The following is a 56988-nucleotide window of genomic DNA, read 5'->3' as shown; positions in this document are numbered from 1 at the left end:
GTCCTCGGCTGAGGCGGAGAAGCCCGAGGCGGAGAAGCCCGAGAAGACCAGCCGCCGTTCCCGCAGCCATCGCGGCACGCGTCGAGTGGCGACGAAGACCGTCGGGCGCTTGGCGGAGGGCCGTCAGGCTGCCGCCGCGCTGCCCGAGGGCGAGGCGGAGCAGCAAGCCGCTTCCGCAGAAGCAGTTGTGGAAGCACCGGTCTCCGAGGCCGTCGAAGTGGCCGTGGAAGCCGTGCCGGAGGTGCGGCCCGAGCCCCAGGAGGCTCCGAAGGACGTGCGGCCCGGCCGCCGCGCGCGCGCAGAGCGCAAGACCCGCCAGGTGAAGAAGGCCGATCCCGCCGAGGTGGCGAAGGCAAGCAAGTCGGAAGAGTCGACGGAGACGGATAAGCCGACGGAGACGGATAAGCCCGCGGAGGCGCAAAAGCCGACGCGGCGCCGCAAGACGGCCAAGCCGAAGGCAGAGGAAAACCCCGCCGCCAAGAAGGTGGCCCCGAAGAAGGAGGCCGCCGAGACTGCCGAGAAGCCCGCCGAGAAGAGGAACACGGCCAAGAAGACTGCCCCGAAGAAGGCCGCTCCCAAGAAAACCGCGCCGCGCAAGAAGAAGCCCGCGGGCGACACCCCGGCCGGCTACATCCGCGAGTTGGTGGCCGATGCCGGCGCCGAGGGCATCATGCTCTCCACTATCACCGATGCGGTGCGCGCCAAGTTCAAGGACTTCAAGGTGCGCGACCTCGGCTATTCCCAGATGCGCCAGTACATGGCCTCGGTGGGAGATTACGATCTGGAGAAGAGCGGCCGCAATTTCCGCGTCCGCCTCGCGAAATAGGGGATGCTCGTGGAAGCCCTGACCCTCGGCCTGCTTCTGCTTGCCGCCGTGCTGGCGTCCTCGCTTATCGACCAGATCATCCCCCGCGTCTCCCTGCCGCTCATCCAAATCGCCATCGGGCTGCTCATCGCCGTCGTTGCCGGCGGCGATGTGGAAGTGACGCTCGATCCGGAGCTGTTCCTGGTCATGTTCATCGCTCCTCTGCTCTACGACGAGGCGAAGCATGCCGATAAGCAGGCGCTCTGGCGCGAGCGCAAGCCCGTGCTCTCCTTAGCCATAGGCCTGGTGGTGGCCACGACGCTCGTCATCGGCTTCCTGCTGAACGCGTTCGTGCCCTCCATTCCGCTGGCGGCGGCCTTCGCCCTGGGCGCGGCCCTCGGCCCCACGGACGCCGTGGCGGTCTCGTCGCTCTCGAAGCAGGTGGACATCCCGAAGCGTCAGGCCTCCATGTTGAAGGGCGAGCTGCTTCTGAACGACGCCTCGGGCATCGTGTCCTTCCAGTTCGCCATCGCCGCCGTGGTCACGGGCGCCTTCTCGCTGATCGATGCCAGCGTCGATTTCCTTGTTGAGTTCGTCGGCGGCCTTATCCTCGGCGTTCTCCTGGGCCTGCTCGGCAACTGGGTCGTCAAGCGCGCCCGCTCCATCGGTGTGGAGAACACGAACTTCCACGTGCTCTTCGAAGTGCTCATTCCCTTCCTCATCTACCTGGTGGCCAACGTGTGCCACGTCTCCGGCGTCATCGCCGTGGTGGTGGCCGGGCTCATCAACGTCACGTCCCCCAAGGGGGTCATCGGGCCTTCGGTCTCGCGCATGAACATCGTCTCGGGCAGCGTGTGGCACGTGCTCACCTATGCTCTGAACGGCATCGTGTTCGTGCTTCTGGGGACCCAGCTTCCTTTGGCCATGCAGGATACGTGGGAGAACGTGCGCATCACGAACTCCACGCTCATCCTGCTCGTCTTCGGGCTCACCTTCGTGCTTCTGGCCACGCGATTTCTGTGGGTGCTCGCCATGGATCTCTACCATGTGCGTCGCGACGAGAAGCGCCGGTTCGGGAAAGGCGATTTGCGCAGCGCGCTCATCACGACGTTTTGCGGGGCCAAGGGCACCATCACGCTCTCCATCATGTTCTCCATTCCCACCTATGCCGTCTACGGGCCGCCCAACGTGCCCTTCCCCCAGCGCGAGCTGCTGATCTTCCTCGCCTGCGGCGTCATCGTGTGCACGCTGCTTCTGGCCACGTTCGTCGTGCCGCTTCTGGCGCCGGCGCGCGACAAGGGGGAGGAGGAGCTGCGCCGCATCGACCAGGACGCCGCCACCACCATGGATATCATGCGCGAGGTCATCGAGATGCTGACGGCCCAGCAGACGCGGGAGAACCGCGCGGAGACCCAGGCGGTCATTCGCTCCTACAACGACCGCCTCGCGCGCATCAAGGCCAACAACGGCATCGAGAGCGAGATGAACGTGGAGCTGCGCGTTCAGGCCCTTATGTGGGAGTACGAGCGCGCCATGGAGCTGATGGAGCGCGGCGTCGTCTCCGGCGTGGTGGCCTACCGCTACATGGGGCGTCTCGAGCAGGCCATGCAGCTTCTGCAGCATGGCAAGGGGCACGGCACGTTGAAGCGCTGGAACGGCCGCTTCCGGGCACTGTGGCACCGCGGCGTGCGCGCGGTGCTGCGCGAGCTGCCGGGCAACACGGAGCTGGCTGAGCAGACCGAGGAGATGCGCTGGCTGCAGACGGCCACGCGCACCTATGCCGTGGAGCATTTGGAAGCGGCCGTCGCTTCCAGCCAGGTGCCCACCGAGGACGCGGCGGCGGTGCTCGTGGAGTACCAGCGCTCGGTGGCGGCGCTGCACGATGCGCGGCCCACGGTGACCTCGGTCATCAAGGCCGGCGACCGCACCGAGGACATCAAGCGCAAGGCCTATACCTTCGAGCTGGAGCAGATCCAGAGCGCCTACGAGGACGACCGGCTCTCCCGCGCCCATGCCCAGCGCATGCGCGAGAGCGTCCAGCTCATGCAGATGGACCTGGAGGACACGGTATAGAAAACGGCGCCCCCTCTGGTGAGGGGGCGCCGTGGTCGCGCGGCGTCGATGAGGCTTGCCCGCGGCGGCTAGTACACCATGCCCATGGCCTCGCGCACCTCGTCCAAGGTGGCGTTGGCGATCTCGTTGGCGCGGCGGTTGCCCTCGTGCAGGATCTCGCGCACCATCTCCGGCTGCCCTTCCAGCTCGCGGCGGCGCTCGCGGATGGGCGCCAGGTATGCGTTCACCGACTCGGTCACGTAGCGCTTGAGCGCGCCGGCGCCGTCGTTACCGATTTCCGCTGCGATGTCCTCTTCGGTGCGGCCGGTGGTCAGCGCCGCCGTGGTCAGCAGGGCCGAGACGCCGGGACGGTTCTCCTTATCGAAGGTGATCATGCGCTCGGAGTCGGTCTGCGACTTCTTGATGAGCTTGGCGGTCTCCTCCTCCGTGGCCGAAAGGGCGATGGCGTTGCCGTAGCTCTTCGACATCTTGCGCCCGTCGAGGCCGGGGATTTCCACGGCGTCGGTGAGAAGTCCGTGGGGCTCCGGGAACACCCGCCCGTAGCGCTCGTTGAAGCGGCGGGCGATCTGGCGGGTCTGCTCGATGTGGGGCAGCTGGTCTTTCCCCACGGGCACGACGTTGCCCTTGCAGAACAGGATGTCGCAGGCCTGGTGCACCGGGTAGCTGAGGAGCAGGCCCGTGAGCGCGTGGCCCGAGGCCTCCTGCTCGGCCTTCACCGTGGGGTTGCGCATGAGCTCTGATTCGGTGACGAGCGACAGGAAGGGGAGCATGAGCTGGTTTAAGGCCGGCACGGCGGAGTGCGTGAAGATGATGGTCTTCTCCGGATCGATGCCGCAGGCCAGATAATCGATGACCATGTTGTGCACGTTGTCGGCGATGTTGGCCGTGGTGTCGCGGTCGGTGATGACCTGGTAGTCAGCGATGATGATGCGAGTGGTGACGCCGGCGTTCTGCAAAGCGACGCGCTCGCGGATAGTGCCGAAGTAGTGGCCCATGTGCAGACGCCCCGTGGGGCGGTCGCCCGTGAGCATGGTGTATTTCTCCGGGTGTACGGCCAGATCGGCCTTGATCTCGTCGCTGATCTTCTTGGAGGCGAGGAAGGTGTCGCTCGTCAAATCGCTTGCCATGGGGGCGGATCCTCTCTTTCTCGTGCGCCGTTTCAGGGTGGGCGGCTTCGGCACTGAAAGCGCGGGAAGAGCCGCCAAACGGTGGAATTGTGAATATGTTGGGATAGTATACAAGATTCCCCCTTGCGCGCGCCGCGGAATCCGTGTAGTATATACAGCCGTCGCAAGTCACCCAGTGAGTTGCGAAACCTATCGGTCGCTTGGCTCAGCGGGAGAGCATCGCCTTCACACGGCGGGGGTCACAGGTTCAAATCCTGTAGCGACCACCATAAACAGCAGGCCCCTCCTCGGAGGGGCCTTTTTCGTATCCAAAGAGCTTTTCGCCCAGGAAAGGAAGCCGTCGTGAAACGGATTGCGTTTGCTGTGGTGACCGTGATGCTCGGAGCTTGCGCCGGGGCGTTTTGCTGGGCGTTCTTCTTTCTCATGAACGCGGGCCTCGATCTTTTGTGGGTGAAGGCGCCGGCGTGGCTGGCGGCGATAGGGATGCCCGCTGTCGTGTACCCGCTTGCCTTCTGCGTTGTGGGCGGCGTTGCCATTGGATTGTTTCAAAAGAACGTGGGGCCGTACCCCGATGATATGAACACGGTGCTCGCCGAGGTGAAGAAAACCGGGCGCTATGAGTATCGGCATCTGGGCGCTATGTTCGTTGGCGCGCTTCTGCCGCTTTTGTTTGGCGGCAGCATCGGGCCCGAGGCCGGCCTTACCGGCGTGGTGGCGGGGCTTTGCAGCTGGGTGGGGGACCGACTCAAGTTCATGGGCGCCGAGATGCGCGAGCTGGCGAACGCGGGCACGGCGGCCATTTTGTCGGCGATCTTCTCGGCCCCGCTGTTCGGCCTGGCGGCGCCGCTGTTCGGCTATGCGGACGATACCGACGGGCGTCGGCATGGGGGCGGCGCGTCCGCTGCGACCGTGGTTTCCGCGCCCCAGGTTTCCAAACCGGTCAAAACGGCGGTGTACCTGCTCTCCGTGGCCGGGGCGCTGGGGGCGTTCATGCTGCTCAACGAGGCGGCTGGCGGCGGTTCGGGGCTGCCGCACTTCTCCGCCATGGCAGTGGGGACATCCGAACTCGCCTGGGCACTTCCCGTCGTCGCGCTCGGCGCCTGCGCCGGCTGGCTCTTTCATGGCTTCGGCTGGGCCGTGGGCAAGCTGTCCGCGCGGCTCGGCGATCGCGTCGTAGTGAAGGCGGTCGTTGCCGGCGCGATACTGGGAGCTCTCGGGATCTTCCTCCCCTTTACCCTGTTCGCCGGCGAGGCCCAGACCGAGATGCTGGCGCAGCAGTGGACGGCCCTCGGTGCTGGGGTCTTGCTCGCGACGGGGTTTCTCAAGGTGCTGGCCAGCCAGGTGTGCCTCGGACTCGGTTGGCGTGGCGGTCACTTTTTCCCGCTCATCTTCTCGGGGATCGCCATCGGCTATGCCGCCGCCGGGCTCTTTGGCATCGACCCGGTCTTCGCGCTCTCTGTCAGCACGGCGGCCCTTCTGGGCGCAGCTATGCGCCAGCCGCTGATGGTGGCCTTGCTGCTCATCCTGTGCTTTCCCGCGAAAGCCGTTGTCTTCGTCCTTGCCGCTGCGTGCTTGGGCGCCGCCGTTCCGGTTCCGAAGGCGTTCTCTCGGGTTTGATTCTCTGCCCGGGCGACGCTCCTTGTCGGGTTTGATTCTTGGCCCGGGCGACGCTCCTTGCGACCGTCTTCTGGCTTCGTTCCTCGTCGCCTCGTATTCCGATCGCGATGTTAGCTTTCTATGGATGGCGTTTTTCGCAGTCGATAAGATCGGGGAGCTGTAGACGGCTTCGGTCGACGAGCTGTAGGCGGCTCCGGTCGGCGAACCGCCGGCAAAATGCAGCAAATCTCGAGTTGTAAGCGTCTGTTCTCTCGGAAACTGCTTCATTAGATGCTGGGGATATCGCTATTCGTTAATTCTGTCTCTTCTAGACGCTTATAACTCGAGATCTCGTGCAGAAAAGCAGCACTTCGTGAACCGAAGGAGTCTGAGCGCACGAATTGAGGAGCTCTCTGCTATGGTAGGGGGGTCTTGGAAGAACCTACTTGAGGAGGCAGCCGTGGCGCATCTCCAACATGAAACCGATGGCCCCGACGGGGCCGCGGCGTCGAAGCCGAGGGAGCGCGTTGCGGTGAAAGGGTGCGTCTTCAAGGACGGCCGCATGCTGTTCCTGTTCAAGCCCGATGCGGCGCGCCGTCTCAGCATCGCGCCCGATCTCGAGGAGGATCTTCCGGGGGGATGTGTGGAAGCGGGCGAGAGCTGGCAGGAGGCGCTGGTGCGCGAGGTGCGCGAGGAGACCGGGCTGGAAATCGAGGTCGGCGAGCCCTTCAATGCCTGGACGATGCGCGCCCCGGGGCGACGGATTCTCGGCGTCGACTTCGTTTGCCGCTGGCGCTCCGGCGACGTGCGCCTGAGCCACGAGCACGAGTCCTTCGCGTGGCTCACCTTGGAAGAAGTGGAGTCCAGGGGCTGGGAGGCGGAGACCGTCTATCGGAAGGCCTTCGAATTGGTTGAGGCGTGAGGGGGTACGGGCGATTCCCGATAAGCCCAACAGCCGTTTTCAGAAGTACCGAAAGGCATAGCGGGGCGCATCGTTGCGCGGATGCGCTACACTATGCAGTTGGCAAAAGCGGGGCGGCTCGGACTCGCCCTTCGACGACTGATTCGGGAAACGCTTATGATCCTGCAAACTGAACATCTTTCGAAATCCTACGGCGGCCGCACGCTGTTCCACGACGTGACGTTCCGCTTGGAAGAGTACGACCGGCTGGCGCTCGTGGGCCCTAACGGCGCGGGCAAGACGACGCTGCTCAACATTATCTCCGGCGAGGACGATCCGGACGAGGGGCGCGTGCTCTTCGCCAAGGGGGCGCGCGTGGGCTATCTGGAGCAGGAGGCCATCGAGATGGGGGACCTGCCCGTCTTCGAAGAGGTCATCTCGTCCCAGACCGAGGTTCTTGAAGCGGAGCAGCGCCTGCACAAGCTGGAGGCGGAGCTGGGCGCGAACCCCACCGAAGCTCAGCTGGCGGCCGTGGGCCGGGCGCGGGACGCCTACGAGATGCTCGGCGGCTACTCGCTGGAGTCGAAAGTGCGAAGCGTGCTGTTCGGCCTCGGCTTCACCGAGCGCGACATGACCCGTTCCACCACCGAGTTCTCCGGCGGTTGGCAGATGCGCATCGCGCTTGCGAAACTGCTCATCCGCAACCCCGAGGTGCTGCTGCTCGACGAGCCGACGAACCATCTCGATCTGGAATCGGTGAAGTGGCTCGAGGGCTTCCTGCGCGGCTACGCCGGCACCGTCATCGTGGTCTCTCACGACCGCGCCTTCATGGACAACATGGTCGACCGCGTGGCGGAAATCGACAACGGGGAAGTGAACCTGTACAAGGGCAACTACTCGAAGTACCTGGTGGCACGCGAGGAGCGCTTGGAGCGCATCAAGGCCGAGCGAGCGAAGTCGCTGGAGGAGATCGCGCATCTGCAGGCCTTCGTCGACCGCTTCCGCTACAAGGCCACCAAGGCCAAGCAGGCCCAGGAACGCGAGCGGCGCATCGAGAAGATCAAGGAGACGCTGCCGGTCATCCCCGAGGAGAAGAAGACGGTGCACTTCAACTTCGTGCAGCCGCCGCGCACGGGAGATGAGGTGGTGCGGGCGCGCGGTCTCGTGAAGCGCTACGGCGACCACACGGTGTACGACGGCATCGACTTCACGATGTACCGCGGCGACAAGGTGGCGCTCGTGGGCCCCAACGGCGCGGGCAAGTCGACGCTTTTGAAGATGATCGCCGGCGTGGAAAAGCCCGATGCGGGCACCATCGACTATGGCGTGAACGTCGATCTCACCTACTACGCCCAGCACCAGCTGGAAGAGCTGCACGCGGGCAACACCGTCTTCGAGGAGCTGGATCATGCCGCGCCCGGCTGGTCCATCTCCCAGGTGCGCAGCCTGCTGGGCGCGTTTCTGTTCACGGGGGACGCCGTGGACAAGAAGGTGTCGGTGCTCTCCGGCGGCGAGAAGGGGCGTCTCGCCCTGGCGAAAATGCTCGTGGCGCCGAAGCCCCTGCTGTGTTTGGACGAGCCCACCAACCACTTGGACATCTCCAGCGCCGACGTGCTGGAGCAGGCCCTGCAGCACTTCGACGGCACCATCCTGTTCATCACCCACGACCGGCATCTCATCCGCGGGGTGGCCAACCGCATCGTGGAGGTGAAGGACGGCCAGATCACCAACTACGAGGGCGACTACGACTACTACCTGTACAAGTCGGGCCAGCTCGATGGCGACGTGGACGCCGACCGCTCGGTGGTGGACGAGGCCCTGGCCGATGCGGGCATCCACGGGAAGGGGAGCGGCGCGGCCCCCGAGAAGCGCCGCGCTGGTGCGGCGGCCCCCACGAAGATCACCGTGAACCGCCGTCGCGACCGCCAAGGCTCGAGCTCGGCGGCTGCTCGGGATGGTTCCGTAGGGGCTGACCTTGGTCAGCCCTCCTCAGCTGTGAAGGGCTCCGGGGTCACGACGGCCCCCAAGGGCGGTGATGTGCAGCTCACCGCGCCCAAAGGCAGCGCGCCGAAGACCAAGGAGCAGAAGCGCCGCGAGGCCGAGGCCCGCAACCGCGCCTATGCCGCCCTGAAGAACCACCGTAAGCGCATCGCCCAGCTGGACGAGCAGATGGAGCGAGACAACGCCCGCATGGAGGAGCTGCTTGCCATGATGGCCGACCCCGACTTCTACGTGAACGAGGATGCCTCCTCCGACGCCATCGCCGAGCATGCCAAACTGAAACAGCGCCTGGCCGCCGCCGAGGAGGAGTGGTTCACCCTCACCGAGGAGCTGGAAGCCGAAATGGCCCGTCAGCAGGAGCAGGCGTAATGCTGAACATCGTTCTTGTGGAACCGGAGATTCCTCAGAATACGGGGAACATCGCTCGCACGTGCGCGTGCGTGGGGGCGCGGCTGCACTTGGTGGAGCCGATGGGGTTTCGGCTGACGGAGAGGAACCTGAAGCGCGCCGGGTGCGACTACTGGGACGATGTCGAGGTGGTGCGGTGGCCCTGCGTCGAGGCGTTTCTGGAAGCCCATGGCGAAGATGAGCTGCATTTATTCACAGGGCAGGCTTCGTGCGGCTATCGCGATGCCGTCTACGGACCGGACGCGTTTCTGCTGTTCGGGCGCGAGAGCCGCGGGCTCGACCAGGCTATCATCGACGCCCACGCCGACCGCTGCCGGCGCATTCCCATGCGCCAGGGCGCCCGTTCCCTGAACCTCTCCAACGCTGTGGCCATCGCTGCCTACGAGGCGCTGGCCCAGCGGGGCTTTCCGGGGTTGGTGTAGATGGAGACCTTCGAGCTGATTTTGTTTCTGCTGACGGCGGTCATCGCCTCGAGCATTCTAGACAAGTTCCTGCCGCCGCTGTCGCTGCCGCTTGTGCAGATCGCCCTCGGCGCCGCGCTCGCGCTGGCGGTTCCCACACCGTTGGAATGGGGCATCGATCCGGAGTTGCTGCTCATCCTGTTCATCGCGCCTCTGCACTTCAACGAATCGCGCCATGTGGACTCCGGCGCCCTGTGGAAAAACCGCTGGGGCATCGCGTCGCTTTCCGTGGGACTCGTCTTCGCCATCGTTGCTGCCTGCGGGGCGACGTTGCACGCGCTTTTGCCCGCCGTGCCCTTGGCGGCCGCCTGCGCGCTCGGGGGCGCCATGGGATCCACCGATGCCGTGGCCGTCACGGCGCTGACCCATGACCGCCGCTTCGGTCGCCGCCACGAGGCGCTGCTCAAGGGGGAGGCCCTGTTCAACGACGTGACGGGCACCGTGGTGTTCCAATGCTGTCTCACGCTTCTGGCCACGGGATCGTTCTCGCTTTTGCATGCGGGCGAGGAGTTCGCCCTCGATCTGTTCGGCGGCTTCTTCGGCGGTCTTGTCATGGGGCTTCTCGCCTGGGGCCTTTTGCAGGTGCTGCGCCGCACGGGGCTCGACAACCCCACGCTCCACGTGATGTTGGAGCTGCTTCTGCCTTTCATTATCTATCTGACGGCGAAATCGCTGCATATCGGCGCAGTCATCGCCGTGGTGGCCTCGGGGCTTATGCTGTCCCTACTGCCCCAGCGTCACACGGCTGCCACGGCCCGCACCAAGCTACAAGCCCAAAGCGTGTGGACGACTTTGGAGTTCGTGCTAAACGGGATCATCTTCGTCGTGCTGGGCATGCAGCTGCCGCGGCTTATGGAACCAGCGGCCGAGGGGAGTCTGGGCGATCCGGCGACGCTGCTGGGCGTCGTGGTGGTGCTGACCCTGGTGCTGGAGGCGGTGCGCTTCGCATGGCTGCTCGCCATGGACATACGGGCCGCCGTCGCCCAGGGGAAGGGGGCTCGCAGCTGCTTCGCACCCGAGGCCCTGCGCGGCACGCTCGCCATGGCGCTAGCGGGCGCCAAGGGCGGCATCACGCTTTCCCTCATGCTGACGCTGACGGCAGGCGCGGCGCTTTCCGCCGCTGGCAGGGCCACGCTCGTCTCCATCGCCTCGGGCATGATCGTGCTCACGCTCGTGCTGGCGGATTTCGCGGTGCCTGCGCTCGCGCCCTCGAAGTACTCCGCGCGGCGCACCCGCGCCCGCGTCGATGCCGAGATCGATCTCATGCTTGATGTGATCGCCTCCGTCGAGGCCGACGCGTCCTTCACGGGCGCGGTCAAGGACGCGTCGGGGTCGGCGGAAGATTCGCGAGAAGCCGAAGCGGGCGACGCTGCGAATGGCGGGAACAGCGCATCAGGAGAAGGTGCGCCGCCGCTGATCGACGAGCCGGCCACGGTCATTGTCATGCACCGCTACGCCGAGATTCTCGAGGAACTCGCTCCGGCCGCCTCGCCTGTGGCCGCCGCCCGGGCGCGCGCGGAGGTGGCGCGGGTGGGCTCCCTCTACGACCAGTTGGACGATATCGCCCGCCGGGCGGCCCAGTGGGACGAGAGCGAGGACGGCGTGGAAGAGGAGGCCCCCGACGACCGCACCGTCCGTCCGCGCCGTTCGCGTCGCGAGCGCCTGAATGCCGATCGCCCCGGCGCGCGGGGTCCGGCCGCCCCCAGCCTGTCCGACCAGTTCCGCCAGATGCGCGAGACCCACGATGCCGTAGAGGAAGTGCAGGCCCAGGCCCTCGTCCGCGAGCTGCAGCTCATCAAGGCCATGGTGGCCGACGGCTCCATCGACGCCGCCCACGCCAAGGATCTGCGCAACGACGTCTACATCCAGCAACTGGTGCTCGACTAACGCCATTGTCGTTCGTCGGCGGTTTCTGTGGGTTTGGAAAGCGGCGCGATGATGAGGGCGCGCGGTGCGCTACACTTATGCGCTATGGTTAACCTTCCCTACATCATCTGCTCGGTGCTGAGCTTCATCCTGGCTCTCGTGCTTCACGAGGTTGCCCACGGCTATGCGGCCTACAAGCTGGGCGATCCCACGGCTAAGCGCTCCGGACGCCTTTCGCTGAACCCGCTCAAGCACATCGACCCCTTCGGCACGGTCATTCTGCCGCTTCTGCTCATGGTCATGGGCTGGCCGGTGTTCGGCTACGCGAAGCCCGTGCCCTACAATCCGCGCTACTTCAAGGATCCGCGCCGCGACGATGTCATTGTGGGTTTGGCCGGGCCTTCCGCCAACCTCGCCATGGCCGCGCTGGCCGCTGCGGTGGCGTGGGGCTGCTCGGGGCTCGTCAGCAACCCCACCTTCGCCAACAACGAGCTGTTCGCTTACTTCTACGTGATGTTCCTGCCCACGTTCGCTCTCATCAACCTGTACCTTATGTTCTTCAACCTGCTGCCCATCCCTCCTTTGGACGGCTCATCCATCTTCGCCATCCTGCTGCCGCCGAAGTACCTGCCGAAGTACTACCAGATCCAGCAGTACGCCTTCCCCGTGTTCATGATCGCCATCGTGGTGCTGCCCTACGTGTTCAACTTCAACCCGTTCTCGTGGTATCTGGGGGTCACGGCCGGCAATCTGTTCGATTTCATGTTCCCGCCGTTTTTCTCCTAAGAGACGGCGCCGCCCATGTCCTACAAAGTCCGCATCGACAGCTTCGAGGGCCCCTTCGACCTGCTGCTTTACCTCGTGAGCCGCCAGAAGGTGGATATCGGCGCTATCTCCATCACCGAGATCGCCGACCAGTACCTCGCCGAGGTGTCGCGCATGGAGACCCTCGATCTGGACGTGGCGAGCGACTTTTTGCTGGTGGCCTCTACGCTGCTCGAGATCAAGGCCCAAAGCCTCATCCCGCGCGAGCGCGACGAGCTTGACGACGACTTGGCGGAGCTCGCGCCCTCCGAGGCCCGCGATATGCTGGTCGAGCGCCTCATGGAATACAAGAAGTTCAAGAACGCCGCCGCGGTGCTCCACAACCGCTTCATCGCCGAGGGTCGCATGCACACGCGCCCCTTCGGCCCTGATGCCGACTTCCTCGGCCTCATGCCTGACTTCCTGGAAGGGGTGTCGCTGGACGCGCTGGCCTATCAGGCGGCCGCGGCCCTTGCGCGCCGTGAGGTGTTCCTGCTGGAAAGCGAGCACATTGCCGCCAAGCCCATTCCCGTGGAGGTGCACGTGCGCGCCATTCATCAGCGCATTCGCACGGCCAAGCACCTGCGTTTCTCGCAGCTTGTGGGCCCGGGCACCCCCAAGGATGTGGCGGTAGTGACGTTTCTGGCCATCCTCGAGCTGTACAAGCGCGTCATGGTGAGGCTCGAGCAGGACGAGCTGTTCGGCGATATCGCGATCGACTACATCGAGAATTCGGGCGATTTGCGTTTGGAAGGCGACGACGCCCTCACGTCGGTGGGGGAGGAGTAGAGGCACATGTTTCAAGGATTGCAGGAAGACCAGCTGGCGGGCGCCCTGGAGGCGATGCTCTTCGTGACCGACGAGCCCGTGGGTACCATCGCGCTTGCCGAGATGCTCGAGTGCGAGGTGGGCGCGGTGGAGGCGGCGCTCGTGCGGCTGCGGGATGATCTGGAGGCCCGCGGCTCCGGCATCCAGCTGCGCGAAGTGGCCGGCGGCTGGCGTTTGTTCACGCATCCGGCCTACCACGAGCTCATCGAGAAGTACGTGCTGTCCTGGGACACGCGCAAGCTTTCCGCGGCGGCCATGGAGACGCTGGCCATCGTGGCCTATACTCAGCCGGTGACCCGTGCCGGGGTGGCCTCGGTGCGCGGCGTGAACTCCGACAGCTCCATCAACTCGCTGGTGGAGAAGGGGCTCGTGCGCGAGGTGGGTACAGAAGACGCGCCAGGCAACCCGGTGCTCTACGGCACGACCCGGGGCTTTCTGGAGAAGTTCGGTCTGCGCAGCCCTGCCGACCTGCCCGATTTGGCCGATTTCGCGCCCGATGCGGAGACGCGTCGGCTCATCACGGAGCGGTTGTCGGCCACGCGCAAGGACGCGGTTGTCTCCGACGAGCAGGCCCGCACCATGGCCCGCGCGCTCATGGGCGAGGACTTCGAGGCCGACGACGGCGAGGCCATGCTATCTGACGAGGAGCTGGCCCAGGGCACGGATGCGGCGGCCGAGGTGCTCGCGGACGCCCTGGAGGGGGAGCGCGGGGAGGAAGCGGCAGCGATAGCAGCTGGTCGAGCGAAGATTGAGGACGACGAGGCTGCCGAGGCTGCTGGGGATGGTGCGGATACTGGAGCTGCCCGCATCGCCGTGCCCGGCGCTGCCGCCGACGCGCTCGGCACCGCAGACGCCGACGCCATGTTCGCTTGCGTCATCGCATCCACGCTAGGCGTCGTCGACAAGATCGACTTCGACTCCCTCGTCTTCGAGACCGACGACGAGTAGGTCCCCCGCCATGGCCGAAATGAGGTTGCAGAAGTTTCTGGCTCGGGCCGGGGTGGCCTCGCGGCGCCATGCCGAGGAGCTGATCGCAGCTGGCCGCGTGACCGTGAACGGCGCGCGGGTGACCGAGATGGGCGTGAAGGTTGATCCTGCTGCGGACATGGTGGCCGTGGACGGCGCGCCCGTCGCGCTGCCCGAGGAGAACGCCACGTTCCTGCTGCACAAGCCCGCCGGCTACGTGACCACCATGAGCGATCCCCAGGGGCGCCCCACCGTGGCTGCGCTCATGGCCGACGAGCTGCTCGCCCATCCGGGGCTTTTCCCCGTGGGGCGGCTGGACACCGACACTACGGGGCTTCTGCTGTTCACCGACGACGGACAGCTGGGCCATGGGCTTCTGCACCCGCGACGCCACGTGGAGAAGACGTATCTGGCCCTGGTGGAAGGGGTGCCCGATGCGGGCGACGTGCGGCGCTTGCGCGAAGGGGTTCTGCTGGACGACGGTCTCACGTTGCCAGCGGGCGTGCGCGTGCTCGAGGGCGCCGATGGCCGCCGGGCCGCGCAGCTTATCGGCGAGGGGGCCGGAGCCAGCGGGTACCGCCAGCGCCACGGGGGCAAGCGCGGCCGCGACGCGCTGGCCGCCAGGGGATCTTACGTGGAAGTGCGCCTGCGCGAGGGCCGCAACCGTCAAGTGCGTCGCATGCTGGAAGCCGTGGGGCATCCGGTGATCGCCCTGCACCGCGAGGCCTTCGGCCCGCTCGTCCTGGGGGATCTGCCCCGGGGCGCCTCGCGTCCGCTCGCGGAAGAGGAAGTGGCGCGCCTCAAGGAGCTCGCGTCCTAGCTCGGGCGCCGGCGAGGGCTTGGTTTGGCCCATGTTCCGGCGTCTGCGAGTATCTGAGCCGATCCGCGTCCCGGCGCGATCCGCGACGCGCGCCAACGTCGACCTCTTGTGGGGGCGCGGGTCGCAGCCGGCTTTCTTATAGATCGCAAGAATGGCAGTATCGGCAAATCTGATCGAAATCACCAACATTTCGGGATGCTGCGCCGGCGTCAGAGCTTATAATACGCGCCAGTGAAGGATACCGTTGCACCCGGGAGGGCCCGGGGCGACAGGATCGAAAGGAAGTAACCATGAGTGTTACCGTATCGACGTTTCTCAAAATGAAGGCCGAGGGCAAGAAGATCTCGATGATCACCGCCTACGACTACACCACGGCACGGCTCGTGGACGAGTCCGGCATTGATTCCATCCTCGTCGGCGACTCGCTCGGCAACGTCATGCTCGGTCTGGGCGACACTGTGTCGGTGACGATGGAGGACATGATCCACCACGGGGCCGCTGTGGCCCGCGGCACGAAGAACGCGCTCGTCGTCGTCGATATGCCCTTCATGTCGTATCAGTCCAGCGTCCACGACGCGGTGGTGAACGCCGGCCGCCTCATGAAAGAGGCGCGCGCCAACGCCGTGAAGCTGGAAGGCGGTGTGGAAGTGGCGGACCGCATCCGTGCCATCGTCGACTGCCAGATCCCCGTATGCGCCCATATCGGCCTTACGCCCCAGGGCATCAACGCGCTGGGCGGCTTCAAGGTGCAGGGCAAGACGGCCGACTCGGCCCGCAAGCTTCTGGAGGATGCCCATGCCGTGGAGGAGGCCGGCGCCTTCGCCGTGGTCCTCGAGGCCATTCCCGCCGAGCTCGCCGAACGCGTGTCGGCGGAGCTGACCATCCCCACCATCGGCATCGGCGCCGGCGCGGGCTGCGACGGCCAGGTGCTCGTGAACCAGGACATGCTCGGCATGTTCCACGACTTCACGCCGAAGTTCGTGCGCCGCTTCGCCGAGGTGGGCGACGTCATGCTCGAGGCCTACCGCGCCTACGATGCCGCCGTGAAGGACGGCTCGTTCCCCGCCGCCGAGCACACCTACGCCGCCCCTGCGGGCGTGCTGGAAAACCTCTAGGAGGCCGGCCATGGAGATCATTCGCACTGTTGCGGACATGAAGGCCCGCGCGGCCGCCTGGAAGGCCGAGGGGCTCTCCATCGGGCTCGTGCCCACCATGGGGTCGCTGCACGAGGGCCACGAGAGCCTCATGGACGCCGCCCGCGCGGCGAGCGACCGCGTCGTCGTCTCGGTATTCGTCAACCCCATCCAGTTCGGACCGGGCGAGGACTACGAGGCCTACCCGCGCGATCTCGAGCGCGATGCGCGCATCTGCGAGCGCCACGGCGTCGACGTCGTCTTCCACCCGGAAGTGGACGACATGTACGCCCCGGCCCACAACACCTTCGTGGTCATGGAAACGCTCACCGACTCGCTGTGCGGCGCCTCGCGCCCGGGGCACTTCCGCGGCGTGTGCACGGTGGTCACGAAGCTCTTCAACATCGTGCAGCCGCATCGCGCTTTTTTCGGGCAGAAGGACGCCCAGCAGCTCGCCATCATCAAGCGCATGGTGGCCGACTTGAACATGAACGTGACCGTCGTCGGCTGTCCCATCGTGCGCGAGGCTGACGGTCTGGCCAAAAGCTCGCGTAACGCCTACCTGAGCGCGGAGGAGCGCCAGGCGGCCCTCGTGCTGTCGCGGGCCATCTTCGCCGGGAAGGCGGCCGTGGAGGCGGGGGAGCGCGACGCCGCGGCGCTCAAGGCGCTCATGGGCGGCATCATCGAGGCCGAGCCGCTCGCGCGCATCGATTACGTGGAAGTCGTCGACGGTGTGACCATGCAGCCGACCGACGCCATCGGCGCCATGGCGCTCGTGGCCATGGCCGTCTACATCGGGAGCACGCGCCTCATCGACAACTTCCTGTACGAGGAAGGGGAATAGCCCATGCTGCTGAACGTCCTGAAGGGGAAGATCCACCGCGCCCGGGTAGTGCAGGCCGAGCTCGACTATGTCGGCTCCATCACCGTGGACACCGAGCTTGCCCGCGCGGCGGGCATCTTGGAGTACGAGAAGGTGCAGGTCGTCGATATCGACAACGGCAACCGCTTCGAGACCTACGTCATCGCCGGCGAGCCGGGAAGCGGCATGATCTGCGTGAACGGCGCGGCGGCCCACTGCGTGGAGCCGGGGCACAAGGTCATCATCATGTGCTACGCGCAGATGACCCCCGAGGAGTTCGCCGATCCCGACAACGCCCCGCGCGTGGTGTTCGTGGATGACGACAACCGCATCGCCCGCGTCACCCGCTACGAGAAACACGGACGTTTGGAAGATATGCAGTAGCGACTCCTCGGGGGGGCGGGACCACGGGGCACCTTGATTCGCTCAGACAGTCCTCGATGGTATCGAAGGCCCAAGGTCGCCTTTTCCCTGCGTCGTTGCGCCTTCGATACCATCTGCGGAACTCGCTCGGTCAAGGCGCCCCGTGTTCCCGCTGCGCATTGCCATCGTTGAATAGCAAGGAGGCTCCTATGAAGCCTATTGAAAATATCGCCATTGTCGGGTTCGGGTCGCTGGGGGCCATGTATGCCGGCTGCTTCGGGGCCGCCATGGGGCCCGAGCGCGTTTTCGTGGTCGCCGATACGGCCCGCACCGAGCGCTATCGCGCCGAGGCCGCCACGTTCAACGGCGAGCCCATCCGCGTCACCTATCTGACCTACGATGAGGCTGCCGAGCGCGCCGCGGAGGATCCCTTCGATGTCGTCTTGTACGCCGTGAAGTACGGCGCGCTGCCCGAGGCCATCGAGCAGTCGGCGCCGCTCGTCGGCCCCGATACTGCCATCATCTCGGTGCTCAACGGCGTCACGAGCGAGGAAGTGCTCGCCGAGCGCTTCGGGTGGGATCGCGTCCTTTTGTGCGTCGCCCAGCAGATGGACTCCCGCAAGGTGGGCGCCACGGTGACCGCCGGCTGCGTGGGCGTGATGGCCCTGGGCGTCCACGATGCCCAGGACGCGGCCCAGCGGGCGAACCTCGAGCGCGTCGCGGAATGGCTCACCGCCATCGACCAGCCCTTCATCACGCCGGATGACATCCGGCACCAGCTGTGGGGCAAGCTCATCTGCAACGTGGGGGTGAACCAGGCCTGTGCCGTCTACGACTGCTGCTTCAGCGGCATCCACGCACCCGGCGAGGCGCGCGAGGCCATGATCGCCGCCATGCGCGAGGTGGCGGCGGTGGGCCGGGCGGAAGGCGTGGGTCTCACCGAAGAGGACGTGGCCTACTGGCTCGATATCATCGACCACTTGAACCCGGAGGGTCTGCCGAGCCTGCGCCAGGATGTGCTGGCGCGCCGTCCCACGGAGGTGGAGCTCTTCTCGGGCACCATCAACCGCCTGGGCGCGGCCCATGGCATCCCCACGCCCCAAAACGAGCGCTTCTACGCCGCCATCAAGGAACTCGAAAGCTCCTTCTCGCAGGGGCGAACCTCGGTTCGCCCTCGTCAAGCACGTTGATCTCGCCTGAGAGGGGCGACCAAGGTCGCCCCCTACGGTTGGGTTGCGGGCCCTTTCAAGTTCACCGTCGAGTTACGTTCTCGTGACCGCTTGTTTTCAGTGATAAACTGACGCAGGAATAACAAGCATGCACAAGGACGGCTTTTGGAGCGCAGAAAGTACATTGCCATCGTATCGGCCGCGGCGGTCGTCATCGTCGTCGCGGTCTGCGTCTACCTGGCCCAACTCTCCGCGACGGTCGCCGGCAACCTCATGACCTCCGTGGACGAGATATCCCGCCACGATGTGGAGACCATCGAGGGCACGCTGAACAATTGCTACGCGCGCTTGGGCTCGGTGGCCGACCGCCTCGAGGTCTACGACGTGCAGACGGTGCACGAGGCCCAGGAGCAGCTGAACTTGGAGGCGGCCTCGTCGGCCATGTTCAACGCGGTCTATCTCATGGAAGCCGACGGCACGCTCTACAGCAGCTCGTACGTGCGCCTCGGTGCCGACGAGCACGCCTACGACGAGCTTATGGAAGACGGGCGCGAGCACTTCGCCATGCTCTACGACGACGAGAACGGCCGGCTGGAAACCACCAAGGAGTCTCTCATTTTCGGCATCCGCCTGCCCGATACGGAAATCGGCGGGCGAACCTTCGTGGCCATGCTCGCCCGCAGCGACTTGTCCACTATCTCCAGCCAGCTGGTCATCGAGAGCTTCGACGGTCAGGGCGTTTCCTCGGTCGTGAACGCGCGGGGCTATTACATCGTGAGCGCCAGCCCTGCCACCGACCTCGCCGGGCGCGACAACTTCTACGACACGCTCGAGGCCGGGCGCATCGACGACGGCGTCACGGTGGAGGACATCCGCCGCAACATCGCCGCGGGCGAGAGCTTCGTCATCAATTGCACGACGAGCGCCGGCGAGGATCTCGTCATGTCCTTCGCGCCGGTCGCAGGTACCGAGTGGTCGTTCATCATGACGGTTCCGACGGAGGTGTTCAGCCAGCGCTTCGCCCCCTTTATCGCCATGACGGTGGGCATGCTCGGGGCCATGGTGGCGGTCATCTCCATCATGCTGGCGGTCATCTACCGGTTCATGAGGCAGTCGATCCAGGCTCGGGCGGAGGCCGTCGCGCGCACGGAGTTCCTTTCGAACATGAGCCACGAGATCCGCACGCCCTTAAACGGCATCATCGGCCTGAACCATCTGATGGAGCGGCACGTGGACGACGCCACCGCCATGCGCGACTACGTGAATCGGCTCGGCAAGGCCGCCCAGTACCTGCTATCGCTCGTGAACGACATCCTGGACATGTCGAAGCTGCAGGCCGGCAAGGTTGATTTGACGAGCGAGCCTTTCGACGTGAACGCGCTGGTCGACAATGTCTGCGAGATGCAGCGCGGGCCCATGGCTGACCGCGGGATCCGCTTCGAGCTGTCGCGCACGGTCGAGCACCCGTGGCTTCGAGGCGACGAGGTGCGCCTGTCGCAGGTTCTCATGAACATCCTGTCGAATGCGGTGAAGTTCACGCCCGAGGGCGGCCGCATCTCCATGAAGGTGCACGAGGCGGTGTACGCGTCGGGGAATGAGGCCGTGCTCACGGTGTCGATCGCCGATACCGGCTGCGGTATGACCAAGGAGTTCGCCGAGCACGTCTTCGACGCCTTCACGCAAGAGCGCAACCGCAACAGCGATTCCCAGAAGGGCACGGGGCTGGGCATGTCCATCAGCTACCTGCTCATGACGCAGATGGGCGGCTCCATCACGGTGGAAAGCGAGCCGGGGTGCGGTTCCTGCTTCACCGTCATCGTGACGCTTCCTACTGTCGCGAATGGTGATGGGCTGACGCCTGCCCAGGCGCCCTCGCTGATTTCGTCGAGTGCAGAAGGCGCGGAAGGCGTGGGAGGCGTAGAACGCGCGGAAAAGGTGGAGGCCGAAACCGCCGAAACCGTCGAAGCCCCCGGGGCCCCCGGAGCCGTTCGGGCCGTCTCCTCGCCGTCTGGTGTCGAAGCCGCTCGGGCGCCCGTCGAGATCCTCGTGGCCGAGGACAACGAGCTGAACGCCGACATCATCTCGTCCATCCTCACCGAGGAGGGCTTCTCCATCACCGTGGCCGAAAACGGCGAGGAGGCCGTGCGCCTGTTCTCCGAATCGCCGGCGGGGCATTTCGCGGCCATCCTCATGGACGCCCAGATGCCGGTCATGGACGGCTACGAGGCCTCTCGTGCGATCCGCGATCTGAAGCGAGCCGATGCCAAGACGGTGCGCATCTTCGCCTGCACGGCCTCCACGTTCGCCGAAGATCGCAATCGCGCTCTGGCATCGGGCATGGACGACTTCCTCAGCAAGCCTTTGAACGTGACGGTCATGCTGCAAAAGCTCGAGGCCGTTCGGAAGGGCGGTGCCTCATGAGTAGCGAGAGCCGCAGAATACATCGCGGGATGATCGAGCCGGCATTTCCGCCGACGCAAAGCGTCGTGCCGCCGATCCCTCGTCGCGGCATGACCCGCCGCGCCTTCTGCGCGGGAGCGGCCTTCCTTGCGGCCGCAGGGACGCTGTCCCTCGCCGGTTGCAACAGCCTGCCCTTCACGGGTGCCGCGCCCGTTCGTCTGGTGATCAAGGTGCCCCGCACGGGGCACGACGTCGTCTTCGACGACTCCATCAGCCAGGTGGAAACGGTCATTCAGGGCATGGCCGAGGGGTTCCAACGCGACTACGAGAGGCCCGTCGACGTCGAGGTCGTCGTCTTCGAGCAGAACCAGTACGACGAGGCCGTCAAGGGGTCGTTCGACACGGACAAGGCGCCGGATGTGCTTTACGGCGATTACTTCAATATCTCCACCTACATTCGCACCGGGCGCGTCGTGCCGCTGGACGACGTTGTCGCCCCGGCTATCCGCGACGATCTCTTCGACGACTTGTGGAACATGGGCGTGGTGGAGGGCCGCGCATATATGATGCCCTATCTGGCGCGCCAGAACGTGCTTGCCTACAACAAGGAGATGTTCCGCAACGCGGGGCTTGGGGAGTTCGTCGCCGAAGGGAAGATCACCGCCTGGTCGCTGGACGAGTGGACGCGCATTTTGGACGCGCTCGCCGCTTCGCTTCCCGAAGGAAGCTTCCCGATGATGATGTACGCGGGCAGCTCCCAAGGCGACACCCATATCGTGACGCTTCTGCGCTCCGCCGGATCTAGCATCTACGACGACACGGGGCATTTCAACCTCTCGGCGCCCGAGGGCATAGCGGCGCTGAGGTGGATCCAGGAGGGCGTGGGCCGCGGCTGGTTCCCGCCCCATGCGGAGAATTTGGAGATCGAGGACTGCTCCAGCCTGTTCCGCCAGGGGCAGCTGGCCATCTACATGGTGAACAACGCCTCCATCACGCGCTATGGCGACACGGTGGGGCTCGTGAACTTCCCGGGGCCCGATGCGGACGGCAGCGCCACCGCCTTCGCCTCGGGCTTTCAGGTTTTCGACAACGGCGACGCCGAGAAGCTGCAGGTGGCGAAGGATTTCCTTTCCTATGTGTACACCGATGAGCGCTGGCTCGACTATGCGGCGGGCGCGATACCGGCGAGCAAGCGCGTGTCCGATCGCTATGGCGCCGATATCCCCTCCTACGATCTGTTCCGCGCCAATGCCGATAACGTATGGGATTTCACGGGCGGCAGCCCCGACACCCAGACGGTGCGCGATGTCTTCTACACCGGCATCCACGACCTGCTCATGGGCAAGACGACCCCCGAGGAGTGCGCCGCCCTCCTCGACGCGCAGTGCAACGCCGCCATCGACGAGGGCTGGGCCAAAAGCCAACTCCACGAGTAGGAGTGCGCTTCAGTCAAACTGGCAACCATGGTAACGGCCATTGTAGGGCTGATCAGGGAATTGCTCAGAGACCAGCTATCATTTTGTCAAGAACTTTTTTCCGAGCCGCACGGTCAGAGATGACCCCGACGGTCAAACTTGCGAGACCTGGAAGGCCCCTCCCGTCCGAGGACGGCCCTATGCATCGCACCAGATGAAGCGCACGATCTCACGGGGCGAACTGCGCGTCAAGGCGAGGAAAACTTTTTTCTTTTTCAACGGAAATTCAGTGTGAAAAAACTTTTCCTCCGGGAAGCCTTGACGCGCCGCCCGCCCCGTGAGCCGGACGCCCCATCAGGAGCGAGGCAGAGGGCCTCTCTCCACGGAACGAAAGGGGCATCCCATGCTTTACATCGCAGCGACCGTCGAAGACCTCTCCTCCTGGGAGGGCCTGAAGCACTTCAGCAAATCCGCGCTGGCCGCCATCATCGACTGGCACGACGAGCAGGAGATCGACCAGGAGGCCGACGCCGCAGAGCTTCGGGGCGAGTGGACGGAGTACGACGACGCCGGGGCCATGTGGTACGCCCTCCACGATGTGGACGAGGGGCTTCCGATCATCTACGACCCCGACCAGCTGGAATCGCTCACCGACGCCCTTGAGGCCGTGGGATACAACATCATCCGCACGGAGACGGGAGGCTGGCTCGTCCACGAGGCCTAGCCCGCATCGACCGGAGAGGCCCCCTCGGGGGCCTTTCCCCTTGCCCGGTGCCTGTCCCGGCTGTACTCCTCGCCCGAGCGCATGAGCGCCCAGCACACGCAGAGCATCTTGCGCGCCACGGCGCAGACGGCGTAGCGGTGCGAGTAGCCCCTGGCCCGGAGGCGATCGTAGAAATCGCGGAACTCGCAGTCGGCGCGAAGCGAAGCCTGGGCGGCGATGTAGAGAGAGCGGCGCAAGTGGGCGCTGCCGCGCTTGCTGATGCGGTTACGGTCAGGATCGAAGCCGCCCGACTGTCGGCGGGTGGGGTCGAGGCCCGCGTAGGCAACTAGCGCCTTGGCGTCGCGGAACCTCGTCGCGTCGCCGACCTCGGCGGCTATCTGGGCGGCGGTGGCGCGGCCCACGCCGGGGACGGTCGGAAGCGTCGGGGCCACGGCGTCCAGGAGGGAGTCGGCCTCGGCGTCGATCTCGGCGAGCTGGGCGGCGCAGAAGTCAAGCTGGTCGAGCAGGAGGCGCAATTGCAGCCGCAGGGCGTCGGTGGCGGGGACGCCGCAGGTGGAGCGGAGCGATTCCAGAACGTCGGAGGCCTTGGCCGCGCCGAAGCGGTTCCTGCTCGCGCCGCGCAGGTCGTCGGCCAGGCCGTCGGCGTCCATTTCGTCCAGGGCGAAGCGGCGAAGCACCGCTCGGGAGGAGTCCCCGAACTTGTCCGAGAACAGCTTGCCGTACTCGGGCCACACCTGGTCGAGGAGCGCCACCGCCTGAATCTTGGCGCGCGACATCGACTCCGAGACCGCGCGGCGGAAGCGGCACAGGTCGCGCAACTGGGCGGCGTCGGCATCAGGCGAGGGCGTGGGCGCTATGCCCTGCTTGCGCAGCGCGTCGGCGACCACGAGGCAGTCCACCCTATCCGTCTTGGCGCGGCCCAAATTGCCCGACTTGCGCTCCGCGCAGGTCACAACGGGGTTGATGACCGAGACGGGGTAGCCGCCCTCGGCGAGGACTTTATAGCAGCTCCGCCAGTAGCAGCCCGTGGACTCCATGCCCACGGCCACGTCGCCGCCGCACAGGTCCAGGTCTGCGACCATGCGGGACAGGCCGTCGGCGTCGTTTCCGTAGGGCCTCGGCTCCATCAGGAAGCGGCCCTCGCCGTCGGTGACGCACATCCAGTGCGTTCTCTTGGCGATGTCTATTCCGGCGTACTTCTCCATTTCTTCCTCCAATCGTCCCTCATCCGGCACCGTGGCGGGAGCGGCATCAGCCGCCGCGCTTTTTCGTAAGAGACCCGTGGTCGCGCCACATCCAGCTCATCCGCGATCTCGCCTCCGCCGCATCCGGCCGCGCAGTTTCTGAGTCGTGGTCATGCCACAAAGAGTACAACGCGCTAAGATGCCAGAACGGGTATACCGAGCCGCCCCGAGGGGCGGCGGATTGTCTATCTCTCGATGAAAACCTGATTGACCACCTTGGCGGGCCTCCCGTCGCCGTCGGTGAACGAGGAGTCGCCCTCGCTCACCAGGTAGACGTTCGGGCTGGTCACGTGCTCCACGTAGTCCTCCCAGGACACGCGCGACTCGCGCGGGCGGGATATGCCCCGCGAGCAGTTGTAGAGGCGTATGCCGCTCTCGTAGTTCGCGAGCCTCGCGCCCTTCTTTCCCAGCTGGTCGTCGTCGGTGAGATACGCGCACAGGTAGTTCCCGAGGTTGTTTATGTCGCCGCTGAACCCCTGGACGTTGACGAAGCCGTGGCCCCAGGCGTCGCGCACGGGGTGGTCGTCCTCGGTGTTCGCCATGTACGGGGCCGGGCCGTCGAAGAACAGCACGCAGTGCATGTGCCACGCCCCGCGGGCCTGGCGCTCCTTGACGTACAGGTACTCCATGGGGCCGTACATCTTGCGGAGCCGCTTGAAGAACTGGCGCAAGTCGGAGGATATGCGGGCGTTGTCGGTCATGTTCTCGGCGTAGGTGAGAGTGAGGAACCTCACGCAATCGTTGCCGCGCACGTTGGCGTTGATGACCGACTTCAGGCGGTTGAAGGACTGACGCACGGAGTGCAGGTTGTCTCCCTTGGTCTCGGAGCGCGGCGAGTAGCGCCGAAGCTCGGCGGTGGACTTGACAACGTAATGCTCCTTGTCGATTCGCTTGATTCTCGCCTCCGTGGGAGGCTCGAAGGGGCAATGGCGGTAGACAACCGTCGTACCGCAGTCGATTTCCTTCAGGTACTTCCTCGGGCCTACGATGCTCATTTGTACCTCCTCGCCCCTGACCTGGGGCTGGTTCAATTGTGTGACTTAATCAAGTTAATATAGGGCCGCTGGCGCGGCCCCGGGGGCGCAGGAGCGCCCGAGAAGCCGACTACTGCAGCAGTTATACTCAGAGAAGAATAGTACACAGCACAAACCCCCGTCCGCACGGCAGCACGGCCCTCAGAAGCGGCGGGGGCGCGCGGGCCGGGGCAGGGAACCCCCTGCCCCTCGCCCCGCCCCGCGCGCCCTAGGCCTGCTCGAATCGGTTGTAGCTGTCGTACAGGCGGAAGTAGGCCCTCCGGGGGAGGAGCCACGTTGTGCCGACCTTCTCCTTGAGGCCGTAGTAGTACGACACGGCGCAAAAGAGCTTGCCACCGAAGGGCAGCGAGAGCAGGAGGCCCTTGAGGCCGAAGTTGGCCAGCTTGCGGTGGTTCACCTCGATCTCCACGAGGCTCCTGATCTGCCTGTCTATCATGCGGTCGAACTGAGCGATGAGCACGACCTTGTAGCCGAAGTGCCTATGCTGGGAGAAGAACTCTATCCAGTCCATTCTCTTCTGGGAGCCGCCCCTGTCCTGCCAGGTGCGCGAGTTGAACACCAGCTGGGCCTCGTCTATGACGAGCAGGATGGCGTCCTCGCGCACCTTGCGGCCCTTCCAGTACCCCTCCGCGAACTCGAAGAGGAAGTCCGGCGTGAGATCGCAGTTCGGCCTATAAGTGAACCGCTCGCGGTAGCCCCTCGTCCTCGGGTTAATGTCGAAGTTGGCTATCACGGGGCGGCGCCTGGCCCCCAACGAGTCGCGTATGTCGCGGGCGGTGTGAAGGGACTTGCCGGAACCGGGAGTGCCGGAGTAGAGCATTATCATTCGAGATCACCCCTTCGCGGCCCTGACCGCAGACCAGATTATCATGGCGACGTTGGCGGCGATCAGGAGGCCTATCCAGACGGTGAGTATGGTTATCAGGTCGCCGATGGGGACGAACCAGTTGAGGGCCGAGAGGACGCCCCGGACGGAATCGGGGACGGCGATGGGGAGGGAGGACGCGTCCACGGCGGGGAGCAGCCCTATCACCAGCAACAGGAGGTTAAGGGCCGAGCCTAAGACGGTATCGAGGAGAGCGCTAATCACCTGCGACACCCCCCGAGTAGACGAAGCGGCGGGAGTTCGCGAACAACATGACCGCGAAGCCGATCCGGGAGAGCCAGGAGGTCATGTCGGCCAGCCCCTGCCAGTCGGAGAACCCGAAGTCCAGCGGCGCGCCCCAGAAGTCGAAGTGGAACTCCGGCGGAGCCGGGTCGGCCTGGAGGAGGCCCAGAATCTGCTTGAGGACGGCGGGGACGCAGAAGGGGAAGGCATTCTGGATGGCGCTGCCAACAGCAGAGGCCGCAGCGTCGGTAACATCGAGGGACATATCCCCGAATATGGCGTCCAGCACGTCCTTGGCGTTCTCCACGACCCCGGCGACGGTCAGAAGGCGGATTATCGAGTCCAGCCGGGACTCGACGCCGGAGAAATCGACCTCGACGGAGACGGAGAGACTCCCGAGCTTGTCCAATACGTCCGAGAATCCCTTGGAAGTCATATTGGAGAACGTATCGATCTTCCCGCCGTTGTAATAGGTCAGGTTGGCGATGTAGCCGAGTATGCCAGCCGTGGAGCGGTAGGCCGTCGTGCCCGTCTCGGCATAGGTCACCTCCTGGTAATTCATGTTGAACAGGCGCGCGAGGAGTCGGGCGGTGCCGTAAACGCTGTCCACGTCCTCGCCGTTCAGGGAACCCTGGTACTTCTCAAGGCTGCGAATCTCGTTCAGCTTGAGACCGTTAAAATAGGTCAGATTAGCCATATAGCCGAGAATACCCGCGGTGGAGCGGTAGGCCGTCGTGCCCGTCTCGGCGTAGGTGATCTCCTGATAGTTCATGTTGAACAGGCGGGCGAGGAGGCGGGCGGTGCCGTAAACGTCGTCCACGGAGGAGCCGTTCAAAGAACCCTGGTATTTCTCAAGACTCCTGATCTCGTTCAGCTTGAGGCCGTTGTAATAGGTCAAGTTGGAGAGGTAGCCCAAAATGCCGACGGTCGAGCGGACGGCGGTACCCCCGGTCTCGGCGTAAGTCACGATGCCGTACTGGCTGTTATGGATGCGGGCCAAAAGGCGGGCAGCCGAGTAGTCCCCGGCATCGCCGCCGACGAGGGAACCGTTGTAGTTCAGGCGATTGGATGCCGCTTGGAGCCACCCGGCGGGGGAGTTGGAATGAACCACGACGGTGTTCCCGGTGCCGTAATTGTAGCCCCACTGCTGGCGCAGGGAATCAAGGATGCTCTGCAACCGCTTGCCGTGGTTGTCCATGTTCAGCCAGTTGTCGATACGGTAGAGGTAGGAGCGGATGCCGCCCAAATCATCGTCGGCCCTTTGAGCAAAAGCGTTCAGGACGCCGTAGGTCGCGCCAGTGGTCGCGATAATCGCCTGATCTTCTTTATTTGAGCCAGTAAACCAAGATAAAAATTGAGCAACAGCATCTTTGGTTGAATTATAAGCACCAATCCAACTAAGAGCATTAACCAAAGACGCCGGAAGCGCTGGGATAGCGGCGAGTGCTATCTGATTGTCGTAGTTCACTTCTTGTATTTCAGATATATTTTGTAAAGAACTATCATCAATGCTGCTCCCAGAATAGTACTCACCATTTCCGGAAAGTCCGAATTCTGAAACGAGATCAGGCCCGACGCTATCACCGCCGAGGACATAGGATCCATTGTCGCCCCCTAAGAGGTCAGGCCGGGTATCGAGAGCGTTCCGCCCGCTATCACTATCGTAGTCCTCTGAAGAACCATCCAAAGCGCCGCCAGGAGAAGGAGCGCCACCACTAGGAGAGTCCATTTCAGGCTCCGAATCCTCTTGTCCCTCCGAGCCTGCTTTCTCTCCTCGTCCGTCATCTGCCAATCGTACCTCGCCATTCTCCACCTCCTGGGACTCGTCCGCATAGGCGAGAGTATAGCACGGCATGAAGCAGTTAGCGGCCAGCATTAGGGAGAGGCCGACCGCCGCGAACCTGGGGACTTCCATACTTCACACCTCCAATCTAAAAGGAAAAGGGGGAGGCCGAAGCCTCCCCCAGCCGGACGGTACGCCAGAGCCGGACTAGCGGCAGAAGCGCTTCACCAGGCCCCAGACGGCGGGGATGGCGATGAAGATCGCGGCGACGCCGAGCAGGGCGGGCAGGTTGGTGCCGATCATCGTCTGGATGTTGGTGGACAGGGACGTGATGGCGGTGCCGATGGCGGTGGTGATGGTCTCCATTTCCATTTCCTTTCTCCTTGGTAACTACGAACGGAAGAGACGTTGCGCGAGGCGGAAGGCCCCACTTATTCCGAAAGCCAGCAAGCCTAGGAACATAGCCAGCAGGAATCCAATCGGAACGGCCCCGAAGAAGGAGGAGGCCCATTCGAGGAACCCCTCCACCTGGTAGGCCGAGAGAATGTCGGGCGTCACAGGGCCACCGCCAGGAAGCAGAGGACGAGGACGGCGGTCAAGGCCCAGGGCGGCAGCTTCAGGATGAGGGGGCGCTTGCCCCACTCGTCGCGCCAGCGGGCCTTGGCCCAGGCGCACATGATCTTCAGCGCCTCATAGACAGCGAAAGCGTAAGCAAACACGCCAGCGAGAGACAGAACGAGCAGAACGTCAAGAACGGCATCCATCTAAGACCTCCATTTGTCGGAGAACGCGAGCCAGAGGGTCGCGCCCAGGTTGAGCAGAAAGGCGACCAGCAGGAAGACCATTAACACGGTCTGCATGTACTGGAAGCCCATGAGGTGGGAGAAGAAATCGGGGGGAACCTCGGTCTCGGAGGTGACCGTGGTCACCCAGTTGCCGGAATCGTCGGGGGCGTCGGTCGCGATCGCCAGCTCTGCATCGCGGACAATCAGCTGCCGGAAGCCCTCGACCTCGGTCTGGCGCAAAGACTCGATGGCGGCGAGGACGTCCGAGTTTCCGGCCTTTATCTGGGCCACGTCCTCGCCAATGCCCTCAAGAGCCTGGTAAGCATCCAGCGCCAGCGAAGCGGCGGCGTTCTCATCCACGTTGCACCTCCCTCTCCTTGGTCAGCTTGTCCAGATCTTTCAGAACCTTCTTCTGGCGGACGTTGCACTCGTTGCTGACCGTCGCCGAGAGGGACAGCACGAACGCTGCCATCTGAGACGGTCTCAACTTGCCCGCCATGTCCTCCAAAAGCTCGGCGGACTCCAAAAGGGACTGCTGGTAATCTGCCATCTCAAGCCACCTCCTGGAAGTTCGGGTAGATCAGCCGGAAGTGCGAGAGGGCCGTATCCATGTCGGGGAACTCCCTGTCCCAGATGATCTTGCGATCTGCGGTAACGACCACGCCGTGGACGGTGCCGTCGGGACGCTCATCGAAGCGGGCGCGCCATCCGAAATCGTCCTCGAAGACCCTACTCATCGCGCACCTCCTGCCAAAGGAGACGGGCCATGTAGCCGCCGTGCAGAGTCTTGGTCTCCTGGAAGATCGAGACCACGCAGCCCTCCGTAGTTCTCGCTATCTCGGCGGCGGCAACGAAATCGTTGAAGCGGAAGCCATCCATGGGCTTCCCGGACACAGGGAGATCGATCAGGAGATCACCGTCAACCTCATACCAGGGATCGGGGGTCACGACGTAGGTAACGCCCTTGCGGTTCCAGGCCATCTCAAGCCACCTCCTCGACCTCGGCCATGGGCGCGTCGAACATGCCCATGACGACGTCCTGGAAGAACCCGGCCACCTCGGCGGTCGGGGCGGCGCAGTGGTTCGAGATGCCGAGGAGGTTCCCCGTCTGGTCGATGTACCAGGCCTGGACGAAGGCGGCGTAGACCGGATCCGAGTCATAGTCGCGCCAGTAGGAGTCCACGTAGGGGCCGAACTCGGCGGTGGCCTGATCGAGCCTCACGTCCGTTTGAATTCGTGGCATGGCGGGCCTACTTGCTCGCCGGGGCGGGAGCAGGGGCCTTGCGATCGTCGCGCAGCTCGTCGGGGACGCCCAGGGGGTCGGCGTTCATGGCGGCCTCGCTGGGGAACACCTTGACGATGTAGCCCTTGTAGGTGTTGTACTTCTTGTCGAAGCGGAAGTCCACGAGCAGGAAGTTAGCACGGTAGGGCTTCAGCTCGTCAGGCTCGACCTCCTTCTGGTTGACCTTGAGGAGGAGCATGTCGGCGGTGCCGGGGACGGAGAAGGCGGCGTTGCACCAATCGATGACCTCGCCGTCCTCAGAGACGAAATCGCCCTTGGAGTACCCGGTGAAAACAGAACAGACCTTCGCGAGCATGAGAATCTACCTTTCGAACGATCTTCGGCGGTGGCTTTCCATCGCCGCTTACGGTTCGAAATGGTAGAAAAGAGGAAAGAGCCGCCCTCAGCCGAGTAGCTAAAGGCGACCCTCCAACCACGAAATACTAGTCAATTCGTGGAGCGGTCGCCGTAGCCGCGGCAATCGCCTTCTCCTGCATTGTAGCACGACTCAAAGAATACTTCACGATTATCCCCGTAGCGAGTTGCATTCGCCACTCTGCCTTCTGCAAGAGCGCGCGGAGGATTGCCAGGTTATCGAAGGCTACCGCGAAAGCGCGCTGGGTCATGTCGACAGAGGTTGCCATGGTTACTTGGACGCAATTGCTGACATTCGTCCTCGTGATTATTGCGGTGATTGATCTGACCGTAAGGGCCAGAAAGTGAAATAGCCGCTCCCGGTAAGCACGGAAAACGGCTACTTCGCCAAGCTATAAACTTGAACCCGAGGTAGCCGCCGTTCGCCCCGGCAAGCCACCCAGCCTCGTCAGTATATAGCCCACGGCGGAATCCTGTCAACGACCGAGGTATGCGTCAGACGTGCGGAAAATGCGGCGGTGGTGGGTGTTTGGGTGCGGGGGCGGCGGCTTCGTATACAATGGGTGGCGACTGGTACCTGATCGATTGAGGAAACAGACACTTCCATGACTGAATCTGCTGAACTGAACGGCGCCGGCGGGGCGGCCGAAACGGCTCCGGATGCCCCCGCGACGGGCGCCGCGCCGGAGCCCGCTCCCGTCGCGCCCAACGCCCCCTTCTCGGCCATCGCCGTCGTCGGCCTCGGGCTCATCGGGGCGTCGCTGGCCGGGGCGCTGGCGACCAAGATGCCCGACGTGCGCGTCTTCGGGGTCGATACCGATGCCGCCACCTGCGCCGCCGCCACCGAGCGAGGCTGGTGCGAGGCGGCCTCCGGCCCCGACGACCCCGCCTTCCGCGCTTTCATCGAAAACGACTGCGAGCTCGTGGTCATCGCCACGCCGGTTGCCGCCGTGGACGACTACCTCGCTCGCCTGCGCGACTGGGGTTACACCGGCGTCGTCACCGACACCATCTCCACCAAGGGCCACATCCTCGCCGCGGCCACCGAGCTTCTGCCTGCGCCTGCGCGCTACGTGCCGGGACACCCCATGGCCGGCTCCGAGCAGAGCGGCATCGCCGGCGCCCGCGCCGACCTCTTCGAGGGAGCGAACTGGATCCTCTGCCCCGACACGGCGACGGTGCCCGAGGACTTCCAGCACCTCCACGAGCTGGTCACCGGCCTCGATGCCCGCGTGGTGTCGCTGCGCCGCGAGGAGCACGACGCCGCCGTGGCCGTGGTGAGTCACGTGCCGCACATGGTGGCCTCCTCCCTCATGCAGCTGGCGAGCGCGCACGCCGACGACACTGGCTCTATCATGCGGCTGGCCGCCGGCGGCTTCAAGGACACCACGCGCATCGCCGCGGGCAGCCCGAAGCTGTGGTGCGGCATCGCCTTCGACAACGCCTGCGCCCTGAAAAGCGGCCTGGACGAGATGGCCTCCATCCTGGGCTCGTTCGCCGCCGCGCTGGAAACCGGCGACCGCGAGACGTTCACGCGCCTGCTCGCCGAGGCCGCCGACGCCCGCCGCGCACTGCCGGCCGCCTGGGTGCCCTCCACCGAGAAGCTGCTCGAGGTGCGCATCCCCATGGTGAACCGCACCGGCGTCGTTGCGGAGGTCTGCACCATTGCCAGCTCGGTGGGTTGCAATATACAATCTATTGACATCGACCACATCAGCGAGGGCAACGCCGTGCTCTCCCTCATCCTCACCGATGAAGGCGATATCGGCCAGCTCTCGATGCAGCTGATCAACGCTGGTTTCTCCGTATCGTTCAGTCCGCTCATGCCGAAGGAGTACGCTCATGTCGAATAGCGAATTCGCAGAACCCTACACGATCATCGAGCCTTTCGGGGGGCCCTTCAAAGGCGACGTCACGGTGCCGGGCGACAAGTCCATCTCGCACCGCGCCGTGCTGTTCGCGGCCATGGCCGAGGGCACCTCGCATCTTTCCGGCGTGCTCGACTCCGAGGACGTGCGCGCCTCCATCCGCGCCGTGGAGGCCTTGGGCGCCGAGGTCGATTTGAAGGCCCAGCCCGACGGATCGCTTTCCGGCACCGTCACCGGCTGGGGCGCCGAGGGCCCCAGCCAGCCCGCCGCCCCCATCGACTGCGGCAACTCGGGCACCACGGCGCGCCTGCTCATGGGTGTCGTGGCCCCCTGGGACATCGAGGTGACCATCACCGGCGACGAGTCGCTCAAGAAACGCCCCATGCGCCGCATCGTGGCGCCCCTGGCGAAGATGGGCGTCGATTTTGTGCCCGAGACGCCGGAGACGCTGCCCATCACCGTGTGCGGCAACCGCGTCCTGCGCGCCATCGACTACGCGAGCCCCATGGCCTCGGCCCAGCTGAAGACCGCCGTGCTTTTGGCCGGCGTCTTCGCCGACGGCACCACCACCGTGAACGAGCCGGCGCCCTCGCGCAACCACACCGAGCTCATGCTGCCGGAGTTCAACGTGCCCACCACCGCCGGCACCCGCGTGGCCACGGTGACCGGCCCCGCCGAGATGCTCGCCTCCGACGTCGTCGTGCCGGGCGACCCCTCCTCGGCCGCCTTCGTGGCCGCGGCCGCCCTGCTGAAGCCCGGCAGCTCCGTCACCATTCAGAACGTGTCGCTGAATCCGGCCCGCATCGGGTTCGTGCGCACGCTGGAGCGCATGGGCGCCGACATTCGCGAGTCCTACGGCGGGCATGAGGGCAAGGAGCCCCGCGGCACCATCACGGTGAACTACACGCCCGTGCTGCGCGGCTGCGAGATTCCCTCCCAGCACATCGCCTCGGTCATCGACGAGATCCCCGTGCTCGCCCTGGTGGCGGCCCACGCCCGGGGCATCACGGTGTTCCACAAGGTGGGGGAGCTGCGCGTGAAGGAATCCGACCGCCTCAAGGCCATCATCGACGGCCTGGCGCTGCTCGGCGTGGACGCCTGGGAAGAGGGCGACGATCTGTTCGTCGAGGGCAACCCGCAGCTGCAGGTGCCCCAAGGCCTCGTCTTCGAGTCCTACGGTGACCACCGTCTGGCCATGACCTGGGCGCTCGTGGGCGCCTGCGGGCGCGTGCCCGTATCGGTGACCCGCTTCACCTGCGTGGCCGTGAGCTACCCCGACTTCCTCGCCGACTTGAAGGGATTGGTGAAATAGTGATCGTCGCCATCGACGGGCCCTCCGGGGCCGGAAAGTCCACCGTGGCCAAGGCCGTGGCCAAAGAGCTCGGCTTCTCCTGCCTGGACACGGGGGCCATGTACCGCGCCATCGCCTGGCGCGCCCTGCAAGACGGCGTCGCGCTCGACGACGAGCCGGTCTTGGGGGCTATCGCCCGTACCTACGACATCGCCTTCGGGCATGTGGAAGGCGACCCGGTGCCGCGTCGCGTGTTCATCGGCGATGACGAGGTGACCGACGCCATCCGCACTGCCGAGATCGACCGCGCCGTGAGCCCGGTGTCCGCCGCGCCCGCCGTGCGCGAGGCGCTGCTCGACCAGCAGCGCCGCATCGGCAACGCCGGCGACTACGTGGTGGAGGGCCGCGACATCGGTACCGTGGTGTTTCCCGATGCGGCCGTGAAGGTGTTCCTCACCGCCTCCGACGAGGAGCGCGCCCATCGCCGGGTGCGCCAGAACGTCGATCGCGGCATCGGTTCCATCGACTACGACGAGGTGCTGGCCGACCTGCGCCGGCGCGATGCGGCCGACTCCTCCCGCGCCACGGCTCCTTTGCGCCCCGCCGACGACGCCGTGCACATCGACTCCACCGGTCATTACATCGAGGAAGTCATCGAGCAGATCTGCAAGCTTGCCAGAGAGGCGCGCTGATGTTCCTAAAATACTCCGAGATGTGGGACATGGATTTGGGCGGCGAGCCCAGCACCAACGAGATCCCGCACTGGTTCGGCAATGCGGCCTACGTGGTGGTGGGCGGCCTGTGTAAGCTGCTGTTCCGCTATCGGGTGGACAACCGCGACAAGCTGCGCGCCTTCCAGGGCGCGGAAGGGGCGCTCGTCATCTGCAACCACACGTCGTTCTTCGACGTCGTCTTCATGTACCTGGCCGCGCGCCCGAAGCAGTGGGTGCGCCTCATGGGCCGCGACAGCCTCTTCGACAACGCCCACGGCCTGCTCGGCCAGGCGCTCTCGCGGGTGGGCGCTTTCCCCGTGAAGCGCGACACCGCCGACATGACCTCCATCAAGCGCGCCGTGCGCATGCTCAAGCGCCAGGAGCTCGTGGGCATCCTGCCCGAGGGCACGCGCCGCGGCAAGACCGACCGGGTGCCCTCCATCCACGCCGGCGTGTCGGTAATCGCCCGCATGGCGAAGGTGCCCATCCTGCCCATGACCGTGCGCGGCGTGGAGCGCATCAAACAGAAGGGCCAGCGTGTCCATTTCCCGAAGGTGACCGTCGACTACGGCGATCCCATTCTCGTCGGCGATTTCGACTTCCTGCCGAAGGACGAGCGCGTGGAGGCCTGCACCTGGTACGCCATGCGCGAGTGCTTCGCGCTGTACTACCGCTGCGCTCCCGAGGACGTGGACATGGCGGCGCTGTTCCCCGAGACGCGCGACTACGCCCCGGTGTTCGCCGAGCATCCTATCCCGCGCCACACGAGCGAGGAGCTGGCCCGTGCCGCCCGCACCGCTCGCGCCGAGAAAGCCGCCAAGGCCGCCGCGAAAGTGAAGGAGAGCTAACCGTGGAAGTGATTCGCGCGAAGCGGGCCGGGGCCTGCTACGGGGTGCAGCGGGCGCTGGACATGGCCGACGAGGTCATCGCCGACGGGAGCCGGGCCTACACGCTCGGGCCACTCATCCACAATCCGCAGGTGGTGGCCGATCTGGCCGCCCGCGGCGCCGAGGCCGTTGGTTCCGTGGAAGATATCTGCTGGGAAGGTGCCGCAGCCGGGGACGCGTCAGCGGAAGGGTCAGCTTCCGCAGCCGGGGACGTGCCGGCGGTGGTCATCCGTTCCCATGGGGTGACGCCCCAGGTGCTGGCCGCCGTGGAAGACCGCGGGTTTTCCGTAGTCGACGCCACCTGCCCCCATGTGTCCCGGGCCCAGCACGCCGCTGCGGAGCTCGCGGCCGAGGGCTGTCGCGTCATCGTGGTGGGTGAGGCGGGTCACCCGGAAGTGGAGGGGCTCACTGCCTGGGCCGAGGAAGCCGGCGGCAAGGTGGACGTGGTGGCCGCGCCCGAGGAGATCCCCGAGGGCCTGTACGATCCGGTGGGCGTGGTGGCCCAGACGACCCAGCGCCGCGAGAACTTGGAGGCGGTGGTGGCCGCCCTGCGCGAGGCGGGGCTTGAGCCCATCGTGAAGAACACCATCTGCTCGGCCACGCGCCAGCGCCAGGAGGCCGCGGCCGATCTGGCTTCGGCCGTGGACGCTATGGTGGTCATCGGCGGCCGCAACTCGTCGAACACCACGCGGCTGGCTGAGGTGTGCGCGCTCACCTGCCCGCGCACCTTCCACATCGAATCGACCGACGAGCTGGACCCGGAGGCCTTTGCCGATTGCCGCCGCGTGGGCGTCACCGCCGGCGCGAGCACCCCCGAGAACCAGATCGCCGCCGTGGAAGCGTTCCTGCGCGCCCTGTAGCCATGGCCACCTACCCCGGAAAAGACATCGAGCGCGAGGCCTCTTGCGCCTCTTGCGCCGCCTGCGACCAGGCGAGTCTCACGGCTGCCGAGGCGGCGGCTGCGGCGTGGGAGGGGCCGGCGGCGCGCATCGTCGCCGTGGAGCCGGAAAGCCCCGCCGATGACGCCGGCTTTACGCCCGGCTGCTACCTCACGACCGTGGACGGCGAGCCTCTGCGCGACATCATCGACTGGCGCTGGCTCGCGGCCGACGACGTCATCACCGTGGGCTACATCGACCTGGATGGCGAGGCCGGGGAAGTGGAGCTGGAGCGCGAACCGGGGGAGCGGTGGGGCTTCGAGTTCGACGGGGTGCTGTTCGATTCCGTGAAGCTCTGCCGCAACGCCTGCGTGTTCTGCTTCATGCGCCAGCTGCCCGACGGCGTGCGCCCCTCGCTCGTGCTGCGCGACGACGACTTCCGCCTGAGCTTCCTCTCGGGAACCTTCGTCACGCTCACGAACTTGAAGCCGGAAGATGAGGCCCGCATCATCGAGCAGCACATCAGCCCCTTGCGGGTGAGCCTGCACGCGAGCGAGCCGGAGCTGCGCCGCCGCATGATCGGCAAGCACGCGGCCCACGGCCTGGCAGCTCTCGATCGCCTGCTGGCGGCTGGCATCGAGGCTCATGCGCAGATTGTACTCATGCCCGGCGTGAACGACGGAGAGGCCCTGCGCGAGACCTTGGAATGGGCCTGGGAGCGCCCGGGTATCAACGGCGTGGGCATCGTGCCTCTGGGCTTCACCAAGCACCAGACGTCCCTGCACGAGAGCTTCACGACGCCCGAGGCCGCCCGCGGCGTCATCGATGTGATCGCCCCCTTCCAGCAGCGCGCCCGGGCCGAGCGCGGAGGCCCCTGGGTCTTCGCCGCCGACGAGTTCTACGTGAACGCCTTCGGCGCCGACACGCCGGCCCGTATCCCGCCGGCCTCCGACTATGGCGACTACGACATGTTCGAGGACGGCATCGGCATCGTCCGCTCCTATGTGGACGAGTTCGAAGAGGTCTGCGAAAACGGCCTGGCTGCCCGCGCCGCTGAGGCGCTGGCCGCTCGAAACCTCACGGCCCGCTACATCATCGGCGAGGCCATGCAGCCCTTCCTGGACGCCATGATCGCGAACAGCCCCCTGGCCGGCCGTCTCGTCCCCCTCACAGTGAGAAACGACTACTTCGGCGGCAACGTCAACGTCACCGGCCTTCTCACCGCCCAAGACATCGCCCCCGCCATCAAGGCCGCCAGCGAGGAAGAGAAGAACTCAACCATGGTTGAGCAGGGGGCAGACGCGCGGTGCTCTGACCGAGCGAGTTCCGCAGATGGTATCGAAGGCGCAACGAGAAGGGGAGTGAATAGCCCTGATGCCTTCGATACCAGCGAGGACTGTCTGAGCGAATCAGAGTACCGCGCGTCTGCCTCCGGAGGGACCCGTCAGCTCTTTCTCCTTCCGGGCGTTATCTTCAACGACAACGGCGTGACGCTCGATGACATGACCGTGCAGGATATCGAAAACGCGGCAGGTGCTCCGGTGTCCGTGGTATCCTGTAACCCTTGCGATTATCTGCCTGAGATTATCAAGCTCGCCCAAGACGAGCCGTAAAGAATAGCGAGGATAACCATGGCCCTTCCCATCGTCGCCATCGTGGGCCGCCCGAATGTGGGCAAGTCCACCTTGGTCAACCGCATCGCCCAAACCGGCGACGCCATCGTGCACGAGATGCGCGGCGTCACCCGCGACCGCAGCTACCACAAGGCCGACTGGAACGGCGTCGAGTTCATGCTCATCGACACCGGCGGCATCGAGATGGGCGGCGACGACGCCTTCCAAGGCTCCATCCGCGCCCAGGCCTTCGAGGGGGCGCGCGAGGCCGACGTCATCATCTTCCTCGTGGACGGCAAGGCCGGCATCAACACCGACGACGAGGAGGTGGCCCGCATCCTGCAGAAGGCGGGCAAGCCGGTGTTCGTCGCCGTGAACAAGATGGACAACCCGGCCCGCATGGATGAGGTGTGGGAGTTCTACGCGCTGGGCCTGGGCGATCCGTGGCCGGTGAGCGCCCAGCACGGCAACGGCACGGGCGACCTGCTGGACGAGGTCGTGAACGAGCTGCGGAAGGTGGAAGTTGTTCCCGAGGAAGAGGTTGAGGCCATCAACGTCGCCATCATCGGTCGGCCGAACGCGGGGAAGAGCTCGCTCACCAATAAGCTCACCAACAACAACCGCTCCATCGTGAGCGACGTGGCCGGCACCACGCGCGATGCTATCGACACGCTGGTCGAGCACGAGGGGCAGATGTACCGCATTGTGGACACGGCGGGCCTGCGCCGCAAGAGCCAGATCGACCAGGACGTGGAATACTACGGCTTCGTGCGGGCCATGCGCGCCATCGACCGGGCGGATGTGGCCTTGCTTGTCATCGACGGCACCTTGGGGCTCACCAACGAGGACCAGCGTGTGGCCGGATACGCCGCCGAGCGGGGATGCGCCATGGTGATCGTGCTGAACAAGTGGGACATCGTGGAGGGCCCCGAGGCCAAGGAGAAGATCCGCGAGCGCATCGAGGACCGCATGACCTTCGTGGGCTATGCGCCGGTGGTGGCCATCTCGGCGCTTACCGGCAAGCGTGTCGACCGTATCTGGGGCGCCATCGACGACGTCTACGCCAACTACAGCCGCACCATCCCCACGGCCCGTTTGAACACGTGGCTCGCCGGCATCCGCGAGACGGGGCACACCGTGTCGAAGGGCAAGGCGGTGCTGCGCATGAAGTACCTCACCCAGACCGGTACCTGCCCGCCCCACTTCACCTTCTTCGTGAATCGCCCCGATGTCGTGGACGACAACTACGAGCGTTATCTTGAGAACCGCATGCGCGAGGCCTTCCCCTTGGAGGGCACGCCCATCCGCCTCAAGTTCAAGAAGAAGGACTAGGCCATGGCAGCGATCATCGGTTGGCTCGCCCTTTCCTTCGCCGTCTCGTTCCTGCTCGGCTCTATCCCTTGGGGCGTCATCGTGTCGAAGCTGGCCTATCACAAGGACATCCGCGACGAAGGATCGGGCAACATCGGCACCACCAACGCCTTCCGCGCCATGGGCAAGGTCGGGGGCGCGCTCGTGTTCGTGCTCGATTTCGGGAAGGGGCTTCTGTCCGGCTGGCTCGCTTTCTGGTTCTGGGCGCCGCTCGCCGGTTGGGCTGAGATCGACTATAGCCTGGCCGGCGCAACGTTGCCTGCAACGGTTGAAGGGCTTCCGGTGGATGCGGGCGCCTTGGCCCTGGCCCTCGCCTTCGCCGGCTGCACGCTCGGCCACATCTTCAGCCCCTGGCTCAAGTTCAAAGGCGGTAAGGGTATCGCGGTGGCCGCCGCCTGCCTCGTGTTCGTCTTCGGCCCCCTGGGCTTCCTCATCGAGATCGCCGTCTTCGCCCTCGGCATTGCCGTCACCCGTTGCGTGTCCGTGGGCTCCATCGCCGCGGCAGTCATCTGCCCGGTGCTCGCCCTGTACTTCTACTGGGGCCAGTGGGTCCCCTGGCTCATCATCGCCGCCACGGCCTGCGTCGTCATCTGGGCCCACCGCGCCAACATCGCCCGCCTGCGCGCGGGCACGGAGAACAAGATCGGGAGCAAGAAGACAGCCTAAGCATCAACTATGGTTGAGTGAAGCGGAAACGTCGGGTGCCTTGACCGAGCGAGTTCCGCAGATGGTATCGAAGGCGCAGCGATATGCGGCGAAAACGATCTTGTCGCCTTCGATACCAGCGAGGACTGTTTGAGCGAATCAAGGTACCCGGCGGTTCCGCTCCGGGGGAGCTTCAACCAAGAGAGAGGATCGATATGCGCGTAGCAGTGATTGGGGCCGGCAGCTGGGGAACGGCGTTGGCGCTCGTGCTGGCGGAAGCAGGCCACGAGGTGGTGCTCTGGGCCCGCACGCCCGAGGTGGCCCGCGCCATCAACGAGGAGCACCGCAACCCTCGGTACCTCTCGGACTACCGCCTTCCTTCCGCCATCCGCGCCACCGCCGACTACGCGTGTGCCTGCGAGGGCGCTGAGGCCGTGGTCATCGTGACGCCCTCGGCCGCCCTGCGCTCGGTGGCCGCCGACCTGCGAGAGCTCATCGCGCCTGGGACTCCCATTGTCATCTGCTCGAAGGGTGTGGAGGAGAAGACAGGCCTTCTGCCTATCGATACCTTCGCCGCCGAGCTGGGGAATGCGGGCCGCATGGCGGTGCTGTCGGGCCCCACCCATGCCGAGGAGGTCATCTGCCGCAAGCCGTCGGCCGCGGTGGTGGCGTCGGCCGACGAGGGGACGGCGCTCTTCTTCCGCGACCTGTTCGCCACGCGGTTCTTCCGCACCTACACCTCCGACGACCCGGTCGGGGTGGAGCTGTGCGCCGCCTTCAAGAACGTCATCGCCATTGCCGTGGGCATCTCCTACGGCATGGGCTTCGGCGACAACACCGCGGCCATGCTCATCACCCGCGGGCTCGCCGAGATGAGCCGCATGGTGGTGGCGGCCGGGGGAGAGGCGCTTACCTGCATGGGGCTCGGGGGCGCCGGCGACATGGTGGTCACCTGCATGTCGCAGCACTCGCGCAACCGGCGGTTCGGCGAGCAGTACGTGGCCCGCGGCCTTACCCTGGACGATTTCACGGTGCAGACCCACATGGTGGTGGAAGGGGCCATCGCCTGCAAGACTCTGGCCACGCTCGAGGCCCGCTACGGGGTCGATTTGCCTCTGACTGATACGGTGCGCAGCGTCGTGTGGGAAGGGGTGAACCCGCGCGAGGCCGCGGCCGCCCTCATCGATCGGCCGCTTAAGAGCGAGTTCTACTAGAGCGATCTTCCAGGTTGTCCGGCCTTTAACGCCGGGACGGGGGTGCCGTGCTCAAACAGCGGTCTATGGCATTTCTCGTCTGGGGGTTCGGGCCTTTCCGTTTGCCATAGACCGAACTGCGCGCGGCACCCCCGCCCCGAATCTCGGGCTTGCTTCGTAAAATACGAGCGATTGCCTTAAGATTTCGCCAGGTAAACGGGGTGCATACATGGTCGCAACCGTCGGGCCTTCCCGCTTTCACGAGGACGGGAAGGCCTTATTGTTGTCATCAGCCGAGCGGAAGGGCGGAAATCCGGGCAACCGGGCGCCCGTACCGCGAGGTCCTTGACAACCAATTCGAGCTTTCCGTCGCACCGTCTCCTGCGTGAACCCTCCTCTCTCCTCTCTCAAAACCCTCGCGGCGGAAACGATTTCCATGCGCACGTTATCCCCTTCTCCTCCGTGCGTACTGAGCAAAGCTCCTCCGGTTCCCCTGCCGGAGGAGCTTTTTTATGGGCATCTCTTTGCGGCCGCGCCTCGTTTTCCCCTTGTCGTATGCCGTTTTCGCCTTGCAGTTTCCCCTCTGATGACGTACTGTTAAGCAAGCAAATTTCGAAGGGGAAGGGTGCGCCGCCGCTATGAAGACGACCGAGAACGCCGTCCGGGATCGGAAGGGCTTCGCGCGCCTGACCTTGGTCATCGTGCTCATCTTCGCAGTCATGGGGGCCTCTATCTGGGCCGTCTCGAAGAAGACCTCCGACGACATGGCCGATGCCGCCATTCTGAACCTCAACGAGAACTTGAACCTCGTGGAAAGCACCGTGGAGGCCATTCAGGACAGCGAGGCGCAGTTCCAACGGCTTTTGGCCACCGAGCTTGCCGCCGCGGGCGATCCGGCCGCCGCTGTGGAGCGCTTGGGCAAAAGCGATGCCGCCGCGCTCATCTCTGTCGTGCCCGAGGGGGCCGACGTCGGCGTCTCCAACGACGGTGCCCCCTTCGACCCGGCGTCGCTCGATTTCAGCGGCGGGGGAGCCATCAAGGGGCTGCCCGTCTCCCAGGCCTATGTGAACGCCGAGGGCAGCTGGGCCTACACGGTGAAATGCCCCATCGAGCGCGACGGCGTCCCCATCGCCGAGCTGTACACCGAGTACACCTTCGACGCTATCGACCAGTCGCTGCCCCAGGGCTTCTACGGCCAGCGGGCCGTGCTCTACCTCATGGACGCCGCCACGGAGCGCTTCGTGCTGAAGCCCGAGGGCATGGGCGAGCGAGACGCGGGGCATGTGAATCTGGAGGACTTCTACCGGGCCAACAACATCACCGATCCGGTCATCCTCTCCATGGTGGCGGACGGTGTCGCAAACCGCGAGAACGTCATGTTCGCCCATAAGGTGAAGGGCACCGAGGCCCTGTGCTATTTATGGTCCATCGGCGACGGCACCACCTATCTGGTGGGCTATGTGCCCATGGAGGCCATCCAGCGCGAGGCCCAGGCGGTGAACGTCGCCCTGATCATGGTGGCCTCCATCACGATTGCGGCCTTCTGCCTGTGCGTCATCCTCTACGGTTTCAACCGGCGCAAGCAGGCCCGGGCCCGGCGGGCACGGGAGGAGGAACGCGCGCTGCACGCCGAGCAGCTCGCCCAGGCGCTTCGGGCGGCCGAGGTGGCCAACGAGTCGAAGTCGGCCTTCCTCGCCAACATGTCCCACGACATCCGCACCCCTATGAACGCCGTGCTTGGCTTCACCACCATCATCGAGAAGGAGGCCGACAACCCCGCGAAGGTGCGCGACTGCGCCGGCAAGATCATGGCCTTGGGGCGCCATCTGCTCGACCTCATCAACGACGTGCTGGACATCTCGAAGATCGAGAGCGGCAAAGCGTCGCTCACCTTGGCGGAGTTCGATTTGGGCGACTCTCTGGCGGCGGTGGAATCCATCATCGCGCCCATGGCCCGGGACAAGGGGCAGACGTTCTGCGCGGAGATCCGCTCCGTCCGCCACGAGCGCCTCATCGGCGACGAGACGCACCTCAACCAAATTCTGCTGAACTTGCTGTCGAATGCCGTGAAGTACACCCCGGAGGGCGGTCGCATCTGGCTGCGCTTCATCGGGCTTCCGGCGCATTCCAACGCACTGGAGCATCTGCGCATCGAGGTTGAGGACGATGGCTACGGCATGACGCCGGAGTTCCTTAAGACCATCTTCGACTCGTTCACGCGCGCCGAGAACTCCACCACCAACAAAGTGCAGGGCACGGGGCTCGGCATGTCCATCACCAAGAGCCTCGTCGACCTCATGGGCGGTACCATCGAGGTGGAAAGCGAGGTGGGGAAGGGGTCGTTGTTCCGGGTCGATCTGGAGCTGCGCATCCCCGAGGAGCAGGCTGCCGGATACTTCTGGGAGCGCGCCGGCATCAAGGGCATGCTCGTGGCGGACGCCTCGCCTGCGGCGCACGGGGCCATCGCCGAGTTCATGGAGGGCACGGGCGTGGAAGTGGACGGGGCGGCAAGTGCCGATGCGGCCTGCGAGCTGGCGCGGGCCCGCGGCGGCTATGACGTGGTGCTCGTCGGCGTCCCGTGGCTCGACGATGCCGCCGTGCGTGCGGCCGACGGCCTGCGGGCGAGCGCGGAGACGCCGCTTCTGTTCATGCTCGAGCACGCCTTCGACCAGGACGACGACGTGGCGCTGCCCCCGGGCGCGGCGGTGCTGACCAAGCCCTTCTTCCCCTCCATGCTGAAGCAGAAGATCGAGGCCGTGCGCGGCGTGGATGCCGAGGGAGACGACGATCTGGCCCAGGTGCTCTCCGGCAAGCACTTCCTCGCCGCCGAGGACAACTTCCTCAACGCCGGCATCCTCACGGATCTGCTGGAGATGGAGGGCGCCACGGTGGAGATCGTCGAGAACGGCAAGCTGGCCGTCGAGCGCTTCGAGCGCTGCGAGCCCGGCGAGTTCGACGCCATCCTCATGGACGTGCAGATGCCAGTCATGAACGGGCATGCGGCCGCCCAGGCCATCCGGGCGCTCGCGCGGGCGGATGCGGCGACCATTCCCATCTTCGCCATGACCGCCGATGCCTTCGTGGAAGACGAGAAGGCGGCGCTGGCCGCCGGCATGAACGCCCATGTGGCGAAGCCCTTGGAGATAGACGAGCTGCGGCGCGCCGTCGACCGCTTCGTCGAGAAAGGACGATCATGAGACCTATCGCGAGCAAGCGCGTCCGCAAGGGGGCCGTGGCCGCCGTCGCCCTCGTCGGCGCTTTAGTGCTCGGGGCCTGCAGCGCTCCGGCGCCGGCGGAGAATTTGGCCGTGCAGGATGTCGACGAGGAGAGGACGGTGAACTTCTTCAGCCCCATGGAGAAGATCAGCCCCGACACCGAGAACACGGCCCGCACGGCCAGCGACCTGACGATCGCCATGGCGGAGGAGCGGCTCGGGCTCACGCTGGCCTATCACACCTACACGGCCGAGAACTACCAGGACAAGACCTACGACGAGGTGTGCCTGGAGCGGGCCCGCAACAATTCGGACGATCTGTACCTGCTGAACACCGACACCATCGTGACCCTCGGGTCGGAGGGGCACCTCGCCGACTTGTCGGGGCTTTCCTGCGCCCAGAACCTGCGGGAGGTGGCGCGCACGGCCAACACGGTCGACGGCAAGCTCGTGGCCATTCCCCAAGAGGTGGTGGCCTACGGCCTGTTCGTGAACAAGGATATCTTCGACGAATGCGAGCTTTCGCTGCCGAACACGCCCGAGGAGTTTCTGGAATGCTGCCGGGTTCTCAAAGAGAAGGGCTATGAGACGCCCGTCGGCGCCAACCGCTGGTGGCTGGAGACCTTCGTTTTCGCCCAGGCCTACGCCGATCTGTACAACGGAGGAGACGTGGCCGCCGAGGTGCAGGCTTTGAACGAGGGCCGCGCCCGTTACAGCGACTACATGCGTCCCGGATTCGAGTTCTTGAAGAAGCTGATCGATCTCGGCTACGTCGACGCCGAGAACGCGCTGGTGAGCGAGGCCTTCGAAGGGGCCGGCGAGGGCGATGACTTCATGGCGGGAACATGCCCCATCGTCATGGCCTACTGGGACGCGGCCAACACCGATACCGCCTACGGCAGCCCCTCGTTCAACATGGAGGTCATCGGCTTTCCGAGCGCGCGGGGGCAGATGCCCGTGCTCTCCATGACCGGATGCGCCGTGGGCGAGCGGGCCGAGCACCGCGACGAGGCTCTCAAGGTGGTGGACGTCATCTGCTCGGACGAGGCCCTGCGGCTGTACGCCGAGACCAACCGCGTTATCTCGCCTTCGAAGAACGTGGAAGTGGAATGCGTCGAGCCGCTTCGCCCCTTGAACGATTTGGTGCAGGCCGATACCTACGTGCTCGCCTCGAACGCGGGTATGGACGTGGAACAGTGGGGCAATGTGTGCCTCATCGTGCGCGATTTGCTCGGTGGGGCGACCGTTGACGAGTGCATGGCGAAGCTGGACGCCCTGCAGGACGCGGCGGCCTGATCGACCTGTCCGCGCTCCCGGGTGCCGGGGCGGTCGTCGCCTGTCCGCGTCCGAGAGCGCCGGGGGCATCGCCGCAACACCCGCTCCGCTGTTCGGCCTTCGGCCTCAGGCGCTGCGCTGCTTCATGCTTTTATGGGCGCCCCTTCGGGGCGCTTTTTCAAATTGGTGTTCAGAGAGTTTCGGCGACGCCCCCGGCGCTCTCGGACGCTGCAGGGTCTCGGTTGCTCCGGTGCCCGGGAGCGCTACCTGGTGAGAGGCTGCTGCTCTAGTTTCAGGAGGGCGGCGTTGATGTCGTCGGTGGGCTTGCCGGTGGCGGTGACGATGCGGTGCGTTGGTACGAGCAGGGGAGTGGGGCAGGCGCGCAGGGCGGCTCCGACGGAGCGGAAGGAGCCGGGGCGGCCCAGCGTTTCGGCGAGGGCGCGGGCCGTGGTCGTGTGCCCGTAGGGGATGTTCGCCGCGGCCTTCCATACCTCCTGCTGGAAGGCGCTGCCCTCGGGGCGCATGGGAACGGTGAACGCCGATCGCTGGCCGGCGAGGTAGGCCATGATCTGGTTGGCGGCCTCGGTGGTGAGCGCTGTGGGCTGCCGGTCGCCGGGGAGGTTCTGCTCGCCGAAGCTGACGGCGGTCACGGCGGTGCCGTCGGCGGCGATGGTGACGGGCCCGAACTTCGTCGGATAGGTGAAGAAGGTGCTGCGAGTCGTGCTGGGCATGGGTGTCCTCGCTCTCGTCGGAAGGCGTCGGCGCCCCATCGGGGCGCGGGCGCATCTGCGGCGCCGGCCGTGGGCGCCGGGCCGCTCCGTGCAGGTTTGCCGCTGACGGTCATTATAGGCCGTCGGAGCACCGTCGTCGCGGTAGAATGTCGCCATCGGAAAGCCGCGAGATGAGGATGCGTCCTATGTACCAACCTGTGAAAATCGCCCCTTCAATCCTGTCCGCCGATTTCATGAACCTCGGACGGGACATTCGCATGATCGAGGAGGGCGGCGCCGCCTTCGTCCACATCGACGTCATGGACGGCCACTTCGTGCCGAACCTCACCATGGGCGTGCCGCTCTTGAAGCAGCTCAAGCCCGCCACGAACCTTCTGTGCGACGTGCATCTCATGATCGACAACCCGCTGGACGAGCTGCCCTGGTTCATTGACGCCGGCGCCGACCTTTTGAACGTGCACGTGGAGGCGCTGGACGAGGCCGATCTGGCGCGGGCCATCGCCCAGATCCACGAGGCGGGCCTTCTGGCGGCGGCGGCCTTAAAGCCCAAGACGCCCGTGAGCGCGCTTTCGCCGGTCATCGCCGAGCTGGACATGGCGCTCGTCATGTCGGTGGAGCCGGGCTTCTCCGGGCAAAGCTACATCGCGGGATCCGATTTGAAGGTGGCCGAGGTGGTGCAGATGGCGCGGGCGGCCGGCAACGAGGAGCTGCTCATCCAGGTGGACGGCGGCATCGGGCTTTCCACGGCGCCGCTTGTGGCCGCCGCCGGGGCCGACGTGCTCGTCTGCGGCAACGCCGTGTTCAAGGCCGACGACCCGCGGGCGGCCATTGGCGCCGTGAAGGGCGCGGCCGACGAGGCCCGCGAGGCCGCCCTGGCCCGCGGCCAATGGGATTAAGAGGGAGAAGAAGGAGCGCGATGAGCAACACTGCGGAAAACCTTGCGGCCGTCGAGCGCGAATTGGCGGCCGATGTGGCCATGGCCGAGGGGCGCGCCGATGCCGAGGACGCCGTTCTGCCCGAGCCGGCGGCGGACTTCATCTACCTGGACTACGCCGCCACCGCCCCCCTGTGCGCCGAGGCGGCCGGCGCCATGGCGCCCTTCCAGGTGCCCGGGCCTGCGAACTTGGCCGTGAATGCCAATGCCAACGCCCTGTACGGGGTGGGGCGCGCCGCCTTCGATCTTCTGGAAAGCGCCCGGCGCCGCGCGGCCCGGGCCCTGGGCGCCCGGCGCCCCGATGAGATCGTCTTCACCTCCGGCGCCACCGAGGCCGACGACGCGGCCATCCTCGGCCTTGTGCAGGCGGCCGCCGAGCAGCGGCGCCTTACCGGCCAGAAGGACCGCGCCCTGCACGTCATCACCTCCGCCATCGAGCACGATGCCGTGCTCGCGCCCTGCCGGCGCCTTGAGGCCGAAGGCGTGCGCGTCACCTACCTGCGCCCCAACCGCCAGGGCTTCATCGAGGCCTCTTCGCTGGCCGAGGCGCTCACCGACGACACGGTGCTCGTCTCGGTGCAAGCGGCGAATTCCGAGGTGGGCGCCATCCAGCCCATCCGCGAGCTGGCGGCGCTGGCCCACGAGCGCGGCGCCCTCTTCCACACCGATGCCGTGCAGGCCCTGGGCAAGATGCCCTTGAACCTGCAGGAGCTCGGCGTGGACGCCGCCTCCTTCTCGGCCCACAAGATCGGCGGCCCCAAGGGCGTGGGCGCCCTGTACCTGAAGGCCCGCACTCCCTTCGCCCCCTACCTTTTGGGCGGCGGTCAGGAATCCGGTCGCCGCAGCGGCACCCAGAACGTCGCCGGCGTCACCGGCTTCGTCGCCGCTCTGGAGGCGGCCCAGGAAGCCGAGCCGGAGGAGTCCGCCCGCCTGCGCGCCCTGCGCGACCGCCTCTATGCGGCCATGGGCTCCATCGGCGGCATCCAGCCCACGGTGGAGGTGGATGCGGGCAGCCGCGACTTTCTCCCCAACATCGTCCACGGCCTGGCCGATGAGTGGGAGAGCGAGACCATGGTGCTGCGCTTCGACCAGCTCGGCATCTGCGTCGCCGGCGGCAGCGCCTGCTCCAGCCACTCCCTGGAGCCGAGCCACGTCCTGCGCGCTATGGGCATCACCGGAGATACGTCCTACAACGCCCTGCGCATCTCCATGGGAAGATACACCACCGAGGCCGATATAGCGGCCTTCGAGAAGGCTTTGAACAAAGTATTGAACTGGTAGAATACGGTAGAAGATAAAGCATTTCATTGTTGTAAGAGCAGCGTGTGGGCTCGGGGCGGTGGTGCCGCGCGCAGTTCATTCTATGGCATGCAGATACGTCAGAACCCTCGACGAGATCTGCCATAGAATGCTGTTTGAGCACGGCACTTCCGCCCCGAGCCCACACGCGGACAAGCGGTCGAGAGATGCGGGGATTGCTGTTTGAGCACGGCACCACCACCCCGAATCCGCGCACGGACAAGGAGAGCAATTAAGTGGAACTCGTAAACACCCATTGCCATTGCGTCTATTCCGGCCACGGCACCGGAAGCATCGCCGAGTACGCCGACGCCGCCGCGGCCGCCGGCCTGACCACCCTCGCCTTCACCGAGCACTTCCCGCTCTCTGCGGCCTTCGACCCGGACGAGTACCTCTCCATGAGGCCGCAGATGGTGGATGCCTACTTGGCTGAAATCGACGAGGCCCGCGCCCGGCACCCGCAGATCGAATTCGTCACCGGCACCGAGATGGACTACCTCGGCGCCTTGGAGGACCGCCAGCTGACCGAGGAGGCGCTGGCCCCCTTCCGCTTCCGCCTTCTGTCGGTGCACTTCATCGACGGCTGGGCCTTCGACGATCCCGATCAGAAGGCCCGTTGGAAGGAGCCCGGGGCGCCGGACGCCATCTGGCGGCGCTACGGCGAGCTGTGGTGCGAGGCGGCATCGAATGCGAGCCTGCCCTACGACGCCATGAGCCATCCGGATCTCGCGAAGAAGTTCGGCTATTACCCGAGTTTCAGCCTGGAGTCCCTCTACGACGAGATGGCCGAGGCGGCGCGCGCCGGCGGCCGCATGGTGGAGGTGAACACGTCGGGCGGCTACTACGCCTGCGCCGAGATGTTCCCGGCCCCGGGGCTGCTCGCCGCCTTCTGCCGCGCCGGCGTGCCCTGCACCGTGGGCTGCGACTCCCACGACCCGGCCAACGTGGCCCGGGACATCGAGCGGGCCTACGGGCTCATGTACGAGGCGGGCTACAGAAGCGTTACCGTTCCGACAGCCACAGGCGACCGTCGAAGCATTACCATCGAATAGGGTGCGTCCGCGATAAGGCGCGCCGATTCCGTTCCAAGAAAGAAGCTGATCATATGGGATTGTTCAACAAGGCCGACAAGGCCAGCACCGAGGCTCTTTCCAAGCGGGGCGAGTCCCATCTCGCGCCGCGCACGTTCAACATGACCATCGGCGGCCTGGAGAAGGCGCTGCTGAAGGAGTTCCCGGCCGAGGATGCCGAGAAGTGGGACCGCACCGGGCTTCTGGTGGGGGAGCGCTCGCTGCCCGTGACCCGGGTGGCCGTGGCCCTGGACGCCACGCCGGCTGCCGTGGCCGCGGCTGCCGAGGCCGGGGCCAACGTGCTCCTCACCCATCATCCGGCGTTTCTCGAGGCCCCCGATGCCTTCGCGCCCGAGGCGAGCGCCCTGGAAAGCCCCGGGGCCGTGGTATGGGCCGCCATCCGCAACCAGGTGGCGCTCATGGATTTCCACACGGCGCTCGATGTGAGCCCGGCGGCGGCCCGGGTGCTGCCCGGTATGCTGGGGCTCAAGTTCACCCTGCGCTTCGCCGAGCCCTTGGAGGGCTCGCGGCGCAAGGGCTACGGGCAGATCTGCGAGGTGCCCGACAACGACGGCGAGCCCGAGACCTTGGCGCGCCTGGCTGCCCGCTGCATGGCGGTCTTCGGCCGCGCGCCGCGGGTATGGGGCGCCCCCGATGCGCCGGTGCGCCGGGTCGTCACGGCCACGGGCTCGGCGGCCAGCCTCGCGCCGGCGCTCGTCGCGGCCGGGGTGGACGCCGTCGTCTGCGGCGAGATGAAGTACCACACCGCGCTGGAGCTGGCGGCGGCGCACGTGGCCGTCATCGAGCTCGGCCACGATGTGAGCGAGCTGCCCTTGGCGGCCGTGCTGGCCGAGGCGCTGGCCCGCGCCGGCGTCCCTGCCGAGGCGGTGACGCTTGTCGATCAGTCCGAGAACTGGTGGACGCCGGAGGCCGTCCGCGTCTAGTTGCGTAATTTTCTCCATTGCCCCTGCCCAAGATCTGGGTTTTCGCCTATTATTGTCAGGGAGAAAACAGAGATCGAAAGTGAGGTTCCATGGAGGCTACGCGCGACGATATCGAAGGTCTGTTCGAACTGCAGCGCATCGATCTCGAGATCAAGCGCCTGAGCAAGGAGCTGGACGAGCTGCCCCAGCGCGGCATCATCGTGGCCGCCCGCGACAAGAAGGCCGCCATCGAGGCCAAATCCGAGCAGGTGGCCGAGCTCAAGCGCGCCACCACGAAGAAGATCACCCGCATCGACGACGAGGACGCGTCGCTGGCCAAGAAGGAGGCCGGCGTCCAGGCCGCCATCGACGCCGCTCACGGTGACTTCCGCAACGTGGAGGCCCGCACCAAGGAGCTGGCGGGCATCGTGCGCCGCCGCGCCACCATCGCCGAGGATCGCGCCGGGGTGGCCGCCGAGCTGGACAAGATCAGCGCCATGGAGGCCCAGATCTCGCTCGCCCTGGAGGAGATCGCCGCCAAGGAGCAGGAGGCCATCGACTCGTTCCAGAAGCAGGGGGGCGACCTCAAACTCGCCATCGCCAAGCTGGAAGCGGCTCGCGGCCAGGTGGAGGCGAAGGTCTCCCCGCAGCTATTGGACGTCTACAACCGCACGGCGGCCCGCTCCGGCGTGGCCATCGGCGTGCTCGACGGCAACCGCTGCGGCGCCTGCCGCACGGTCATCGACGGCGGCCGTCTTATCGATCTGCGCAACCAGGCACCGCTGGGTATGTGCCCCTCGTGCAAGCGTTTGCTGGTGATCGCATAATTTCTGTTGCCCTCACCGCGCGCGCTGTGCTATAGTTGGCGAGCTGTGTCCAAAACGAAACAACAAGCACTACGGAGTTGATATCAATGTCGAAGGTTTGCGAAGTTTGCGGTAAGCACCCGGTTGCCGGTCGTAGCATCAGCCACTCTCACCGTGTGAGCAACCGCGTGTTCCGTCCCAACATCCAGAAGATCACCATTCGCGACGCGAAGGGCCATGTCCGTCGCGCCAACGTGTGCACCTCCTGCATGAAGGCCGGAAAGGTGGAGCGCGCCTAGCAAGAGCGTTTCCGCTTTCTTTTCCAGAGAATCCAAAAGCCCGCCCCGCGGGCTTTCTCTGTTTCGGCACAAAGTTGACGATGCGAAGGAGGCGGGGCGGCCCGCGTGCAGGTTGCGCAGCGACTGGAACAGCCCAGTGGGCTGTTCCACCAAGCGAGCCATTGCTTGAGCACGGGTCGTCCCGCCTCCTTCGCGGCGCCTCCGGTGATGCGAGTTCGTTTGTGGAATATGGCCGACTGTCATCGGGGGGTAACGGCGGCGGAGTGTTCGTTGCGCTATACTCTTCTCGACTATGTATGCAAAGCTCAGCGGAAAGGATTTGTCCCATGAGTTCTACGATACCCGGCAACCTCCACGTTGCCAACGACGTGCTGGCCGATTTGGTCGGTAACGCCGCCATGGAGTGCTACGGCGTGGTGGGGGTGTGCGCGCCCAACGCCGCCGACAGCATCGCCAAGATCCTGCCCGCCTCGCGCCTGCGCCGCGGCGTGGTGGTCAGTTCTCTGGAAGAGGGGGTGCACGTCGATCTGTACATCGTCGTGGAATACGGCACCAACATCGCCACGGTTTCCCGCAACCTCATCGACCAGGTCAGCTTCGCGCTGAAGGAGTACGCGCGCGTGCCGCTGGCCGGTGTGGATGTTCACGTCATGGATGTCAAGGTGCGCCGCTAAGGCTCATCGCGAGATGGGCTCAAGTGCCCGCCTGATGCGGGCAGCTCGCCCTTGAAGGAGAATTAACCCCTCATGTCTACTACGACTTACTCTTCCAATAACGTGCTGAACGCCGTGGCCGCCGCTGCCAAGGTTCTCGACGAGCGCAAGGAGGAAGTGAACCGCCTGAACGTGTTCCCGGTGCCCGACGGCGACACCGGCACGAACATGTCGCTCACCATCCAGTCGGTGGTGAGCAACGTGGCGAACCTTCCCATCGGTGCTCCGGGAGCCGATATCCGCAAGGCCATCACCACCGGTGCCCTCATGGGGGCGCGCGGCAACTCCGGCGTCATCACCTCCCAGATCTTGCGCGGCCTATGCGAGGGCAGCCAAAGCTTCGACGAGTTCGATGTCGAATCCATCGCTGCCTCCTTCGATCGCGCTCGCGAGGTGGCCTTCCAGGCCGTGCGCAAGCCGGTGGAAGGCACGATCCTCACGGTGCTGCGCGATTCCGCCGCCGCCGCCAAGGTGGCCGTCGAGCAGGAGCTTTCCATCCCCGAGGCCCTGGACGCCATCGTGGCCGAGGCCTACGCCTCGGTGCAGCGCACGCCCGACCTTCTGCCTGTGCTCAAGGAGCATGGTGTGGTGGACGCCGGCGGTTTCGGGCTCGCCATCCTCTTCGACGCCTTCACCGCGGCGCTGCTCGGGCGCTCCGGCACCATGGTCGACGAGATGTCCTTCGCCCGGGGGTCGCACCCCAAGGTGGAGATCGAGCAGGTGAACGACTGGGAGGGCTCCCAGTACCGCTACTGCAACGAGTTCCTCGTGGATTCCGATACCCTGGACAAGGATGCCGCGCTTGAGTTCCTCTCCACCATGGGCGACTGCGAGCTGTGCGTGGGCGAGGTGCCGAAGTTCAAGGTGCACGTGCACTCCGACCACCCCGATCAGGTGCTGAAGTATTTCCTCGATCACGGTCAGATCTCCGAGGTGTTCATCCACAACATGCAGATTCAGTCGGCCGAGCGCACCGAGAAGCTGGCCGCCGAGGAGCAGGCCGAGCGCAAGCCCCTGGGCTTTGTGGCCGTGGCCGCCGGTTCCGGCCAGGCGGAGATCCTGAAGAGCCTCGGAGTCGATGTCATCGTCTCTGGAGGCCAGACCATGAACCCCTCCACGAAGGATCTGCTGGACGCCGCAGGATCGGTGAACGCCGATGCGGTCATCATCCTGCCGAACAACTCGAACATCATCATGGCGGCCAACTCCGCTGCCGAGCTCTCTGAGACGCCCTGTGCCGTCGTGCCTACCAAATCGGTGCCCCAGGCCTTCTCGGCCCTGTTCGCCGTGGATGTGGATGCCTCCTTGGAAACGAACGTCGAGGAGATGACCGAGGCCGCCCAGGCCGTGAAGACCGGCGAGGTCACCTGGGCCACCCGCGACTCCAAGGACGCCGAGGGCAACCCCATCGCCGAGGGCGACGTCATCGGCATCGCCGACGGCTCCATCGAGGCGGTGGACGATTCCATCGACGGCGCGGTGCTGACGCTGCTCGGCAAGATGGACGCCGAGGACGCCGATACCTGCACCATTTTGGCCGGCGAGGGCTATTCCGACGAGGATCTGGAGGCGCTCGTGGCGAAGATCGAGGAAGCCTACGACGAGCTGGAAGTTGACGCCCAGCGCGGCGAGCAACCCCTTTACCCCATTGTGTTCTCGGTTGAATAATCTGCTTGAAACTCTCCCGGGACGCGAGCTGGATGGCATGTTCAGTCGCTCAGACAGTCCTCGTTGGTATCGAAGGCGCCAGGGGCATCCTCTCCCCAACATAAGCCGCCTTCGATACCATCTGTGGAACTCGCTTGGTGAACACGCCGTCCATCTCGCGTTTGGCTCTGCCATAATAGAAGGAAGATAGTTTGCCCATTGATCGGGAAAAAGCTACGCTCTCGCTGGACGAGCCCGTGTCCCGGGTTCGTCTGGTGAGCCCTGCGCGGGCTGCGGCGCTCGAGAAGCTCGGTGTGTGCACGCTGCGCGATTTGCTGACACACTTTCCCCGATCCTACATCGACCTCTCGCAGGTGGAGACCTGCGGCACCGCTCGCATCGGGGAGGTCTGCACCATTCGCGGCACGGTGCACGAGATCAAGCTGAAGAAGCCCCGCTACAATCTCAAGCTCGTGGAGATCGCGCTCGTGGATGGCACGGGCATCCTTGTAGTCACCTGCTTTCGCCAGCCATGGCTGATGGATCAGGTGAAGGCGGGGGATGCGGTGGCCGTTTCGGGCAAGGTGACCTTCGACTACGGCTACAAGCGCATGACCAACCCCTTCATCGAGGTGATCGGGGAGGGGGAGGAGGTCACCGGCTCGGTGGTGCCGGTGCATCCGGCCACCGAGAAGCTCACGGCGGCCTGGGTGCGCCGCATCGTGGCCAACGGATTGGAGGCAGCCGAAGGGCTCTTCGACCCGCTGCCTTTGGGGCTGCGTCTGCGCTACCGGCTCATGAGCCGGAACGCCGCGCTGCGCGCCATCCATTTCCCGCGCACCATGGCAGAAGCCGACGAGGCGCGGCGGCGGCTCGTCTATGAGGAGCTTTTGTACCTGGAGCTGTTCCTCATGCAGGAGGGCGCGGCCCGCAGCGCTGGATGCGTGCCCCACGCCCATGTGGTGGACGGCCCGCGGCTTGGTGCCTTCGCCGCCTCGCTTCCCTTCGAGCTCACCGGCGAGCAGCAGCGGGCGCGCGACGAGATTCTTGCCGCCCTGGCGGCGCCGACGGTGGCCAACCACATGCTTTTGGGAGACGTGGGCACCGGCAAGACCGTCGTGGCCGGCCACGCCCTGGCCGCCGCCGCCGACTCCGAGGGGCAGGCCATGCTCCTCGCGCCCACCGAGGTGCTCGCCCGCCAGCACATGGAGGGCCTGGGAGAGTGCTTGGAAGGCGCCGGGGTGCGCGTCGCCCTGCTCACGGGCTCCACGGCCGCCGCCGAGCGGGCCGCCATTGTGGAAGGCTTCGCCTCCGGGCAGGTGGACGTGCTCATCGGTACCCATGCGCTGCTCTCCGACGACGTCGTGCCGCGCAACCTCACCCTGGCGGTCATCGACGAGCAGCAGCGCTTCGGCGTCGACCAACGGGCGAAGCTGCTCGCCAAGGGGCAGGCGCCCGATGCGCTGTACCTGACGGCCACGCCCATTCCGCGCAGCTTGGCGCTCGCGCTCTACGGCAATCTCACCTTGTCCTACATCAAGCACCGCCCCCACGACAGCGCGCGGCGCACGACGCGGGTGCTCTCCCGCGAGCAGCAGGGAGACGCCTTCGAGGCGGCCCGCGAGGCGCTCGACCGTGGCGAGCAGGTCTTCGTCGTCTGCCCGCTCGTGGGCAAGGACGCCGAGGCCCGGGATGCCAAGGCGGCGGGGCGCGCGCGCGAGGCCGATGCAGCGGGGGAGGAGTACCATCCGGCCGTGGCCATCGAGGACGATGCCGATCTCGCCGGCGACGATGTGACGGCGGCTACCCGCGAGGCCGAGATGCTGCAGCGCACCACCTTCGCCGACTGGACGGTGGGGCTGCTTCACGGCGGCATGGGCGCTGAGGCCAAGCGCGAGGTCATGGAGCAGTTCCGTGCCGGCGAGGTCCAGGTGCTCGTGGCCACGACGGTCATCGAGGTGGGGGTCGATGTTCCCAACGCCACGGTCATGATCGTCCAGGACGCCGACCGCTTCGGACTCGCCCAGCTGCACCAGCTGCGCGGGCGCGTGGGCCGCGGTGAGAAGGCGGCCGAGGTGTTTCTCGTTTCCGCTTCCCAGCGTGAGGAGTCGCTCGCGCGCCTGGCGGCCATGGAAAGCACCGACGACGGCTTCGAGCTGGCCGCCTTCGACTTGTCCCTGCGCCGCGAGGGCGATATCCTCGGGAACCGCCAGCACGGCGCCAGCGGGCTGAAGCTCGTGAACATCATGCGCGACGGTGCCGTCATCGAGGCCGCCCGCGCCGACGCCCAGGCCCTTCTGGAGGTGGATCCGAACCTGGAAGAGCCCGACCACGTCGCCCTGGCCCGCGAGGTCCGCCTCGCCTTCGCCCACGAGTCCGCTATCGTAGGAGGTTGATCATGCGCATCATCGCCGGAGAGTTCCGGGGCCGCAAGCTGGACGCCCCCAGAGGCGACGGTACCCGCCCCACCACCGACCGCGTCCGCGAGTCGCTCATGAGCGCGCTCGTCTCCCTGCGCGATGGGCTGGACGGGGCCGTGGTGCTGGATGCCTTCGCCGGCTCGGGGGCCCTGTCCCTGGAGGCTCTTTCCCGCGGCGCCGATACGGCCATGCTCTGCGAGCGCGACCGGGACGCCGCCGCCGTCATCGAGCGCAACATCGCCGCCCTGCGCCTCGGCCGCGATCGGGCGCGCCTCGTGCGCGGCGACGTTCTCAAGCGTGGCGCGGCAGCGCCCGGGCGTCCTTTCGATCTCATCTTCCTCGATCCGCCCTACGCCACCGACCCGGCGGAGGTTTTCGGCCTCCTTAGCCGCCTCGACGCCGCAGACGCCCTGGCCGCCGATCTCATCGTCAGCTACGAGCACGACGCCTCCGACGACGATGCCGTGGAGACGCTGGCCGAAACGTCCGGCTACGAAATAGCCTCCCGCCGCCACTTCGGCGACACCACCCTCGATCTTTTGGAGCGTTTGTGCACGGAATGACAGGGGTGTTCCATAGTTTTTCCATCATGGTAGAATGGAAAAACTTAGCGTGAACGACGTCTGTCCGCGCGTGTCCAAATGGGGCCGTGGGGCGATGCGATATAGTCAGGAAGGAACAACATGGACGAAACCGGAGTACTTGGGCTGCTTGAAGAGCTCTCGATCCTCTTGGAGGACTCGAAGCCGGTCTTCGGCAAGAACAACCTTCGCCAGGTCGATATCGCCGCCGCCTTCGACATCATGGACGAAATTCGCGACCTGTTCCCGGCGGAGTTCTCCCAGGCCCGTCAGATCGTGCGTGA

The 56988-nt window shown here is 65.6% G+C and carries 56 protein-coding genes and 1 tRNA gene (2 of these 57 running past the window's edge); 41 read left to right on the top strand and 16 right to left on the bottom strand.

The annotated features are described in order from the left end of the window. Together NE591_RS05770 and NE591_RS05765 are read left to right on the top strand one after the other, a co-directional pair. On the top strand, positions 1-826 hold the 3' end of the coding sequence (locus NE591_RS05770; RefSeq protein ID WP_173113399.1) for an NYN domain-containing protein. The gene continues 860 nt to the left of window position 1, outside the view; only the last 826 of its 1686 coding nucleotides appear in the window; its start codon lies beyond the left edge, outside the window; its stop codon occupies positions 824-826. Positions 827-835: 9 nt separating this feature from the next. Then, on the top strand, positions 836-2878 hold the full coding sequence (locus NE591_RS05765; RefSeq protein ID WP_231699485.1) for a Na+/H+ antiporter: 2043 nt from the start codon (positions 836-838) through the stop codon (positions 2876-2878). 68 nt (positions 2879-2946) lie between these two features. On the opposite strand, the gene trpS is transcribed toward NE591_RS05765, so the two are convergent. After that, positions 2947-4005, bottom strand: a complete 1059-nt coding sequence (trpS, locus tag NE591_RS05760; RefSeq protein ID WP_114539690.1) for a tryptophan--tRNA ligase — start codon at positions 4003-4005, stop codon at positions 2947-2949. A gap of 194 nt (positions 4006-4199) precedes the next feature. Here trpS and NE591_RS05755 point away from each other — a divergent pair. The 17 genes from NE591_RS05755 to NE591_RS05675 all read left to right on the top strand — a co-directional run bounded on the left by NE591_RS05755 (position 4200) and on the right by NE591_RS05675 (position 22722). Continuing rightward, positions 4200-4274, top strand: a tRNA-Val gene (locus NE591_RS05755). A gap of 73 nt (positions 4275-4347) precedes the next feature. Beyond that, a complete protein-coding gene (locus NE591_RS05750) occupies positions 4348-5622 on the top strand; it encodes a chloride channel protein (RefSeq protein WP_231699484.1) in 1275 nt (424 codons plus the stop codon). 397 nt (positions 5623-6019) lie between these two features. Next, positions 6020-6523 (top strand): NUDIX domain-containing protein, encoded by a 504-nt coding sequence (locus tag NE591_RS05745; RefSeq protein WP_256156450.1) that lies wholly within the window; start codon positions 6020-6022, stop codon positions 6521-6523. Between the two features lie 156 nt (positions 6524-6679). Next, the gene (locus tag NE591_RS05740) at positions 6680-8872 is read left to right on the top strand and encodes an ABC-F family ATP-binding cassette domain-containing protein (RefSeq protein ID WP_173113393.1); all 2193 of its coding nucleotides are present in this window, start codon (positions 6680-6682) and stop codon (positions 8870-8872) included. Further along, entirely contained in the window at positions 8872-9333 is a 462-nt protein-coding gene (locus tag NE591_RS05735; protein ID WP_173113389.1) for a tRNA (cytidine(34)-2'-O)-methyltransferase, read from the top strand. The genes NE591_RS05740 and NE591_RS05735 overlap by 1 nt, the downstream gene beginning before the upstream one ends. Next, positions 9334-11259, top strand: a complete 1926-nt coding sequence (locus NE591_RS05730; RefSeq protein ID WP_173113386.1) for a sodium:proton antiporter — start codon at positions 9334-9336, stop codon at positions 11257-11259. An 84-nt stretch (positions 11260-11343) separates the two neighbouring features. Further along, a complete protein-coding gene (locus NE591_RS05725) occupies positions 11344-12024 on the top strand; it encodes a site-2 protease family protein (protein ID WP_173113383.1) in 681 nt (226 codons plus the stop codon). Between the two features lie 15 nt (positions 12025-12039). Beyond that, a complete protein-coding gene (locus NE591_RS05720; protein ID WP_173113380.1) occupies positions 12040-12831 on the top strand; it encodes a ScpA family protein in 792 nt (263 codons plus the stop codon). A 6-nt stretch (positions 12832-12837) separates the two neighbouring features. Then, a complete protein-coding gene (gene scpB, locus NE591_RS05715; RefSeq protein ID WP_231699483.1) occupies positions 12838-13818 on the top strand; it encodes an SMC-Scp complex subunit ScpB in 981 nt (326 codons plus the stop codon). A 10-nt stretch (positions 13819-13828) separates the two neighbouring features. After that, a complete protein-coding gene (locus tag NE591_RS05710; RefSeq protein WP_173113376.1) occupies positions 13829-14656 on the top strand; it encodes a pseudouridine synthase in 828 nt (275 codons plus the stop codon). Positions 14657-14946: 290 nt separating this feature from the next. Then, a complete protein-coding gene (gene panB / locus NE591_RS05705) occupies positions 14947-15771 on the top strand; it encodes a 3-methyl-2-oxobutanoate hydroxymethyltransferase (RefSeq protein ID WP_114549691.1) in 825 nt (274 codons plus the stop codon). Between the two features lie 10 nt (positions 15772-15781). Continuing rightward, positions 15782-16633, top strand: coding sequence for a pantoate--beta-alanine ligase (gene panC / locus NE591_RS05700; RefSeq protein WP_114549692.1), 852 nt, complete (start codon positions 15782-15784; stop codon positions 16631-16633). Positions 16634-16636: 3 nt separating this feature from the next. Then, on the top strand, positions 16637-17035 hold the full coding sequence (gene panD, locus NE591_RS05695; RefSeq protein WP_114549693.1) for an aspartate 1-decarboxylase: 399 nt from the start codon (positions 16637-16639) through the stop codon (positions 17033-17035). 188 nt (positions 17036-17223) lie between these two features. Beyond that, the gene (locus NE591_RS05690) at positions 17224-18204 is read left to right on the top strand and encodes a ketopantoate reductase family protein (RefSeq protein ID WP_161959527.1); all 981 of its coding nucleotides are present in this window, start codon (positions 17224-17226) and stop codon (positions 18202-18204) included. A 144-nt stretch (positions 18205-18348) separates the two neighbouring features. After that, positions 18349-20604 (top strand): hybrid sensor histidine kinase/response regulator, encoded by a 2256-nt coding sequence (locus NE591_RS05685; RefSeq protein ID WP_256156448.1) that lies wholly within the window; start codon positions 18349-18351, stop codon positions 20602-20604. Next, positions 20601-22019, top strand: coding sequence for an ABC transporter substrate-binding protein (locus NE591_RS05680; protein WP_173113365.1), 1419 nt, complete (start codon positions 20601-20603; stop codon positions 22017-22019). Before NE591_RS05685 ends, NE591_RS05680 begins: the two co-directional genes overlap by 4 nt. A gap of 382 nt (positions 22020-22401) precedes the next feature. After that, complete coding sequence (locus NE591_RS05675) at positions 22402-22722, top strand: hypothetical protein (RefSeq protein WP_173113362.1); 321 nt, start codon at positions 22402-22404, stop codon at positions 22720-22722. Here the strand turns inward: NE591_RS05675 and NE591_RS05670 are convergent. The 14 genes from NE591_RS05670 to NE591_RS05605 all read right to left on the bottom strand — a co-directional run bounded on the left by NE591_RS05670 (position 22719) and on the right by NE591_RS05605 (position 30274). Continuing rightward, a complete protein-coding gene (locus NE591_RS05670) occupies positions 22719-23927 on the bottom strand; it encodes an IS110 family transposase (RefSeq protein ID WP_173113359.1) in 1209 nt (402 codons plus the stop codon). The genes NE591_RS05675 and NE591_RS05670 overlap by 4 nt on opposite strands. Positions 23928-24151: 224 nt before the next feature. Then, positions 24152-24961, bottom strand: coding sequence for a hypothetical protein (locus tag NE591_RS05665; protein WP_173113356.1), 810 nt, complete (start codon positions 24959-24961; stop codon positions 24152-24154). Positions 24962-25208: 247 nt separating this feature from the next. Beyond that, a complete protein-coding gene (locus NE591_RS05660; protein WP_173113353.1) occupies positions 25209-25826 on the bottom strand; it encodes a zonular occludens toxin domain-containing protein in 618 nt (205 codons plus the stop codon). 6 nt (positions 25827-25832) lie between these two features. Then, complete coding sequence (locus tag NE591_RS05655; protein WP_173113350.1) at positions 25833-26090, bottom strand: hypothetical protein; 258 nt, start codon at positions 26088-26090, stop codon at positions 25833-25835. Next, on the bottom strand, positions 26083-27354 hold the full coding sequence (locus NE591_RS05650; protein WP_173113347.1) for a hypothetical protein: 1272 nt from the start codon (positions 27352-27354) through the stop codon (positions 26083-26085). Before NE591_RS05650 ends, NE591_RS05655 begins: the two co-directional genes overlap by 8 nt. 368 nt (positions 27355-27722) lie before the next feature. Beyond that, a complete protein-coding gene (locus NE591_RS05645; RefSeq protein WP_173113344.1) occupies positions 27723-27914 on the bottom strand; it encodes a hypothetical protein in 192 nt (63 codons plus the stop codon). 184 nt (positions 27915-28098) lie between these two features. Then, positions 28099-28263: a hypothetical protein gene (locus NE591_RS05640; protein WP_173113342.1), complete on the bottom strand. Its 165-nt coding sequence runs from the start codon at positions 28261-28263 to the stop codon at positions 28099-28101. A gap of 182 nt (positions 28264-28445) precedes the next feature. Further along, positions 28446-28655 carry a hypothetical protein gene (locus NE591_RS05635; RefSeq protein WP_173113339.1) on the bottom strand — a complete coding sequence of 70 codons (210 nt, stop codon included), beginning with the start codon at positions 28653-28655 and terminating at the stop codon, positions 28446-28448. Continuing rightward, positions 28656-29036: a hypothetical protein gene (locus NE591_RS05630; RefSeq protein ID WP_173113336.1), complete on the bottom strand. Its 381-nt coding sequence runs from the start codon at positions 29034-29036 to the stop codon at positions 28656-28658. Next, positions 29029-29226: a hypothetical protein gene (locus tag NE591_RS05625; RefSeq protein WP_173113332.1), complete on the bottom strand. Its 198-nt coding sequence runs from the start codon at positions 29224-29226 to the stop codon at positions 29029-29031. The genes NE591_RS05630 and NE591_RS05625 overlap by 8 nt, the downstream gene beginning before the upstream one ends. Before the next feature lies 1 nt (position 29227). Beyond that, complete coding sequence (locus NE591_RS05620) at positions 29228-29413, bottom strand: hypothetical protein (protein ID WP_173113329.1); 186 nt, start codon at positions 29411-29413, stop codon at positions 29228-29230. Further along, positions 29406-29657: a hypothetical protein gene (locus tag NE591_RS05615; RefSeq protein WP_227070176.1), complete on the bottom strand. Its 252-nt coding sequence runs from the start codon at positions 29655-29657 to the stop codon at positions 29406-29408. Before NE591_RS05615 ends, NE591_RS05620 begins: the two co-directional genes overlap by 8 nt. Position 29658: 1 nt before the next feature. Then, entirely contained in the window at positions 29659-29919 is a 261-nt protein-coding gene (locus NE591_RS05610) for a hypothetical protein (protein WP_173113322.1), read from the bottom strand. A 7-nt stretch (positions 29920-29926) separates the two neighbouring features. After that, complete coding sequence (locus NE591_RS05605; RefSeq protein ID WP_173113319.1) at positions 29927-30274, bottom strand: hypothetical protein; 348 nt, start codon at positions 30272-30274, stop codon at positions 29927-29929. Between the two features lie 664 nt (positions 30275-30938). On the opposite strand from NE591_RS05605, the gene NE591_RS05600 reads away from it, so the two are divergent. The 11 genes from NE591_RS05600 to NE591_RS05550 all read left to right on the top strand — a co-directional run bounded on the left by NE591_RS05600 (position 30939) and on the right by NE591_RS05550 (position 45302). Further along, the gene (locus NE591_RS05600; protein WP_114539706.1) at positions 30939-32186 is read left to right on the top strand and encodes a prephenate dehydrogenase/arogenate dehydrogenase family protein; all 1248 of its coding nucleotides are present in this window, start codon (positions 30939-30941) and stop codon (positions 32184-32186) included. Further along, the gene (gene aroA, locus NE591_RS05595; protein WP_114539707.1) at positions 32176-33513 is read left to right on the top strand and encodes a 3-phosphoshikimate 1-carboxyvinyltransferase; all 1338 of its coding nucleotides are present in this window, start codon (positions 32176-32178) and stop codon (positions 33511-33513) included. The genes NE591_RS05600 and aroA overlap by 11 nt, the downstream gene beginning before the upstream one ends. Next, positions 33513-34184, top strand: coding sequence for a (d)CMP kinase (gene cmk / locus NE591_RS05590; protein ID WP_114539708.1), 672 nt, complete (start codon positions 33513-33515; stop codon positions 34182-34184). Before aroA ends, cmk begins: the two co-directional genes overlap by 1 nt. After that, on the top strand, positions 34184-35053 hold the full coding sequence (locus NE591_RS05585) for a 1-acyl-sn-glycerol-3-phosphate acyltransferase (protein ID WP_227070178.1): 870 nt from the start codon (positions 34184-34186) through the stop codon (positions 35051-35053). Before cmk ends, NE591_RS05585 begins: the two co-directional genes overlap by 1 nt. Before the next feature lie 2 nt (positions 35054-35055). Next, positions 35056-35952: a 4-hydroxy-3-methylbut-2-enyl diphosphate reductase gene (gene ispH / locus NE591_RS05580; RefSeq protein ID WP_227070181.1), complete on the top strand. Its 897-nt coding sequence runs from the start codon at positions 35056-35058 to the stop codon at positions 35950-35952. Positions 35953-35954: 2 nt separating this feature from the next. After that, positions 35955-37583, top strand: coding sequence for a DUF512 domain-containing protein (locus NE591_RS05575; RefSeq protein WP_256156441.1), 1629 nt, complete (start codon positions 35955-35957; stop codon positions 37581-37583). Positions 37584-37601: 18 nt separating this feature from the next. Beyond that, entirely contained in the window at positions 37602-38915 is a 1314-nt protein-coding gene (gene der / locus NE591_RS05570) for a ribosome biogenesis GTPase Der (protein WP_227070190.1), read from the top strand. A 3-nt stretch (positions 38916-38918) separates the two neighbouring features. After that, complete coding sequence (gene plsY, locus NE591_RS05565; protein WP_114539713.1) at positions 38919-39620, top strand: glycerol-3-phosphate 1-O-acyltransferase PlsY; 702 nt, start codon at positions 38919-38921, stop codon at positions 39618-39620. Between the two features lie 194 nt (positions 39621-39814). After that, positions 39815-40813 carry an NAD(P)H-dependent glycerol-3-phosphate dehydrogenase gene (locus NE591_RS05560; RefSeq protein WP_114539714.1) on the top strand — a complete coding sequence of 333 codons (999 nt, stop codon included), beginning with the start codon at positions 39815-39817 and terminating at the stop codon, positions 40811-40813. Positions 40814-41430: 617 nt separating this feature from the next. After that, positions 41431-43989 carry an ATP-binding protein gene (locus tag NE591_RS05555; protein ID WP_227070191.1) on the top strand — a complete coding sequence of 853 codons (2559 nt, stop codon included), beginning with the start codon at positions 41431-41433 and terminating at the stop codon, positions 43987-43989. Further along, positions 43986-45302, top strand: a complete 1317-nt coding sequence (locus NE591_RS05550) for an ABC transporter substrate-binding protein (RefSeq protein WP_227070192.1) — start codon at positions 43986-43988, stop codon at positions 45300-45302. Before NE591_RS05555 ends, NE591_RS05550 begins: the two co-directional genes overlap by 4 nt. A 242-nt stretch (positions 45303-45544) precedes the next feature. Here the strand turns inward: NE591_RS05550 and NE591_RS05545 are convergent, their stop codons facing one another. Then, positions 45545-46012: a methylated-DNA--[protein]-cysteine S-methyltransferase gene (locus tag NE591_RS05545; protein ID WP_161128437.1), complete on the bottom strand. Its 468-nt coding sequence runs from the start codon at positions 46010-46012 to the stop codon at positions 45545-45547. Between the two features lie 185 nt (positions 46013-46197). On the opposite strand from NE591_RS05545, the gene rpe reads away from it, so the two are divergent. The 11 genes from rpe to NE591_RS05490 all read left to right on the top strand — a co-directional run. Further along, positions 46198-46908 (top strand): ribulose-phosphate 3-epimerase, encoded by a 711-nt coding sequence (gene rpe, locus NE591_RS05540; protein ID WP_256156439.1) that lies wholly within the window; start codon positions 46198-46200, stop codon positions 46906-46908. A gap of 20 nt (positions 46909-46928) precedes the next feature. Beyond that, on the top strand, positions 46929-48227 hold the full coding sequence (locus NE591_RS05535; protein ID WP_331458046.1) for a cysteine desulfurase family protein: 1299 nt from the start codon (positions 46929-46931) through the stop codon (positions 48225-48227). Between the two features lie 254 nt (positions 48228-48481). Next, positions 48482-49297, top strand: coding sequence for a histidinol-phosphatase (locus NE591_RS05530; protein ID WP_173113295.1), 816 nt, complete (start codon positions 48482-48484; stop codon positions 49295-49297). A 53-nt stretch (positions 49298-49350) separates the two neighbouring features. Then, complete coding sequence (locus tag NE591_RS05525; RefSeq protein WP_173113292.1) at positions 49351-50259, top strand: Nif3-like dinuclear metal center hexameric protein; 909 nt, start codon at positions 49351-49353, stop codon at positions 50257-50259. Between the two features lie 89 nt (positions 50260-50348). Then, positions 50349-51065, top strand: a complete 717-nt coding sequence (locus tag NE591_RS05520) for a zinc ribbon domain-containing protein (protein WP_161127126.1) — start codon at positions 50349-50351, stop codon at positions 51063-51065. Between the two features lie 86 nt (positions 51066-51151). Further along, the gene (rpmB, locus tag NE591_RS05515; RefSeq protein ID WP_157012836.1) at positions 51152-51343 is read left to right on the top strand and encodes a 50S ribosomal protein L28; all 192 of its coding nucleotides are present in this window, start codon (positions 51152-51154) and stop codon (positions 51341-51343) included. A gap of 326 nt (positions 51344-51669) precedes the next feature. Further along, positions 51670-52017 carry an Asp23/Gls24 family envelope stress response protein gene (locus NE591_RS05510; RefSeq protein ID WP_022739691.1) on the top strand — a complete coding sequence of 116 codons (348 nt, stop codon included), beginning with the start codon at positions 51670-51672 and terminating at the stop codon, positions 52015-52017. A 72-nt stretch (positions 52018-52089) separates the two neighbouring features. Then, the gene (locus tag NE591_RS05505; protein ID WP_173113289.1) at positions 52090-53724 is read left to right on the top strand and encodes a DAK2 domain-containing protein; all 1635 of its coding nucleotides are present in this window, start codon (positions 52090-52092) and stop codon (positions 53722-53724) included. A 191-nt stretch (positions 53725-53915) separates the two neighbouring features. Then, positions 53916-56099 carry an ATP-dependent DNA helicase RecG gene (locus NE591_RS05500; protein WP_173113286.1) on the top strand — a complete coding sequence of 728 codons (2184 nt, stop codon included), beginning with the start codon at positions 53916-53918 and terminating at the stop codon, positions 56097-56099. A 2-nt stretch (positions 56100-56101) separates the two neighbouring features. Next, positions 56102-56686, top strand: coding sequence for a 16S rRNA (guanine(966)-N(2))-methyltransferase RsmD (gene rsmD, locus NE591_RS05495; RefSeq protein WP_114539723.1), 585 nt, complete (start codon positions 56102-56104; stop codon positions 56684-56686). A 120-nt stretch (positions 56687-56806) separates the two neighbouring features. After that, positions 56807-56988, top strand: the 5' portion of a protein-coding gene (locus NE591_RS05490; RefSeq protein ID WP_022739695.1) for a hypothetical protein. The gene runs 277 nt beyond the window's last position; only the first 182 of its 459 coding nucleotides appear in the window; it begins with the start codon at positions 56807-56809; the stop codon falls past the right edge of the window.

It is taken from the genome of Adlercreutzia sp. DFI.6.23, assembly GCF_024462535.1.
Taxonomy (GTDB): domain Bacteria; phylum Actinomycetota; class Coriobacteriia; order Coriobacteriales; family Eggerthellaceae; genus Adlercreutzia; species Adlercreutzia rubneri.
The sequence above is the reverse complement of the archived record's forward strand: the minus strand, read 5'-3'. Positions and strand labels throughout refer to the sequence as shown.

Bases quoted from the DNA above. Each gene is read 5' to 3' on its own strand.
- NE591_RS05615 (WP_227070176.1), bottom strand. From the start codon at position 29,657: ATGGCCTGGAACCGCAAGGGCGTTACCTACGTCGTGACCCCCGATCCC.
- NE591_RS05740 (WP_173113393.1), top strand. From the start codon at position 6,680: ATGATCCTGCAAACTGAACATCTTTCGAAATCCTACGGCGGCCGCACG.
- NE591_RS05635 (WP_173113339.1), bottom strand. From the start codon at position 28,655: ATGGATGCCGTTCTTGACGTTCTGCTCGTTCTGTCTCTCGCTGGCGTG.
- rpe (WP_256156439.1), top strand. From the start codon at position 46,198: ATGTACCAACCTGTGAAAATCGCCCCTTCAATCCTGTCCGCCGATTTC.
- panD (WP_114549693.1), top strand. From the start codon at position 16,637: ATGCTGCTGAACGTCCTGAAGGGGAAGATCCACCGCGCCCGGGTAGTG.
- NE591_RS05645 (WP_173113344.1), bottom strand. From the start codon at position 27,914: ATGGCGAGGTACGATTGGCAGATGACGGACGAGGAGAGAAAGCAGGCT.
- NE591_RS05665 (WP_173113356.1), bottom strand. From the start codon at position 24,961: ATGAGCATCGTAGGCCCGAGGAAGTACCTGAAGGAAATCGACTGCGGT.
- NE591_RS05675 (WP_173113362.1), top strand. From the start codon at position 22,402: ATGCTTTACATCGCAGCGACCGTCGAAGACCTCTCCTCCTGGGAGGGC.
- NE591_RS05660 (WP_173113353.1), bottom strand. From the start codon at position 25,826: ATGATAATGCTCTACTCCGGCACTCCCGGTTCCGGCAAGTCCCTTCAC.
- NE591_RS05610 (WP_173113322.1), bottom strand. From the start codon at position 29,919: ATGCCACGAATTCAAACGGACGTGAGGCTCGATCAGGCCACCGCCGAG.
- NE591_RS05605 (WP_173113319.1), bottom strand. From the start codon at position 30,274: ATGCTCGCGAAGGTCTGTTCTGTTTTCACCGGGTACTCCAAGGGCGAT.
- NE591_RS05545 (WP_161128437.1), bottom strand. From the start codon at position 46,012: ATGCCCAGCACGACTCGCAGCACCTTCTTCACCTATCCGACGAAGTTC.
- NE591_RS05550 (WP_227070192.1), top strand. From the start codon at position 43,986: ATGAGACCTATCGCGAGCAAGCGCGTCCGCAAGGGGGCCGTGGCCGCC.
- NE591_RS05730 (WP_173113386.1), top strand. From the start codon at position 9,334: ATGGAGACCTTCGAGCTGATTTTGTTTCTGCTGACGGCGGTCATCGCC.
- NE591_RS05670 (WP_173113359.1), bottom strand. From the start codon at position 23,927: ATGGAGAAGTACGCCGGAATAGACATCGCCAAGAGAACGCACTGGATG.
- NE591_RS05505 (WP_173113289.1), top strand. From the start codon at position 52,090: ATGTCTACTACGACTTACTCTTCCAATAACGTGCTGAACGCCGTGGCC.
- NE591_RS05725 (WP_173113383.1), top strand. From the start codon at position 11,344: ATGGTTAACCTTCCCTACATCATCTGCTCGGTGCTGAGCTTCATCCTG.
- panC (WP_114549692.1), top strand. From the start codon at position 15,782: ATGGAGATCATTCGCACTGTTGCGGACATGAAGGCCCGCGCGGCCGCC.
- NE591_RS05600 (WP_114539706.1), top strand. From the start codon at position 30,939: ATGACTGAATCTGCTGAACTGAACGGCGCCGGCGGGGCGGCCGAAACG.
- NE591_RS05575 (WP_256156441.1), top strand. From the start codon at position 35,955: ATGGCCACCTACCCCGGAAAAGACATCGAGCGCGAGGCCTCTTGCGCC.
- NE591_RS05710 (WP_173113376.1), top strand. From the start codon at position 13,829: ATGGCCGAAATGAGGTTGCAGAAGTTTCTGGCTCGGGCCGGGGTGGCC.
- NE591_RS05640 (WP_173113342.1), bottom strand. From the start codon at position 28,263: ATGGAAATGGAGACCATCACCACCGCCATCGGCACCGCCATCACGTCC.
- scpB (WP_231699483.1), top strand. From the start codon at position 12,838: ATGTTTCAAGGATTGCAGGAAGACCAGCTGGCGGGCGCCCTGGAGGCG.
- aroA (WP_114539707.1), top strand. From the start codon at position 32,176: ATGTCGAATAGCGAATTCGCAGAACCCTACACGATCATCGAGCCTTTC.
- NE591_RS05560 (WP_114539714.1), top strand. From the start codon at position 39,815: ATGCGCGTAGCAGTGATTGGGGCCGGCAGCTGGGGAACGGCGTTGGCG.
- NE591_RS05735 (WP_173113389.1), top strand. From the start codon at position 8,872: ATGCTGAACATCGTTCTTGTGGAACCGGAGATTCCTCAGAATACGGGG.
- NE591_RS05745 (WP_256156450.1), top strand. From the start codon at position 6,020: ATGGTAGGGGGGTCTTGGAAGAACCTACTTGAGGAGGCAGCCGTGGCG.
- panB (WP_114549691.1), top strand. From the start codon at position 14,947: ATGAGTGTTACCGTATCGACGTTTCTCAAAATGAAGGCCGAGGGCAAG.
- plsY (WP_114539713.1), top strand. From the start codon at position 38,919: ATGGCAGCGATCATCGGTTGGCTCGCCCTTTCCTTCGCCGTCTCGTTC.
- NE591_RS05620 (WP_173113329.1), bottom strand. From the start codon at position 29,413: ATGAGTAGGGTCTTCGAGGACGATTTCGGATGGCGCGCCCGCTTCGAT.
- NE591_RS05535 (WP_331458046.1), top strand. From the start codon at position 46,929: ATGAGCAACACTGCGGAAAACCTTGCGGCCGTCGAGCGCGAATTGGCG.
- NE591_RS05585 (WP_227070178.1), top strand. From the start codon at position 34,184: ATGTTCCTAAAATACTCCGAGATGTGGGACATGGATTTGGGCGGCGAG.
- NE591_RS05625 (WP_173113332.1), bottom strand. From the start codon at position 29,226: ATGGCAGATTACCAGCAGTCCCTTTTGGAGTCCGCCGAGCTTTTGGAG.
- rpmB (WP_157012836.1), top strand. From the start codon at position 51,152: ATGTCGAAGGTTTGCGAAGTTTGCGGTAAGCACCCGGTTGCCGGTCGT.
- NE591_RS05690 (WP_161959527.1), top strand. From the start codon at position 17,224: ATGAAGCCTATTGAAAATATCGCCATTGTCGGGTTCGGGTCGCTGGGG.
- NE591_RS05525 (WP_173113292.1), top strand. From the start codon at position 49,351: ATGGGATTGTTCAACAAGGCCGACAAGGCCAGCACCGAGGCTCTTTCC.
- rsmD (WP_114539723.1), top strand. From the start codon at position 56,102: ATGCGCATCATCGCCGGAGAGTTCCGGGGCCGCAAGCTGGACGCCCCC.
- der (WP_227070190.1), top strand. From the start codon at position 37,602: ATGGCCCTTCCCATCGTCGCCATCGTGGGCCGCCCGAATGTGGGCAAG.
- trpS (WP_114539690.1), bottom strand. From the start codon at position 4,005: ATGGCAAGCGATTTGACGAGCGACACCTTCCTCGCCTCCAAGAAGATC.
- NE591_RS05510 (WP_022739691.1), top strand. From the start codon at position 51,670: ATGAGTTCTACGATACCCGGCAACCTCCACGTTGCCAACGACGTGCTG.
- NE591_RS05680 (WP_173113365.1), top strand. From the start codon at position 20,601: ATGAGTAGCGAGAGCCGCAGAATACATCGCGGGATGATCGAGCCGGCA.
- NE591_RS05720 (WP_173113380.1), top strand. From the start codon at position 12,040: ATGTCCTACAAAGTCCGCATCGACAGCTTCGAGGGCCCCTTCGACCTG.
- NE591_RS05555 (WP_227070191.1), top strand. From the start codon at position 41,431: ATGAAGACGACCGAGAACGCCGTCCGGGATCGGAAGGGCTTCGCGCGC.
- NE591_RS05520 (WP_161127126.1), top strand. From the start codon at position 50,349: ATGGAGGCTACGCGCGACGATATCGAAGGTCTGTTCGAACTGCAGCGC.